We start from the raw sequence: 56,920 nt of genomic DNA, 5'->3' as shown, positions 1-56,920 counted from the left end.
ACAGGAAGACACCGGCGCACGCCGCCACGACGCACACCTGCGTGACGAGCTGGAGGACCAGCATCCGGCTTCCGAATCGCATCCACCCTCCTGGTGCGCACAATGAGCGAAAGCCACGTTACGCGCACAACGACGCGGAATGCGCCTTAGCGCGCGCACGGCCTTCGCAGGTCCCTACTCTCTCGAGACGAGGTGCCGTGTCCGTGGCGCCGCTTCACGACGAAGGAGTCGCGATGAGCATCGTGCAGACCGCCGCAGCCGAGTATCCCGTGGCGTTCACCCCGCCGGACACCGTCCTGGTCATCCTCGGCTTCGTGATGGTGCTGACCTTCATGGCGTTGATCATGACGAGGCGCCTCACCCCCATGGTTGCGCTCATCACCGTGCCGACGATCTTCGGCCTCTTCGCCGGCGCCGGCCTGGGCCTCGGTGACATGGTCATCGACGCGATCGGCGATCTGGCCCCCACGGCGGCGCTCCTCATGTTCGCGATCATGTACTTCGGCATCATGATCGACGTCGGCCTGTTCGACCCGCTCATCCGCCTCATCACGCGCCTCCTCGGCGACGACCCCGCCAAGGTCGTCCTCGGCACGGCGATCCTCGCCGGCGCGGTCTCGCTGGACGGCGACGGCTCGACGACGTTCATCATCACGACGTCCGCGATGCTGCCGATCTACCTGCGGCTCGGGATGAGCCCGGTCGTCCTCACCTGTGTCGCCGGCCTCATGAACGGCACGCTGAACATCGTGCCGTGGGGCGGCCCGACGGTGCGCGCCGCCTCGGCGCTCGGCCTGCAGCCGACCGACATCTTCGTGCCGATGCTCCCCTCGCTCGCCACCGGCCTCGTCATCTCGCTGCTGTTCGCCTGGTTCCTGGGGCTCTCCGAGCGTCGCCGTCTCGCCGGATCGGTCGACACGTCGCGCCTCGAGGGCGCTAGCGGCGACGGGCGCCTCGGCGCCCCGCGACTGTTCCGCGGCGCGGAGAACAAGCCGGGGGCGCTCGCACACCTGCGCACCGGCAACATCGTCACGGTCCGCGGTGCCCGCACCGCCGTCGACGCCGCGAAGCTCGTCGACACGGCCGACACCGCGATGGCCGACACCCTGCTCGACCCGAACCGTGCGACGCTCCGGCCGAAGCTCATCTGGTTCAACCTCGTGCTGACGATCGCCGTCATGGTGATGCTCGTGCTCGACATCTACCCGCTGGCGTACGTCTTCATGGTCGGCGCGGCCATCGCCCTCCTCGTGAACTTCCCCCGCCTCAAGACGCAGGCCGACGAGATCGTCGCCCACGCCCCCAGCATCGTCGGGGTCGTCTCGATGGTCCTCGCCGCCGGTGTGCTCGTCGGCGTGCTGAACGGCACCGGCATGGTCACCGCGATGGCGAGCTGGGTCACGCAGGTGATCCCGCCGTCGCTCGGACCGTTCATGGCCGTGATCACCGGCATCCTGTCGATCCCGTTCACGTTCTTCATGTCGAACGACGCGTTCTACTTCGGCATCCTGCCGATCCTCGCCGAGAGCGCGACGACCTACGGCATCGAACCCGTCGAGATGGCGCGCGCCTCGATCACCGGGCAGCCGGTGCACCTGCAGAGCCCGCTCGTCCCGGCCATCCTGCTGCTCGTCTCCCTCGCGGGCGTCAACCTCGGCGATCACCACAAGAAGGTCCTGTGGCGCGCGGTCGTCGTCTCGCTCGTGATGCTCGCCGTGGGCGTCCTCGTCGGGTCGATCCCGCTGATGGCCTGAGGCAGGCCGACCCCGCGTTCCCGGAGGGGCGGATGCCGCTACGGTGAACGTGCGCGCTCTGGGGGCGCGCACGATGTGGGGGAGACATGTCACTGCGAGTTGCCGAGCGCTCGCCGCTCGCCGGCGCCCAGGTCGTCCGCGACGTCCTGGGCGCGGTCGTCCTGACGGTCGTCGCCGGTGCGGTCGTGTGGGCGGCGACGAGCACGTCCCGGCGGGTGTGCGCGCCGGTCCCGTCCGGATGGTGGGGTGGTCTCGCGCCGGCGGGAGCGCCGGAGGAGTTCTGCGCGATCCTGCATCTCGAACCGAGCCCGCTCGTCCTCCTGGCGCTCGCGCTCGTCCTCGTGTTCTCGATCTCACGGGTGCTGCGGGTGGCGCGGTCGGCGCAAGAGAGTGCGCGCATCCTGTCGCGAGCGGTCACCGCCATCGTCATCATCGCCGCCGTGACCGTCGTCGTCGGTCAGGCGTGGCTCTGGCTGTACGGTTACCCGAGTAGCGCGCCGGACGGAGCGCTACTCGTGGTGCCGCCCTTCCCCTTCGCGGGAGGTTCGGTCGAGGAGGAGACGTTCAACATCGCCTTCGTCGGCTGACGACGCGTCTCAGACCGTGGCGGGCATCCACTCCGAGCGGCGCACTCGCCACCCGAGGGTGCCGAGGCGCGCGAGCATGTAGACGCCGAAGAAGCACGCGGCCAGCCAGGCGAGTCCGCCCGATCCGCCCGGGTGCAGCGCCGCGACGACCGCGAGCGCCGGGATGTAGGGCACCAGGTTCAGGCCGCCCGCGATCGCGAGGTACTTGGCATCACCGGCGCCCATGAGCACGCCGTCGAGGACGAAGACGACACCGCACACCGGTTGCGCGATCGCGAGCACGAGGAGGGCGGGCACGATCAGGGCCGCCAGGTCGGGGTCGCCGGTGAACGCCAGCCCGATCACCCCCGAGAGTGCGGCGATGAGCACGCCCACGATGACGCCGAACCACGCGCCCCACGCGACCGTCCGTCCGAGCACGCGGCGCACGAACGGCTCGTCCTGGGCACCGAGCCCGCGCCCGATCAGCGCCTGGGCGGCGATCGCGAGCGCGTCGAGCGCGAACGCCGCTGTCGAGAAGATCGTGAACGCGACCTGCCATCCGGCGAGCTCAGCGGTGCCGAGACCCGTCGCGACCGCGACCGTGGCCAGGAACGCGGCGCGCAGCGACACGGTCCGGAGAAACAGCCAGCCGCCCGAGCGGGCAGATCCGCGCACACCGTCGCGCTGGGGGAGCACGGATGCCGCGTGCCGCCGTGCGAGCCGTCCGATGACGACGACGTAGGCCGCGACCATGCCCCACTGCGCGGCGACGGTGCCGGCGGCGGACCCCGCGATGCCCCACCCGAACCCGTAGATGAACAGCCAGTTGAGCAGGGCGTTCGCGCCGAAGCCGAGGCCCGCGATCCAGAGCGGTGTCACGGTGTCCTGCATGCCGCGCAGAAGGCCCGTCGCGGCGAACACGATGAGCATGGCGGGCAGTCCCCACATCGACATCGCGAGATAGGTGACGGCCTGCTCGGCGACATCGCGGCTCGGGCCGAAGAGGTCGACGAGCCACGGCGTCGCGAGGGTTCCGAAGAGTGCGAGCAGGGCGCCGAGGCCGAGGGCGAGCCAGAGGCCGTCGATGCCGACGCTGACGGCGCTCTTGCTGTCGCCTGCTCCGAACCGTCGGGCGACGGCGGGCGTCGTCGAATAGGCGAGGAAGACCATGAGGCCGACGATCGTCTGGAGGATCGCCCCCGCGATGCCGAGGCCCGCGAGCGGGACGACGCCGAGGTGGCCGATCAGGGCGGCATCCACGATGAGGAACATCGGCTCGGCGATCAGCGCACCGAGCGCCGGCACGGCGAGGCGCAGGATCTCGCGGTTCAAAGTCGGCGCGGGCATGATTTTCAGCCTAGGGGTGACCGGGGACCCGTCCCGCCGTGCGGTCAGCCGGCGGCCGGCTCGTACCGTCGGGGCTCGTGGGTCCGGGCGACGAGGTCCCGCAGCGCCTCGAGCGAGCCGGTCACAAGACCCGCGGCCCGCGCCTGCACGAGGATGTTGCCGAGCGCGGTCGCCTCGACCGGGCCCGCGAGCACCGGGACGCCCGCCCGATCGGCGGTGCGCTGACAGAGCAGCTCGTTGAGCGAGCCGCCGCCGACGATGTGGATGACGCGCACGTCGACCCCGCCGATGCGGCCGGCCTCGTGTGCGGTGTCGGCGAAGGCCTGTGCGAGCGACTCGATGATGCTGCGGGCGATCTCGGCCTGACTCTGCGGCGCCGCGACGCCGTGCTCCGCGCACCACGCGGCGATGCGCGCGGGCATGTCTCCCGGAGGCAGGAAGCGCGCGTCGTCGACGTCGAAGATCGAGACAGCACCCGGCACGGCGGCCGCGGCGGCCAGCAGTTCGGTGAGTTCGATCTCGTGGCCCTCGCGCTGCCATCCGCGGACGGTCTCGCTGAGGATCCACAGGCCCATGACGTTGCGGAGCAGCCGGGTGCGCCCGTCGACGCCGCCTTCGTTCGTGAATCCCGCCTCGCGGGCGGTGTCGGTGAGGACGGGGCGCTCGGCCTCGACCCCTACGAGCCCCCACGTCCCGCACGAGATGTACGCCGCGTCGCCGGAGGCCATTGGGACGGCGACGACGGCGGATGCCGTGTCGTGCGACCCGACGGCGGTCACCGTTGTCTGGGGCGCGCCGATGCTCGCGGCGACCTCACTGGTGAGGGGGCCGAGGGGCTCACCCGGCGCGATGAGCGGCGCCAACAAGTGCTGCGGCAGACCGAGGGCGGCCGTGAGGTCGGCATCCCAGTCGCCCGTGTCGGCTCGGAGCAGGCCCGTCGTCGACGCGTTCGTCCGTTCGGCGCGTGCCTGGCCTGTGAGCCAGAACCCGATGAGGTCGGGGACGAGAAGTGCGTGTTCGGCGAGGCGCAGCACGGAGCGATCCTCGGCGGCGAGCTGGTAGAGCGTGTTGAACGGCAGAAACTGCAGGCCGTTGCGGGCGAACAGCTCGTCGTGCGGGTGCGTCGCGTGGACGGCCTCGACGCCGCGAGCGGTGCGCTCGTCACGGTAGTGGAACGGCTCGCCGAGCAGGCGCGAGCGGGCGACCAGGCCGTAGTCAACGGCCCACGAGTCCACTCCGATGCTCGCGATGTCGCCGCTCCGCGATGCCTCGCGGAGGCCGTCGAGCACGGAGCCGTAGAGGCCCAGGATGTTCCAGTGCAGGCCGTCGGCGACCCGCACCGGATCGTTCGCGAAGCGCGCGACCGTGGTGGTCTCGAGCGTGTCGGAGCCGACGTGACCGACGATGACCCGGCCGCTCGTCGCGCCGAGGTCGACGGCGGCGACGGTTCCTCGCGCGCTCACGGCGTAAGGCCGGCCAGGCGCGCGGCGAAGCGGGCCAGCGTGAGGGAGGCGGCATCCCCTTCATCGGGGCGGTTGAGGTGGCCGTGGTCGGTCCCCGGCTCGATGACGTGCTCGACGTCGCGGCCGGCGGACGTCAGCGTCCGGGCGAAGTGCTCGCTCGAGACCCGCAGCTCGTCGACGTCGCCCGCGACGATGAGCGTCGGCGGGAACTCGGCGAGGTCCTCGTGGGTCGCGAGACCCGGGATCGCGGCGAGAGGCGCGTCCACGACCGATCCGCCGACGTAGTTCTCGTACATTCCGCGGACGGCATCCGGACCGAACCGGTCGGCGTCGGGCCTGGCGTCGAGCGCGGCGCGGAGCTCGCCCCCGGGTGCCGGCTGCTCGGCCAGCAGCGTCGGGTAGGCGAGCAGCACGAGCGCCGGCAGGTGCCGGTCGTTCTGGATGAGGCGCAGGACGGCTCCGGTCGCGATGTTCGCACCGGCACTCGCTCCGCCGATCGCGAGGCGCGCCGGATCGACCCCGAGCGTCGCGGCCTCGGCGAGCAGCCAGTCCCACACCGCAAGAGTGTCGTCGGATGCCGCGGGGAACCCCGCGCGCTCGCGGCCGGGCTCCGTCGCGGGAGTCTCCCACCCGTCGGGCAGCGGCGCCAGGCGGTAGTCGACGGAGAGGACCGTGGTCCCGGCATCCGCCAGCGTCCGTGCGACGTGATCGGCCTCGGGCATGTCGATGTCCCCTGCGGCGAACCCGCCGCCGTGGAGCCACACGAGACCCGGGGTCGGGCGGTCGAGGACGCGCGCCGGGTAGACGCGGACGAGGCCGCCGGCGGCGCCGTAAGGGGTGGGGATCTCGCTCATCGGTCGATCATGCACCCCAGCCGGCCTGCGTGCCGCCGACACGCTCGTCAGCGATCCTCTGCAGGTGACCGGATGCCGCGTACGCGGCCATCGGGTCGGCGGCGAGGCCACGCGACTCACGCCACTCGGCGAGAGCGGGACGGACGTCGGTGTAGAAGGCGTCCATGAGGATGCCGTTGGCTCCGAGGACGTCGTTGGCCTGCTGCGCGGCATCCAGCGCGTTCCGGTCGATGAGCAGAGCGCGAGCCGTCATCTCCTGCACGTTGAGCACCGAGCGGATCTGGCCGGGGATCTTGTCCTCGATGTTGTGGCACTGGTCGAGCATGAACGCGACGTCGGGGTTGTTCAGACCGCCGCCGCGGACGACCTCGGCCAGGATGCGGAACAGCTGGAACGGGTCGGCGGAACCCACGATGAGGTCGTCGTCGGCGTAGAAGCGCGAGTTGAAGTCGAAGGACCCGAGCTTTCCGAGGCGCAGGAGTTGCATGACGATGAACTCGATGTTGGTGCCCGGCGCGTGGTGACCGGTGTCGAGGCAGACCATCGCCTTCTCGCCGAGGGCGGCGACCTGGGCGTAGGAGGTTCCCCAGTCGGGGACGTCGGTGTGGTAGAACGACGGCTCGAAGAACTTGTACTCGAGCACGAGACGCTGCGCGTCGCCGAGGCGGGCGTAGATCTGCTGGAGCGAGTCCTGCAGGCGGTCCTGGCGGCCGCGCATGTCGTTCTGGCCGGGGTAGTTCGACCCCTCGGCCAGCCAGATCTTGAGGTCGCGCGAGCCCGTCTCGTGCATGATGTCGATGCACTCGAGGTGGTGGTCGATCGCCTTGCGGCGAATGCTCTCGTCGTGGTGCGTCAGCGCGCCGAACTTGTAGTCCTCGTCCTGGAACGTGTTCGAGTTGACGGTGCCCAGCTGCACGCCGAGGCCCTCGGCGTGGCGGCGCAGGGCGGCGTAGTCGTCGACCTTGTCCCACGGGATGTGCAGCGCGACGCTGGGAGCCAGCGCCGTGTAGCGGTTGACCTCGGCGGCATCCGCGATCTTCTCGAACGGATCCCGCGGGGTGCCGGCTGTCGCGAAGACGCGGAACCGGGTGCCGGAGTTGCCGAACGCCCAGCTGGGGAGCTCGATGGCCTGCCCCTCGAGCTGGGTGAGGATGTCGGAGGACAGCGTGGTCATGAGGGATCGCTTTCTGAGGGTGCGGCGGCTGTCGCCAGCTGGTCGTGCAGGTTGAAGACTTCGGCCAGCGGCGTCGCGGCCTGGTCGGGGCGTCCGTCGAGTCCGACGAAGAAGCGGGACATCTCGGCCTCCCATCGCGCGGCGATGGGGGAGGCGGCGAGGTAGGCCTGCGCCGCGGTGTCGTCGTCGACCTCGTAGTAGCCGAAGAGGCGGCCGCCGTCGCCGAGGAAGAGCGAGTAGTTGCGCCGACCGGCTGCCGCGATCTCGGCGAGCATCTCGGGCCAGACGGGGGTGTGACGCGCGACGTACTCGTCGATGAGGGCAGGGTCGATCTGGAGTTGGAAGGCGACGCGGGTCATGTCACTCCTTCGTGAGGCCGGGTCGAGAATCAGGGAAACGTTTCATGAAACGATTCAACCTTGTGAACAGTAACGTGGGTCCGAAGCATCCGTCAAGGCAGGTCACGTGGCAGTCAGTGTGAAGGACGTCGCTCGCGCGGCGGGAGTGTCGGTGGGGACCGTGTCGAACGTCCTCAACCGGCCCGAGAAGGTCTCTCCAGCGACGGTGGAACGCGTGCACGCGGCCATCACCGAGCTCGGCTTCGTCCGCAACGACGCCGCGCGGCAATTGCGCGCCGGACGCAGCCGAACCGTCGGACTCGTCGTCCTCGACTCGGCCAACCCGTTCTTCGCCGAGGTCGCCCGCGGCGCCGAGGAGCGCGCCGCCGAGCACGGCGTGACGGTCCTCCTCGGCAGCAGCGGCCAGGAGGCGGCGCGCGAGAACGCATACCTCGACCTCTTCCGCGAGCAGCGCGTCAACGGTGTGCTGCTGACCCCGCTCGCCCTCGACGAGGCGCGGGCCGAGACGCTCGAGACGGCCGGCGTGCCGATCGTGCTCGTCGACGCCGAGGCCGACGGAGACCTCCCGTCTGTGGCCGTCGACGACGTCGAAGGCGGATACCTCGCCGTGCAGCACCTGCTGGCGCAGGGACGTCGCCGCATCCTGTTCGCCGGGGGCCCGGCATCCGTCCGCCAGGTGGCCGACCGCCTCGACGGAGCGCGGCGTGCGCTCGCCGAGGTGCCGGACGCGACCCTCGAGGTCGCCTCGACCGACGAGCTCACGGTGCTCGCGGGGCGCCTCGTCGGAGAGGACCTCGCCCGGCGCGACGCGAGCGAGCGGCCCGACGGCGTGTTCTGTGCCAACGATCTGCTGGCCGTCGGGGTGCTGCAGGGTGCCGGCATCCTCGGGTCGCTGCGCGTCCCCGAGGACCTCGCCCTCATCGGCTACGACGACATCGACTTCGCTCAGTCGACGGTCGTGCCGCTCAGCTCGATCCGCCAGCCCGCGCGCGAGATCGGCGCCGCCGCCGTCGACGCGCTGTTCGCCACGCTGTCGGACCCGGATGCCGCGCCCCAGCGCATCCGCTTCCGCCCCGAGCTCGTCGTCCGCGCCTCGACCGGGGGCTGACGCACGGCGGGGCACTGTCGCCGTCGGCGGGCCTGCGGCGGGTCGGGCGGCGGGGCTGAGCTTCGGCGCGCGGCACTGTCCGCGGAGATCGACGCTGTCCGCGGCGTGTCGGGCGGAATCCGAGCGCGTTTCGCCGCGAATCTCCGCGGTTCGTGCCGCAGGGCTGTGGGCGGGATGCCGAGAGGGGCGAGGCGCCGGAGCGCTCGCGCCTGCGTGATTCGGACGTCGGTGAGGCGTCGCGCCGCACCAATCGCGGGGTTTTGGCGCAGCCGGCGGAGTGCGGCGCTGCCTCGGCCGCGTTCCGCTCGGATATCCGCGGTTCGTGCCGCGCGGCTGAGGGGGGATGCCGGCATCCATTGACACGATTCAACACCGCGCCTAGGCTCGGCGGACGACTGGGGAAAACGCATTCCATATCGAGTTCAAGGGTGAACAGCATGAGAAGACCCGTCCGCACATCCGTCGTCGCCGCGCTCGCCGCAGCGGCCCTCATCGTCCCGGCGCAGGCCGCGATGGCGCATCCGGGGCACGGCCCCGGGAAGCCGAAGCCGGCCGCTTCGCCGCAGCTCGAGAAGCTCGATCGGGGCCTCGTCGCCCTGCCGGGCGAGGACGGTGTCCACCTCACCTGGCGCCTGTTCAAGAGCGAAGCGACCGGCGCGTCGGCCACCGGCCTCACCGGCACCGACTTCGTCGTGAAGCGCGACGGCAAGCGCATCGCGACCGTCACCGACTCGACGACCTACGTCGACCCCGACGGCACCGACCGCTCGAGGTACACCGTCTCGCCGCTGCAGGGCAAGCGCGAGGGCAAGCCGTCCGAGAAGGCGACGGTGCAGGGGTCGCCGTTCCTCGACATCCCGCTCACGAAGCCCGCCGACGGTGTCACTCCCGCGGGCGAGGCGTACACCTACTCGGCGAACGACGTGTCGGTCGGCGACGTGGACGGCGACGGCGCGTACGAGTACATCGTCAAGTGGGACCCGTCGAACTCGAAGGACGTCTCGCAGGTCGGCTACACCGGCCCGGTCTACATCGACACGTACGAGCTCGACGGCACGCTGCTGAACCGTATCGACCTGGGCGTGAACATCCGCGCGGGTGCGCACTATACGCAGTTCCTCGTCTACGACTTCGACGGCAACGGCAAGGCCGAGATCATGATGAAGACGGCGCCGGGTACGAAGAGCACGGAGTACAAGAAGGGCAGGGCCAAGAAGGCCGAGTTCGTCACGATGCCGAAGGCCGACCGCAAGGCCGGCTACTCCCACTCCGACGACTACCGGCTGAGCGCCGAGGACTACGCCTCCCACCTCGCCGACGTCTTCCAGGGATGGTCGGAGCGCGACGAGGTCGTGTCGGGTCAGTGGCCCGCCACGATCGAAGAAGCGCTCGGCACCGAGCCGACGCACGATTACCCGCTGTCGCGCGCCGACGCCGAGGAGCTCGTCGACTACTTCATCGACGTCTACGCCCCGTCGCGTTCCGCCCGCAACGTGCTGCGGAACTTCGAGGGCTTCATCGTCGACGGACCCGAGTACCTGACCGTGTTCGAGGGCAAGACCGGCAAGGAGCTCGAGACGGTCCGCTACGAGCCGGGCCGCGGCGACGACGGCCTGCTCTGGGGCGACTACGCGATGTCCCGCATCGAGCCGGGCAACCGGGTCGACCGCTTCCTCTCGGGCGTCGCCTACCTCGACGGAAAGCGTCCGTCGGCGGTCTTCGCCCGCGGCTACTACACCCGCTCCACCGTCGCGACGTACGACTGGAACGGCAAGCACCTGACCAAGCGCTGGTTCGTCGACAGCGGGCACGTCCCGCTGACGAACCCGTTCAACGACGGGCCGCACGGGCGTGACGGCACCGATCCCGAATACGGCACGCTGACGACGCAGGGCTTCCACAGCCTGAGCGCCGCGGACGTCGACGGTGACGGCAAGCAGGAGATCGTCTACGGCTCTGCGACGCTCGACGATGACGGCAGTCTGCTCTACTCGTCGTTCGACACGATGCCCGAGGGCAGCGCGACGCCCGGCGAGAACGTGCGTCTTGGTCACGGCGACGCGATGCACGTCGGCGACTTCGACCCGAATCGCCCCGGCAAGGAGATCTTCACCGTCCACGAGGGTGGCACATACGCCCCGTACGGCACGGCGATGCGGGATGCCGCGACGGGCGAGGTGCTCTTCGGTGCCTACTCGGGCCGCGACACCGGCCGCGGCATGGTGGGCGACGTCCGTCCAGACGTCGACGGTGTCGAGGTCTGGTCGAGCATGCCGGCGGGAACGGATGCCTCGGGCCTCCTCTCTGCCGACGGGGACACCCTGCAGACCACCAACCCGGGTACGAACATGTCGATCCGCTGGGCCGGTGACCTCACGACGCAGATCGTGAACGGGGCGCAGACCGTGACCCCGACGATCGACGACTGGACGCGCGGGACGATGCTCACGGCATCCGGCACCCTCACCAACAACGGCACGAAGGGCAACCCGTCCCTCGTCGCCGACGTGCTGGGCGACTGGCGCGAGGAACTGCTCGTGCGGACGGCCGACTCGTCGGCGCTGCGCATCTACGTCTCGACCGAGCCGACGGAGCACAAGCTCTACACGCTCATGCACGACCCGCAATACCGGGCCGAGATCGCGCGTCAGCAGACGACGTACAACCAGCCCGCGTACACGGACTTCTACCTGGCGTCCGACATGTCCTTCGCGGACGTGCCGCTGCGCTGATCTCGACGAGTCGTCGAGCTCACCCTGTCCGACCGAACCAGCCCTCTGCGCGCCGTGCGTAGAGGGCTGGTTCGCGACATGGGGGTGGGTTCGGTGCCGGCGTGCTCGCGTCAGTCGGTCTTGCGGCGACGCGGGGCGGCGGAGCGGGGTGGGGCGGCGCGCATGTGATCGCGGACCCGCCCGAGGATGTCGGCCAGCACGCGGGCCTCGCCGTTGGCCAGGGGCGCGAGGAAGTAGCCGCGGAGGATCTCGAGGTGCCCGGGGAAGACCGTCGCGAGCAGGGCGCGACCGGCATCCGTGATCGTCACCGTCACGCTGCGTTCATCGTCGACGGAGGGGGCGCGCGTGACGAGGCCGCGCGACTCCAACAGCTGCGCCTGATAGGTCAGGCCGCTGCGGCTGTAGACGACGCCGTCGGCGAGGTCGGTCATGCGCGCACTGCCGTCGGGGGCATCGCCGAGCGTCGCGAGGACGTGGAACTGCACGTAGCTGAGGCCGCCGGCATCCTTCAGCTGCTGTTCGACGGCGTGCCGCAGGAGGTTGCCCACCTCGGTCACGGCGAAGTAAGCGTCCAAGTCGGCATCGCTGATTCCACTCATCCGTCGAGCGTACCAATGTTTCGATTTCGAACTACTTGCTTTGAACTCGAAGCAGCGCTACAGTCATCTCATTGCTTCAGATTCGAAGCACAACGAGAGGATAGACCATGAAGACGATGCGCTTCTTCGAGACCGGTGACCCGTCGGTGTTGACGCTCGACGACGTCGAGACGCCGACGCCGGGCGCCGGGCAGGTGTCGCTGCGCGTGGCGGGCGCCGGCGTGAACCCCGCTGACAACGGCATCCGCTTCGGGCGACTGCCGATCCCGATCACCCTGCCGCACACCCCGGGCTACGACGTCTCGGGGACCGTGGTCTCGTTGGGCGACGGCGTCACGGGCTTCGCTCAGGGCGACCAGGTGATCGGGTTCCTGCCGATGACCGATGACGGCGCGGCGGCTGAGTACGTGCTCGCGCCGGCCGAAGCGCTGGTACCGGCTCCGACCTCGGTCGCGCTGGCGGATGCCGCCGGTCTTCCGTCCGTGGGTCTGACCGCGTGGCAGGCGCTCTTCGAGTACGCGGATCTGCAGGCCGGGCAGCGGATCGTCATCGCCGGGGCCGGCGGCGTCGTCGGTCTCCACGCGGTGCGCCTCGCGAAGCGCGCCGGTGCCGAGGTGATCGCGACCGCGAGTTCGCGCAGCTTCTCTGCCGTGACGGATGCCGGTGCGGACCGCGTGATCGACCACACGACGACCTCGGCGGCATCCGCCGTCGACGAGCCGGTCGATGTGGTGCTCAACCTCGCCCCGATCGGTGCAGACGAGTTCGTCGCGCTCGCCGCGCGGGTCCGCGACGGCGGTGTGGTCGTCTCGACGACCGCATGGATGGCGACCCCCTCGGACGAGACGCGCGGCGTTCGAGGGCTGACGGTGTTCGTACGCAGCGACCGGGATCAGCTCGCCGAGCTCGTCCGCCTCGTCGACGCCGGCGAGCTGCGCGTCGACATCGCCGAGCGCGTTCCGCTCGCCGCGCTGCCCGAGGTGCACGCCCGGCTCGAGGCGGGCCAGGTGCACGGGAAGATCGTCGTCACGCCGGGTGCGTGATCGGGCCCGCGGCTCAGCGCGAGCGGACGAGCGCGTTCACGCGCTGCTGCCACTCGCGCAGCTGCCACATCGGGTGGTGCGGGGCGGCGTTCGAGCACAGGACGACGCCCCACACGCCGCGGTCGAGGGCGGTCCGGATGCCGTGTTCCGCCAGGTCGCGCCCGGTCTCGGACTCCTCGAACCCGCCGTGGAGCGGCGTGTATCCGACCCAGCCCTCGCCGATCACCGCGGGCACACCCCGCCAGCGCGCCCATTCGGCGATCGCGATGACTCGGGATTCGATCTCGCGGTGCATCACCTCGGCGTAGCGCGGGTACTCGGCGTCGAGCCACGCGTCCCAGGCCGCGGCATCCACCCAGTCGTAGCCGTAGATCATCTGATCGGTGACGACCGTGGCGCGCAGCTTCCATTCGGCGGGCCGGCCGTACTCCGCGAACGACGGGGCATCGGCGCGCAGCAGGGCGCGCAGCTCGGCGTTCGGGAAGTCGCCGCTCCCCTCGGAGCGGATGTCGATGCGCTTCTGGAGGGCGTCGAGCACGCCGTAGCTGTAGACGTGGAACTGCGCGGCTCCGAGACCCTCGGGGACCCGGTGCATCGCCAGGTGCGGCGGCTTGCCGTAGCTGGCCGTGACGAGCAGATCGGGATGCCGCGTCCGCAGCCGCTCGACCTCCGTCGCGCCGCCGTCGCTCAGCGCCGGGAGGATCGAGAAGTCGACCTCGTTGTGAAGTTCGACGAGGGCGACGAGATCGCGGAAGCCGCGCTCGTCGATCCACGCGAGCATCCGATCCCACGCGGCGCCGAGCACGGCGTACCGATCCGCGAGCGGCACTGCGTCGATGGCGTCGAACCACCGGGACGACGCCGCGAACGCGGGCGACTGCTGGTACTCCCAGCTCGCGAGGATCAGCACCAGCCCGTGCCGCCGCGCCGCGGCGAACAGCGCTTCGAGGTGCGCGTACAGGTCGAGCGCGTAGCCACCGGGGGTGTCGTACCAGCGGGTGCGCTGGCCGTAGTACCCGCCGGATGCCGCGGTTCCCAGCCCCTCGATCTCGAGGCCCCGGGCGAGGTCGTCGAGCCCCAGCTCACCGAACAGCAGCAAGGGAGCGGCGCAGATGCGGATCGCGTTGTAGCCGAGCGCGGCCGCGTCGGCACAGGCGGCATCCAGGTCGGCGTACACGTCTCCCTCGCCGGCGCGGGTGTACCAGGAGAAGTCCCAGAGCGTGATCGCGAGACGGTCGGGGAGGTGTGCGGGCACGGGTCCTGTCGGCCCGTACGGGGTTTCGGGGAGATTGCCCGACCCCAGGTAGCGATCGGTCATGCGTTCATCCTCTCGTTCGCGATGGTGCGGCCGTCGGTTGCCAGGTGGCGCAGCGCGGCGGCCTGCGCCCGTCGCCGGTCGGGGGTGTCGAGATCGAACACGAGCAGCTCCGGCAGCGAGGTCGCGAAGTAGTCGACTTCGTCGGGTGCGGCCTCGATCTGCGTGGCGCGCGCGTCGAGCGCATCCCAGATCGTCTCCGCTGCCGAGCGCTCGCCGAGGCGCGTGTGGGCGACGCCGATCCAGAACGTCGCCTCGTCGGCGGGACGCGGAGCGACCGCGAGCGGCGTCGTCATGCGGGCCCGCTCCCAGGCGGCGCGGGCCGCGTCGTCGTCGCCGGCGAGGCGGTGCGCGTCGCCGAGGGCCACGAGTCGTTCGGCCTGAGGGACCGCGGGATGCCGCCCCTCGCCGAGATTCGCGGGGGCGTCGATGCCCGCCTCGAGCAGTGCGACGGCGGCGTCCGCACGGCCCTCGGCGCAGAATCGCCGCGCCAGGAGGCAGGCCGCGCGGTCGTAGGCGGCCAGCACGACGCCTTCGCCGCCCTCGAACGGGCGGAACACGCGCGTCGTCAGGATCCGCCACGCGTCATCGAGTCGGCCCGCGTCGAGCAGGAGCCCGACGTGACTGACCGCGAGGTCGTCGCGGGCGTCGAGCGCGGCGGGGTGGCGTTCCATGAGCGCGAGGCGGGCGGCGGCATCCGTCCCCGTCAGCTGCGCGAGCAGGTCGCGCTCGAGGACGAGGCGCGGGTCGGGGCGGCGGGCGAGCGCGGACTCGTACAGGTCGGCCGCGTCGGCGGGGTCGCCGCCGGTGCGGACCGTCGCGAGGGCGAGGTTGCGCAGCATGACCGGGTCGTCGCAGCCCAGGTCCCGTGCGCGCTGGAGAGCCGTGCGGGCGTCGTCGTCGCGACCGGCATCGAGCAGCCAGGCGCCGAGCATCCCTGCCGCAGCGGAGGACCCGGCCGCGGTGCCGGCGACGAGGGCATCGTGCTGGTCGAGCCCGGCGGGGAAGGCGCCCCCGAGGTCGAGCAGGTCGGCGGCGGCGCGCTCGGTGGCGGCGAGGTCGGGGCCACCGGCGGCATCCGCCCACGCTGCGCGGAGGATCAGCCGGACCGGCTCGAGGTTGCCGAATCCGGCGTCGCCGGTCGCCTCGCGCTCGGTCGCGGCGAGGGCCTCGTCGAGCGCGCCGGCGCGGGCGAACTCGGCGCCGGCGTCGAGCGCGGCGCGCGGGTCCGACGGTGCGGAGCCAGCGAGGCAGCCCGTGATCGGGTCGAGGGGGTCCGCCGCGGTCAGGGCATCGAGTGCGGCGGCGACGTCCCGGCCGAGCCGGCGCAGCGCGAGCACGCGGAGCCGCTGGGCCTCGGCGATCGGCCCGGCGGCGTCTGCACGTCGGAGGGCGTCGGCCGGTCGACCGTCCGCCAGAGCGAGACGGGCGCGGGCGAGGGATGCCGGTGCCGCCCACACCGCGTTCCACGCCGCGCGCGCGAATCGGCGATCGGCGTCGGCACGCTCGCCGAGACGCTCGAGCGCGAGCCCGAGCAGGTAGTGCGCCTCGCCGTCGCGGGGGTTGAGGTTGCGGCGGGTCTCGCGGGCGACCGCCGCCTCGAGGTGCTCGCGCGCCGCGGTGTACTCACCCCGCGCGAGGTGCCACGAACCGAGCATCGTGCGAGCGCGGGCGTCGTCCGGATCACGCCGGAGCGCCTCGTGGAGGTAGGGGAGGGGCGACCGGGTGGGATGCCGGTACTGCACGAGGTGGGTCGCGGTGAGCAGCAGCTCGTCGATGCCCGCGATGCGCTCGGCCGGCTCGGGCGCCGTCGCAACCCAGGGCTCGATCGGCTCCGCGTCGCGCCGGACCCATCGCACGAGGGTCGCGTCGCCCGCGACCAGCGCCACCGCGACTGCGCTCCCAGCGACCTCGATAGCGGCGGGGGAGCCGGGTCCGACGGCGACCTCGAACATTTCCCGTTCGCCGTCCTCGAGCTCGACCTCGACGCGCGCCGCCTCGTGCGCGCGCGTCGTGATCACGCCGATGCGCGACCGGCCGCCGTCGGTCGTGACCGAGACCGCGGCATCCGTCGTCGCCTGCCGGACCGGGCCGATCGCGTGGATCGGGAACCAGTGCTGCGAGAACGCCTTCGTCTCGCCGGGGACGAGCCAGGCGAAGTCGGGCTGGTTGTCGGTGTAGACGCCGGCCATGAGCTCGACGTAGGGGCCGTCGGTGTCGGTGAGCTGGTCGTCCCACGCGCGTCCGATGGGTCCGTCGCCCCATGTCCACTGCTTCTTGCCCGGTGAGATCGCGGGGTCGGCCCAGTGCACGAAGCCCGCATCGGCGGCGTGGTCGTAGCCGCCGAAGAACCCGTCGTCGGTGTCGGTGATCATGTACGACGTCGGAACCGGGATGTTGCTGTAGACGTCGATGCGGTCGGCGTCGGGGCGCTCGGCCGCGAGGGTGGGGTAGTCGACGCCGTAGTACGGCCGGTCGGCGCGCGGGAACGCGGTGATCGCGCGACGCGCGTGGTCGGCGACGTAGCTCACGTCGTCGGGGAAGAAGGACTGGTACCGCTCGTGCGACCGGGCGGCGACGTTCGCCCACCACAGGAAGGTCTGCGGCACGTCGGTGCGGTTGTGGAGGCGCACGTCGAGCTCGATGAGCGATGATCCCGGGCGCAGTCGCACGCCGTGGACGCCCCGCATCCGCTGCAGCGGGTCGAGGTCGCTGTGCCAGACGACCGCCGCGCCGTCGTCCTCTCGCTCGATGCGGCTGTCGACGGGCAGGAACGTCGCCGGCCGGTGGTGTTGCGGCCAGTTGAACTCGACGCCGCCCGAGATCCACGGCCCGGCGAGGCCGACGAGTGCCGGTTTGATGACGTTGTTCCGGTAGAAGAAGTCGTAACCGGCGACCTTGTCGTAGCCGATGTGGATGCGTCCGCCGAGCTCGGGCAGGAGCATCAGCCGGACGTAGGCGTTCTCGAGGTGGATCGCCCGCCACGCGCGGGGCCGCTTCTCGTGCGAGATCGACTCGATCATCGGCAGCGGATAGACCCGCCCGCTCGAGCCCTGGTAGACGCGCCGGTCCAGGAACGCCGGGTACGGGTCGGGGTCGCCGGGCTCGTACGTGTCGATGATGACGTCCTCGGACCAGCACGCGACCCCGCTGTCGTCGAGCAGCGCCTGCTGGTCGGCGGGGGCGTCGGGGAGCAGGATGCGGCTGGGCGCAGCGTCGGGCATGGGGCGAATCTATGCGGGGCGGCAAGCTCGAGCCATGGGTTCGCGTGCGGTCGACATGGACGATTCGACGATGCGGTGCGGCAGGATGAAGGGATGCAGCGCGCGGAGGGGTTCGAGCGGCAGCGGCTGAGCGTCGTGCCGCGTCCCGTCGTCGAGGCAGCCCTCGCCAAGCCGGTGACCCGGCGGATGGTGGTGACGGATGCCGGCTACTTCCCACGCGCGGCGGGCCACGGCCGGCATCGCCCCACGGGTGCTCCCGAAACCATCGTCATCGTCTGCGTGTCGGGGGCCGGATGGGTTGAGGCGGGCGGTCAGCGGACGCGCGTCGGGTCGGCGACGGCGATCGTCATCCCGGGTGGTCTGCCGCACTCCTATGGGGCGGATGCCGGGGATCCCTGGACGATCTGGTGGTGCCACGTGCGCGGTTCGGACGTGCCGGAGCTGGTCGAGGCCGCGGGTGTGTCCGCGGACCGCGTGGTGCTGCCGCTGCGCGCCGTCGAGCGGGCGACCGCCCTGCTCGACGAGATCTCGACCTCGCTGGCGCGAGACACGACGCCGGCGCGGATGGTCGCGGCATCCGGGATGGCGTGGCGGTTGTTCACGCAGCTCGCGGTCGACCGGCTGCTACCGGAGCACGGGACGCCCGTGGAGCGGGCGCTGCGCTACCTCGAGGAGCGCATCGACGGCACCGTGCACGTGGGTGAGCTCGCGGCGATGGTCGGGGTGTCGCCCTCGCACCTCGCCGCCCTGTTCCGCGATGCGACCGGCGGCGGGGTCATCGCGCACCACCTTGCACTGAAGATGGCGCATGCCCGGCACCTGCTCGATACGACCGACCTGCTTGTCGCTGAGGTCGCGCGCCGCGTCGGCATGGACGATGCGTTCTACTTCTCGCGGAGGTTCCGCGTCGCCCACGGGGTGTCGCCGACGGCGTACCGGGGGCAGGGGAAGGGGTGATCGGTCCACCTTCGCGAGCGCAGTCGTCGTCTGAGCAGGCTGCGGACGCTAGCGGGTGCCGTCGAGAATGAGTCGGGTTGCTTCATCCGCCGCGTCCCATTGAGGGAAGTGGCCGCAGCGCTCGAACCAGTGCAGGACGGCGTCCGGGAACAGTTCTGTGGCTCGAGAGGCCTGACGGGGCACCGTCACCAGATCACGCCGCCCCCACCCGATCGTGACCCGGCCAGGTACCGTCCCGGCCGGGGCACCCTGTTGCTTGGGTCCCTTTGTGAGGGCGTTCATGGCGGCCCCGGTCGACGGCGAATCGGCCAGTCCGCGCACGTCCGGCAGCACGATCTCGGGCGAGAGGGCCCAGGGCCGCGCCGACAACTGCGCGAGCAGCACAGTCCTTCCGACAGCGTTGCCCAGCAGGGCCGGCAGCATGCCTCGCAGCGCTCTGACCAGAGCAATCGAGGGCCGCAGCGTTGCGCCGAAGACGACGAGCTCGCGGTGACTCCAGAAGCCGCCCGGGTCCAACGCCACAGCGTCACCGCCGACCCCTCGCCGCGCGAGCTCGAGCACGATTCGGCCGCCCATCGACTGGCCTGCGGTCGAGACCCCGTCCAGCCCCTGCTCGCGGATGAAGTCCGCGACAGAGTCGGCCAACGTGGCGATCGAGACCTCACCGGCCAAGGGCGGAGTCTCACCGAACCCGGGTAGGTCGACGGCGATGACCTCACGGTGTTCCGCCAGTCGGTCGAGGATCGGGGTCCAAGACCGCAACCCTGCGCCCAGACCGTGTACGAGCAGCAGAGGGCTGCCGTTCCCGCGTCGAATGTGGTTCAGCGTCACCCACGCAACGCTATCCCGCGTGGATCCAGGGAGGGCCGGATCGCCTCGGGCATCCGCCGACGGGGCGTGGAGGACGACCGTCGCCGACGGCATGCCTGGACGATCCGACGACCTCGACTCGCCGCGTCCGCATGCGCTCATAGGCTCGGATCCGTCCCCGCCCCCGTTGGAGTCCCGATGACGCGCGTCCACGCCCTCACCGTCCGTCCGCCCGCCGCGATCGAGCTCGCGGACATCCGCCCATCGGCGGGTGATGACTCCGGCGTCGAGGTGACGGTCCAGTCCGTTCGACAGGACGGCATCCCGGTCTTCCCGATCACCGGCGAGATCCACTACTCCCGCATCCCCCGCGAGAAGTGGATGCCGGTGCTCACCGCCGCGCGCGCCGGCGGCCTGACCCACGTGTCGACCTACGCACTGTGGAATCATCACGAACCCGAGCGCGGCCGCATCGATTTCACCGGCGGACTCGACGTGCGCGCGTTCCTCGAGACGGCGCGCGACGCGGGTCTCGGGCTCATCCTGCGGATCGGCCCGTACGCCCACGCCGAGGCGCGGTACGGCGGTCTGCCCGACTGGCTCGTGGACTCAGGGCTTCCGCTGCGCACGAACGACCCGGCGTACCTCGCCGAGGTCGAGCGGTGGTACACCGAGCTCGCGCGGCAGGTGAGCGGCATCCCCCTGTTCTCGATCCAGGTCGACAACGAGCTGTACGACGGCGCCGACCACCTCACCCGGCTGCGCGAGATGGCGGAGGGGTTCGGCCTGCGCGCGCCGATCTGGACGGCGACCGGGTGGGGCGGAGCCCAGTTACCGGACGGATTCCTGCCGGTCTACGGCGGATACCCCGAGTCATTCTGGGTCGACGCCGATGTCGAGCCCGACCTGCGCAGCCACGCGAACTTCTACCCGTCGCCGCGCCGCGATGACGATTCGATCGGCGCAGACCACCGCGCCGGCGCGCCCGTGGCCGAAGCGGTGCGGGCGCCGCATCCGTTCACGACCTGCGAGCTCGGCTCGGGCATGACCTCGGCCTACCACCGCCGTCTCGACGTGCCCGCCGCCGATGTCGCGGCCCTCGCGATGGCCAAGCTCGCCTCGGGCAGCGTCTGGCAGGGGTACTACATGTACGCCGACGGCCGGAATCCGCGCCGCGGCCTGCAGGAGTCGCACGCCGCGGCCGGACCGAACGACTTCCCCGAGATCGCCTACGACTTCGGTGCGCCGGTCCAGGTCGACGGCGCGACGCGGCCGAGCTGGGCGGCGCTCCGCCGGCAGCACCTCATGCTGGCGCAGTGGGGATCGGCGCTCGCCACCATGCCCGCCTTCTTCGCCGACGACGCCGTCGACTCGCCCGACCTCACCGGGCTGCGCTGGTCGGTGCGCTCGGACGGGCGACGCGGATTCGTATTCGTCGTGAACCGGCATCCTGGGGTCGACCTGCCCGCCCACGACGGTGTGCGGTTCGAGGTCGGCGACACCGTCTTCCCCGAGGTCGACATCCCGACCGGCGCGGTCTTCGCCTGGCCGTTCGGGATGCCGCTCGGCGAGGCGACCGTGCACTGGCTCACCGCACAACCGGTGACCGAGGTGCTGTGGCGGGGAGTGCCGCTGCTGGTCGCGGCGGCGACCGACGGCATCCCGCCTCAGCTCTCTGCCGACGCGGACGTCGCGGAGGTCGCCTCCGAGCGCGGGCGCCTGTGGGAGCTGTCGCGCGACGGCGGTGTCGTCGCGCGGGTGCTCGTGCTCGATGAGACGGATGCCGACGCCGTCGCGCTCGCCGGTGGGCGGCTCGTCTGGGCGCCCGGTGCCGTCGTGACCGACGACGGCGAGGTGACCTTCACGGGGGATGCGGCCGCGGCGCCCCGTGTGGAGGTGCTCGGTGATGACGGGTGGGTGGCGGTCGACGTCGAGCCCGGGCATGCGGCGGAGGTCGCTGTGACCCTTGGGCGGTCCGCCGGGGCGCCGCCCGCCGGCGCCGAGCAGGGCGGCCGCGCGTCGATCCCGACGGACTGGGATGCCGCGGCGGTCATGGCGCTCGCGGTCGATCCAGCCGACGAGCGCGCGCTGCGCCTGGAGTGGACCGGCGATATCGCCCGCGCGTGGGTCGGCGACCGGCTCGTCTCCGATGCCCTGTGGACCGGGCGTCCCTGGCGCATCCCGGCAGCCCTCCGCGGCGACGCGACCGAGCTGCGGATCGAGATCCTGCCGGGGCAGCCGTCCGGGGCGGTGCGGTTCCCCGGCACGCCGCCCGTGGGGGCGGCGATCGTGCGCTCGGAGCTCGAGCCGCGCTCGCGCGTGCGCGTCTGACGCATCCACCCCACCCCTTGCGCTCGAACCCACCCTCTGCGAACGGGATGCAGGGGGTGGGCTCGCGCGCAGAGGGGTGGGTTCGGCGCTCGGCACCGACTGGCGATCACGGCCAGGCAGGCAGTGCGGGCTTGACAGGGACTGAGTGAACTCGACTCGCGTCACCGCCTCAGCGGATCGGGCCGCGGTCAATAGGACATGGCCCAAGAGCGATCACGGTGGTTGACGATTGGGTCAGCGCGCTGGATAACATACGCGCGGCTCTGACCAGAGGCTCCTGACACCATTAGTGAAGGGCAGCACGAGGAACGGGTGGGGCTGGGCTACGGTGGGGCGCAGTGATTTTCACCTGGTGACCATGAGTCACGTACGTGGTTCTTTGACGAAGTGGGGGCTTCATATCAATGGCGCATGCCGAATTTGACGAGATCGGATTCAGTCGTCGCGATCTGATGGCCTTGTCCTCTCTCACTATCGCCTGGATTGCCTTGTCAGAAATCCTCACGGCGAAGGCGGCGAACGCTGCCGACGTTTGGACACGACCTTTCACGACCTACGGCAGGATCTCTCGTCCCTTCAATCTGTCAGACCCGAGATATGCGAATGGGCATCGCGGCGCCGACTACCACCAAGACCCTGGCGGGGATTCGACAGTCAGAGCGATCCGCTCCGGCAGGGTCGTCTACGCGGGAAATCGGATAGCGCAAGGTCAACTGGGCGAGACGCTCGTAATTCAGCACGCATCGCATTGGTCGCTATACGCGCATCTGCACGACTATCCGGAGAGCTCTCGGGGCCCGTTTCGCGTAGGCGTCGGGGACGACGTTCTCAACGGCACCGCGCTCGGCCTCAAGGGGACCACGGGGTACAGCACGGGTCCACATTTGCACCTCGAGATAGGCCGCGGAACCTGGGAGGGCTCATCGAGCCGCCAATCGCACGCGAATCTCGTCAATCCTGAAGCTCTGTTGGCCGGCGCGCCGCCTGCCCCGACCAAACCACGCCCTACCACCCCGCCGCCAGTTGAGGAGAACGACATGTTCACTGACGAAGACCGCAAGAATCTTAACGACCTGGTCGCACTCGCTCCTACGATCCACCAGATCAACCGTCGCGCGGAGACCGCGATCAATGAGGGTCGAGACCGCGCCGCAGCTCTCGCTCGCATTGAGAAATTGCTTGGGCAGGTGGCCTCCCGCTAGTCCGACAGGCAGGTTAAAGAGCATCGCGGCGATTGCTCTCGATGAACTGAGCTGCCCTCGCACGCGCAGTAGGGGCAGTTCGGGTGGGCGTATCAACCACACGCCCCTCAGCGCCCGGACACCACCGCGTTGTCCAGCGCGTCGAGGTCGACGCCGGGGCGCGAGACGGCGTTCGTGAGGAGGACCCAGGCGATGCCCGCGCTCGGGTGCACCCAGAACTCGGTGCCGGCCCAGCCGCCGTGGCCGTAGACGTCCTGGTCGATGAGGCCGGGCGCGCGCGAGCGGAGGTTCCACGTGAACCCCCAGTCCTGCCCGCGCTCGGCGATGTAGGGCTCGAGCCGCGGGATGTCGCCCGTCAGCGGACGCCGCATCATCGCCAGCGTCGCCGGCTGCAGGATGCCGCCGGTCGCCCCGCCCTCGATGCGCAGCAGCTCCGCGCCCAGCCGCAGCAGGTCCTCGGCGCGTCCGACGAGTCCGGCACCGGGATGCCGGATCGCGGCGAACCGGGCCATGTCGACGCCCGACGTCGCAGCGTCGACGACCTCGACCGAGCCGGTGTGGTCGAGGCTGAGCCCGTCGGCGCCGATCTCGCCGGCCCAGTCACCGACGGCATCCGCCCAGTCCTGCTCCGTCGCGTGCTCGACGAGCGCCGCGATGCCCTCGAACGCGAGTGACGAGTAGCGCGAGGCGCTGCCGGCGGCGAAGTCCCGACCCCGGGTGATCAGCTCGGTGCGCAGCGGTGTCACGGGATCGAGCGGCGGTTCCGCGATGCCGGCGGTGTGCGAGGCGAGGTGACGCAGCAGCACGTCGTCGTCGCGCCCCGCGCCGAACTCCGGCACAGCTTCCCGAAGCGGCGTCTCGGGTGTCAGCAGCCCGCGCTCGATCACGCGCGCCGCCGCGATCCCCAGCAGGGGCTTCGTGATCGAGAAGAGCGGGTACCGATCGGATGCCGCGGCACCGAACCCCTCCAGCGCCACTGTCCCGTCGGCCGTGGCCACGCCGAGCACTGCCGACGGCAGCCGGCCCGCCTCGACGTGCCCGCGGACGAGGTCGAACGCCGCGCTCATGCGAGGACCGTCGGGAGGGTGCGGTGGAGCGTGATCATCGGAGTCCTTCCGGGTGGGTGATGCGCAGGCCGAGACCCTCGTGGGGCACCTCGGTCAGGATCCCGTCGACGATGGCGACGGGGGAGGGGCCGTCGAGCGCACCGAGGGCGCCGAACGCGGCATCCTCGATGTCCTCGACGAGGACCTCCTGCGGCAGGACCAGCGCGAGCTGGCCCGACAGTTCGGGCAACAGGTGGGGGTGGAGGTCTATGCCCGCAGCGTGCGCGTCGCCCGCGATCTCGAGGAACGGGGTGATCCCGCCGACGCGGACGATGTTCGGCTGCACGACCTGCGCGGCTCCCGAGCGCACGAAGTCGTCGAACCGGTAGCGGGTGTGGACGTTCTCGCCGAGGGCGATGGGCACTCCCGATCCCGCCCGCAGGCGCCTCGCGAGCTCGATGTGGCCCGCGAGGTCGTCGGCGCGCAGCGGCTCTTCGATCCAGGAGATGTCGGATGCCGCGAGTGCCTCGACGGCGGTCGTCGCCCGGTCGAGGTCCCACCGCTGGTTCGCGTCGACCATGAGCGCACGGTCCGGTCCGATGACCCGGCGCACCGCCGCGACGCGTTCGACGTCGCGGGCGAGGTCGCGGCTGCCGACCTTCATCTTCACGGCGTCGAAGCCGGCGTCGACCCAGCGCTGCGCCTGCGCGAGCAGATCGTCGAGGTCGTAGTGCAGGTTGATGCCGCTGCCGTACGAGCGCACCGACTCGCGGCGGCGACCGATCGACGACGCCACCGAGACGCCCGCGGCGCGGGCTGCGGCATCCCACAGCGCGAGGTCGAGACCTGCGATCGCGATCGTCGTGAGACCGCCGCCGCCCGCCTCGTGCAGGTGGCGCCACAGCTCGGGCCAGATCTCCGCCGGCTCGGCCGAGCGGCCTACGGCAAAGGTCGGGATGTCGTGCTGCAGGAGCGCGAGCACCGCCTCGGCGCCGATCTGAGGTGTCCACGAGAACCCCCAGCCTTCGGCTCCGTCCGAGCGCACCACGTGGGTCGCGATGACGCCGACCGAGGTGACGTCCGCAGCCCACGGGCGCGTGAGTGGCACCCGGATGAGTCGGGCGCCGAGCGAGGCGATCGTGGTCACCGCGGTGCACCGCCCTCGGCGAGGCGGGGGAGGCTCATACCGGCACGTTCTTCCGGTCGAGGGCGGATGGCGGAGCGGCGAGTTCGGCCCGCCACGAGTGCTGCGGACGCCAGCCGAGCACGCGCGCCGCCTTGGCGTTCGAGAACGCGGGCGAGGTGCCGGTGAGACCGCGGGCGAGGTCGTCGGTCCCGGGGACGAAGCGCGGCAGGAGCTCGGCCAGGGGAGCATCGGCCAGCGCGTCGTCGGCGCCGACGAAGAACACCTCGGCATTCGGGATGTCGGGCAGGGCGCCCAGCAGCAGGTCGGTGAACGTGGCGACGTCGCGGGCGTCGACGTAGTTGAAGAGGGCAGGAGCCGACAGCGCCGGGTCGGCGATCCGCTCGGCGACCGTGTGCCCCTGTTGGGTTGGGGCGCCCGCCCATTCCTCGGGGGCGATGACGTAGCAGGGGCGGAACGTCGCGTAGCGGACGTCGTCGCCGGTGCGCCGGTGCAGCATCGACACGGTCTGCTCGATCATGAGCTTGGACAGCGCGTACGCGTTCCACGGGCGTGGTGTCGACGTTTCGTCGAGCGGCAGGGCATCGGGCAACCAGCCCGAGGGGTTGCCGTAGCCGAGCACGGTGGGGCTGGATGCCGCGACGATGCGTCGGATGCCGGCATCCACCGCTCCGCCGAGGACCGAGACCGCGAGCCCCGTGTTCGTGCGCATGATGACGTCCTCGGGGGCGCTGAACGGCACGGCGATCGCGGCGAGGTGGACGATCGAGTCGGCCTTCGCGCCCGCGAGCGTCTCGGCCGTGGCCTCCGCGTCGAGCAGGTCGATCGAGATCTGCTGGACCCCGTCGATGTCGAGGTCGCCCGAGGGGGCGCGGTCGAGCGAGACGACCTCGTGCCCGCGGGCGGCGAGCCCGGCGACGAGATTGCGGCCGAGTCTGCCGGACCCGCCGGTGACGACGACGCGACTCATGGCGTGTGCCGCAGCAGGGCGACGCCGAGGTCGGCGACCTTCACGGGCATCCCCGTCTCGAGGGAGCGGTTGCCGGCGATGCCGACGGCGATCGAGCGGACACCGTCGGTCCAGTCGGCCGGGCGTCCGAGTGGATCGTTCACGGGGCCGGCGAAGACATCGGCCAGGAGCAGGGCGTCGCCGCCGCCGTGAGCCGATTCGCCGGAGACGATCGGAACCTCGACGGCCTCCTCCCAGTGGCGCTGCACGAGCAGGCGCTCGCCCATGGGGCGCAGGCTCGACCGGGCGGCATCCTGCACTGCACTGGGGTCGACGACCGGGTGCAGACCGTCTCCGACGAGGACGGCGCCCCGCTCGACGACTTCGAGTTCGGCGCGGCCCTCGGTGCCGTTGACAGCGACGCGGTAGCCCTCCCACGGGGCGTGGGCGTTGAGCGAGTACGACAGGGTGGCGCCGTCTGAATAGTCGACGACGAGAGCGAGGTTGTCCTCGATCGTGATGCCGGGGCCGAACACATCGCGGTCGCGGACGTAGCCGTCGTGCTGCTCGGCGTCGAGGTACAGCGCGCGCAGGCGCTCGTCGCCGCGCAGGTCCAGCTCGAACGGGTCGCGGTCGCCGTCGTGCGTGCCGCGGGCGGGCCGGTCGCCGAGGCCGCGCGCGTCGGCGTTCTCGGCGCCGTAGAAGCGCAGCGCTCCCGAGGCGAAGACGCGACGCGGGCGCTGCCCGATCCACCAGTTGACGAGGTCGAAGTGGTGGCTCGACTTGTGGACGAGGAGGCCGCCGGAGTGCTCCTTCTCGCGGTGCCAGCGACGGAAGTAGTCCGCGCCGTGCTGCGTGTCGAGCATCCAGGAGAAGTCGATCGAGGTGACACGACCGATCCGGCCCTCCGCGATGACCTGACGCAGAGCGGTGTTGCGCGGCGCGTACCGGTAGTTGAAGGTCAGGACGACCGATCGGCCCGTGCGTTCGGCGGCCGCCTCGATCGCGGCGGCGCTGGCCGCGTCGATGGTGAGGGGCTTCTCGACGACGACGTCGGCCCCGGCATCCATCGACCGGACGATCAGCTCGGCGTGGAGGTCGTCGCGCGCGGTCACGATGACCCGCTCGATGCGCTCGGTGCGGATCATCTCGTCGAGCTGATCCGGCTGCCAGGTGCTCGGAGCGGCGAGGCCGTGGCCCGCGAAGCGGTCGACGTAGTACTGCGCGCGCGTCGGGTTGGGCTCACAGATCGCGACGAGGTCGGCGCGGTCGCTGTAGTCGACGGCGATCGCGTCCACATACATCTGTGCGCGATGGCCCGCGCCGACGAGGGCGTACCGGGTGGTCATGGCTCTCCTTCGTGCCGAACTCCTCCGAGCCGGGACACCGACTCAGGAAACGTTTTCTCGACGGTAGCACGGCTGTCACCGAGACCGCGAGGAGGACGACCCGAAGCGTCAGCGCGCGGGGGCGCCCGTCGTTCCGCGGAGGATGACCTCGGGCACGACGGTGTGCGTCGCCTCGGGCGACTCACCCCGCAACAGCGCGTACAGGGCTCGCCAGGCGAGGGCGCCGAGTTCACCCGTCGGGACGGCGGCCGTCGTCAGGGAGGGGGAGGTGTAGCGCGCGAACGGAATGTCGTCGAAGCCCGCGATCGACAGGTCGCCCGGCACCGACAGGCCGCGCTCGGTCGCCGCGCTGAGCAGGCCCATCGCCGACAGGTCGTTGAAGGCCAGGACGGCGGTCGCGCCCGAGTCGATCACGGCGTCGAGCGAACCGGCACCCGCCGCGAAGTCGACGCCGGCGGGGATCTCGACGATCTCGCAGCCGTCGAGCGTCGCCCGGGCGTCGTCGAGGGCGGCCAGGCGCTGCGCATTCGAGGCACTGCGCTTGGCGCCGGCGAGGTAGGCGATGCGGCGGTGGCCGAGGCCGTACAGGTGGTCGATCACCCGGCGGAGCGGGGTGCGGTAGTCGGCTGCGACGCTGGGGGCGTCGCCCGCGCGGTTCACGAGCACGACGGGTGCCACCTCGGCGAGGACCTCGGCCAGAGCGGCATCCGACATGCGCGGAGCGCAGAGCACCAGGCCGTCGGACCGGCGGCGGGACTCCAGGGCGAGCAGGCGCTCCTGATCTTCGTGCTCGTCCGAGTCGGCGACGAGCACGTGATAGCCGTCGGCGACGGCTGCGCGACTGAGGCCTCGGAGCATCCCCTGGAACGTGGGGTTCGAGAGATCGGGGACGACGACGGAGATCGTCTGGGTCTTACCGAGGACGAGACTGCGGGCGAGCGGGTTCGCGGAGTAACCGAGCTCGGCGGCAGAGGCGCGGACTCGCTGGGCGAGAGCCGGATCTACGGTCGCGTTGCCGTTCATGACCCGCGAGACCGTGGCCAGCGAGACCCCGGCGTGCGTGGCGACGTCGGTGATCGTCGTCGGCTTGGCTCCTGCCATCGGCTGCCCTTCGCACCATTCCGGCGCGCGCAACGCGCGCGGTCGGTGGGGTCATACTATGCGAGGAAACGTTTTATGACAGGAGACGACGGTGGCCGGATCTGCTGCTGACCGAGCCACGAAACGTGAGCGGATGGCAGGTGTGCGGCGGGATGCCGGGGGTCGCCCGCTCGTGCTGTCCTCCCATGAAGCCCTCGCGTGGTACCTCGAAGGCGCACGCACGCACGTCTCCCTCGCCGGGCCTCCCGTGTTGGCCGTTCGCGTCGACGATGACGGAGACACCGTCTTCGTGAGTGCGAACGAGGCCGATCGGTTGATCGCCGAGGAGCTGCTGCCCGAGGATGCCGGCCGCGTCGTCCGCGTGCCGTGGCATCAGTCGGTTCTCGAGGCGGCGGGTGCCGGTCTCGCTGAAGCCGAGGTCGCTCCCGCGTTGCGCGCGGCGCGTGCGTCGCTGCTGCCCGCCGAGGCGGATCGCTACCGCGCGCTCGGGCGCGAGACCGCGGAGGTGCTGACGGCGGTCGCCCGCGGGCTCAGCGCGTCGACATCCGAGCGATCAGTCGCGGCGGCGCTCGCCGAGGGTCTGGTCTCGCGGGGCATCGACCCGCTCGTGATCCTGGTCGCGGGAGAGGAGCGCTTGCCCCACCGGCATCCGCTCCCCACGGAGGGGCCGCTCGGGCGTCGGGCGATGCTGGTGGTGTGCGGGCGGCGGCACGGCCTCATCGCCAACGCGACCCGGTGGGTCGGCGAGCCGGGGGCCGACGATGACCGCATCCTCGAGGTCGAGGCGGCGTTCTTCGCCGCCACCCGGCCGGGCGCCCGGTTGGACGACGTCTTCGCGGCCGGGACCGCCGGCTACGCGGCATCCGGTTTCGACGCGGACGAGTGGACGAAGCACCACCAGGGCGGGCCGACCGGGTACGCCGGGCGCGACCCCCGTGCGACGACCCTGACGACGGATGCCGTCGCGTCGCCGCACGCGTTCGCCTGGAACCCGAGCGCCCCGGGCGCGAAGGTCGAGGACACCGTGCTCGTCACGGAATCCGGTGTCGAGGTGCTGACGGTCGACCCGGCGTGGCCGACGGTGGAGTTCGCCGGAGTGAAGCGGCCGCTGGCGCGCGCGTTCGACTGAGGCGCGCATGCCGCGGGATGGTGGCTCGGACGATCGGAGGCGTCGATGGCGTTGATCCTGCACTCCCGCACGGGTGCGCGCATCGTGGGCGGGGTGCCCGGCGTCGCCGAGGTGGATGAGGCGCGGGATGCCGGGGTGACGACGCTCCGCCTCGACACGGCATCCTTCGACGCCCCCGGTGCCGACATGCGGTGGGTCGCGGACATCCCGACGCTTCGGACCGTGTTCCTGCACGACCGGGTGCGGACGCCCGACATCGCGTCGATGAGGGGGAGTGCCGTCGACGAACTGTGCGTCTGGACACCCGGGGCGTCACCCGTTCGGAGCGAGGACGTCGGGTGGCTGCGGCGGATCGATTGCGAAGCGGCATCCTTCGTGTCCGACGGGTGGGTGGACCTGTCGGACGTCGTCACGCTGCAGATCGGTCGAGTGCGGGAGGACGAGGTCCGCATCGGCGACGGCAGCGATCGGCTCGAGTTCCTCAAGCTCCGGGGCAGGTCGCAGACGGCGCGCATCGTGTGGCCGCATCCGCCCGCGCGGCTCGGCACGTTCATGACGCACAGCGTGCGGTGGAGCGATCTCGACGACCTCGCGCGGTGTCCCCGACTCGCGTCGGTGCAGGTGTACAACTCCACCCTCGACACGTCGCGGGGGTCGATCGACATCTCCGCCTTCGGCGGCGCGGCCGCGCTGCGCGAGCTGCATGTGGCGGAGAACCTGCCGTTGCGAGGCGTGCCGGCCGTGCTCGCCGGTGCTCCCCGTGCCACCGTCCATGTCGCCCGCGACCTGCACGACGCTCCCGACGGGGCCGAGCGGGTTCACCGCATCGCGGTCCCGATCAAGAAGCCGCGCGCCGCGCGGTGACGCGGGTGGGTGCCGAATGAATGAATTCTCATCTTGGGGTGTGAATAGAGGCCGTTTTCGGCTGGTTCTGCCGGGGTGAGTGTCGGAGGTTGGTGGCAGAGTGCAGGTATGGCGGAAGCGACGGAAATCCCCGGTGGCGAGGCGTATCTCGCCGCCATCGCGGGGATCGTCGCGGACGCTGAAGACATAGGCCGCCAGATCGCTGCGGGGCAGATCGCGGAGCTTCGCATGCTGGCCGCTGCCGGGCAGTTGGCGGATCAGCAGGGTGCTCGGAAAGACGCGAATGTCCTGCTTCACGACATGGCCCTGCGATCCATCTCGGCGGAGGTCGCCGGGGCGATGCGGATGACCGACCGGACGGTGCAACGCCGTATCGGCGAGGCTCGCCTGACAATCGAAGGGTTCCCCGCCGCGGTGGCGGCGTGGGAGGCCGGGCGAATCGTCCAAGGGCATGTGAAGGCGATCGTGAACGCCGGGCTGACCCTGCCTGGAGAGTTGTGGGCGGCGTTCGAAGCGATCGCGATCGAACGGTGCGGAGGTGACACCCCGAACCGGGTTCGGGGTGAACTCGAGATCCTCGCCCATCGGATGCACCCACGATCGTTCGCCGAACGGCACGAAGAGGCCGCCGCGGGCCGGTGCGTGCGACTGGTGCCGGGGAGGGATGGGATGAGCGACCTGATCGCGACCCTGCCCACCGTGATCGCGGAGGGGATTCACGACCGGCTCACTCAGCAGGCACGCGCGATCATCGACACGCGGGACGAACGATCAGCTGACTCCGATGTCGTTGCGACCGACGCGCGCTCGACGGACCAGGTCCGAGCAGACGTGTTCGCCGACCTGCTGCTCGCAGGGACCCCGGCGTTAGACGACACGCGTGACACGACCGCCGGACCGCTCGGCGCTATCCGCGCTCGCGTGCAGGTTCTCGTGCCGGCTGCGACGCTCACCGATGCAGATGATGGGCCGTGCGACCTGGCCGGCCGCTTTCCGATCGACCCCGCTACCGCCCGTCTCCTCGCTGGGTCGACGCATATCTGGGAACGCCTGTTCCACGACCCGACGACCGGGGTCACCATCTCCACGGACTCGTACCGCGTTCCGTCGGGGATGCGTCGGTTCCTGCAAGCCCGGGATCAACACTGCAGGTTCCCCGGATGCCGCGTCGCCGCGATCCGGTGTGAGGTCGACCACACCCACGACCACGCCCTCGGCGGACGAACCGAACTCTCTAACCTCGCCCACCTCTGCCAGAGACATCACTCGATGAAGCAATTCACCGCCTGGCGCGTTCGACAACTGTCGGGTGGTGTCCTCGAATGGACCTCACCCCTCGGCAGGACCTACAGAGAAGACGCACCCACCCCGGCCGTCGCCTTCACCCCTGCCGCAACACACCCCGGAGACCCCGCGCCGTTCTGACGCCGCCCGACGTCAGCGGGCTCCGGCCTCGCGTCAGGCCGCCGAGACAGCTTCGCGCCGGCGCGCCATGAGCGCTCCGACACCGACGACAACCGAGACGACGCCGGCGAGGCCGAGCCAGAACACGTCCAGGGCGAAGAGACTACCCGCGGTCCCTTCCCGATCGACACGGTCCATCTGGGCGGAGAGGTTCACCTGCGCGAGCACGACGAGCGCGAGGCCAGCGAGGATGAGCGCGGTGCCGACGATGAGTCGCATCAGGGGTCCTCCGTGACGTGGCTGATGCCCTCACCGTACGACATCGCGGTCACGCCGTGAAGGTCGACCCTTTCGAGGGCTGATCCCCGTCGCGCCGCTCGATCGCCCGCAGGCTCTTCGCCACGAAGCGTGCGATCCGACGCGCGCCCTCGACGCGGAAGTGCGTGTCGTCGACGAGACCCTCCGGCCAGGCCGCCGTCTCGCCCGGTGCGTAGTGCGACAGCAGACGAGCGGATGCCTCGTCCCCGAGGTCCTCGTAGAGCCAGGTCGTGAACGCCGTGAGGTCGATGAGGTCGACGCCCTCGCTCGCGGCGAGGTCACGGACCGCGTTCGGATAATCGCCGTGCGTCGGCGTCACGCGCCCGCCGTCGAACCATCGCCGCTCGCACGACGTACAGAGCACGGGTCGGGCGCCGCGCTCGCGCACGTCCGCCACCATCCGCCGCAGCCGATCGGTGTACCCGCCGCGGGAGGCGAGCAGTTCGGGCTGCTTCTGGTCGTTGTGGCCGAACTGGATCACGACGGCGTCACCGGCGACCACATCGGTCAGCAGCGCGTCCCACGTCCCGGTTCCGAGGAACGACTCGGTCGTCGCCCCACCGAACGCGTGGTTGCGGACGGGGGCGTCGGTGACCTCGGCCAGGCATTCGCCCCAGCCGGCCATCGGCTCCTCGCCCGCCTTCATGGACGCGACGGTCGAGTCCCCTGCCAGGTGGTAGATCACGTCCGTCAGCCGACACTCAGCGCGGCGACGACCTCGTCGTCCGACAGGCGGCCGTCGGCGATGAGCAGGCGGTACGAACGGGAGACGGGGATGCCGGGGGCCAGGGTGACCTCACGATCCCAGGCGAGGGCGGCGCCGATTCCCGGGTATCCCGCGACCCGGACGAACCACGGGTCCGCGGCCGAGGCCTCGTCGAGAGGCGCCATCGCGACGGTCGCCGTGCCCGTCGGGAACTCCGCCGACCAGGCGAGCCACGGCGCGGTCGTGCCGTGCACCGCGTCTTCGCCGCGCGCCGTGGCGGTCCGCACGTCGACATCGGTCGCGGCGGGCAGCCGCCAGGCGAGTCCCCCGTAGCCGCCGCCGACCCGGCCGTTGCTGCCCGGCCCACCGAGGTGCAGCGTCCCGGCACGCGTGGCGAGCGAGAACGTCAGGTCGATGGTGGTCGCCCCTGGCCCGGCCTCGGCGACCGTCATCCGCCGCTGCTCGGTCAGCATCTGCGCGCCGTCGCGCCCGATCCACGAGAACTCGGCTTCGAGAGCGGATGCCGCCCCCTCGACGCGCGTCGCGACGATGCGTCCGTGATCGTCACGCCAGACGTAATCGCGCCCGGGGGTGTAGGTGCGGCCGCCCCAGAAGTTCACGCCCGAGACGTCCTGCAGCGTGACGCTGATGCCGAGGTGCCAGTCGTGGTCGGCGGGGTGCGTGTCGGAAACGACGACGCCGCCGGGCGTGCTCACCGGGTGGAGGTAGGGGCGCGGGCTCGACGAGCGGGTCACGTCGGCGCCGTCGACGAGGACGGCGACCGGATGCCGCGGCTCGCCCGGCGCCGCCAGGTCGGCCAGCACGGCGGCCTCGGTCTTCGCCGCCCACGGCAGGTGCAGCTCCGCGAAGGTCGCTTCGGCGTCGACGGCTCGTTCCACGGCATCCTTCACATCCGTGATGACGGCACGCGGCGAGCGGCCCTCCTCATTCCACGTCACGTGCGCGGCGCCGATCGCGACCGGTTCGGTGTCGGCGACGGCATCCATCACCCGGACGAACGCCCCCGTCTCGTGCAGCGGCGCGAGGAGGGGAGTGCCGTGATCGCGGTGATCGAGCAGGTTCTCGACGAGATCGATGCGGCCGAACTCGACGCGGCGGTCCTCGGTCTCGACGACGTCCTCGGTGTAGAAGAACCTCGCCGACCCGCGGGTGCCGCGGATGAGGACGTAGGGATCTTCTTCCTGCTCGGCGCAGAGGGTCAGCGCGGAGGTGACCCGGATGCCACGGCCGGTCGACAGGCGGATGACGCTCGTGTCGTCGCCTTCGATCGCGTTGGCGCGGTACAGGTCGGCGGTGACCTGGTTCACGTCCGACGCCGATGTGGACTGCGCGACGGCGAGAGCCGTGGCGGTGGCGTGAGCGAGCGGGTTCGCGACCACACCATCGAGGACGGGGAACCCGTCGAGGGTGCGGTGGCCCGCCCAGCGGCTGCGGGACCAGTAGGCGAGGTCGCGGCACCAGAGGCCGACGGCGCCGATCGCCTGGATGGGGCCGAGTCCGAACTGGTCGGCGATGAGGGCGGGGATGGCGAGCGATCCGAGGCTCTGGAACCCGACCTGGACGCGCGCGCCCGAGGCCGCCGCGGCATCCGCCAGCACGGCGAAGTCGGCCGACGAGAGCACGGGCGGCTTCTCGAGGTAGAGGTCGATGCCGCGCGAGACGACGAGCCCTGCGAGGGCGGCGTGCGTGTGCAGCGGCGTCGCGACGATGACGACGTCGATGTCGTCGACGGCGTCGAGCGCGTCGGCGAGCGAGGCGAACGCCTGCGTGCCCGCCGGAAGGTTCTCGGGAGGGACCGGGGTGGGATCGGCGACGGCCACCAGCTCGACGCGGTCGCCGAGGCGGCGCAGGTTCTCGAGATGAACGGTGCCGAAGCCCTGGGCTCCGGCGAGGACGATGCGGGTTCGTCGGGGGACGGTCACGGGGACTCCTTCGTCGGCTCCCTCGAGTATGCCAGCAAGCGCTTTCCCACGCGCCCTTCCGGAAGTCATCCGACGAGGAGGCGGCCGAGCAGGATGCCGAGGAGCCCCGCGCCGACGGCGGCCACCAGCATCCCGACCGCGTTCACCGAGGCCAGGACGTACCGGCGCTGCTGCACGAGACGGACCGTCTCGAAGCTCGCGGTGCTGAACGTCGTGAACCCGCCGCAGAGGCCCGTGCCGATCACGAGTCGCCACGCGTCGTCCAGGATGCCGCCGAGGGCGAGCTGCGTGACGACCCCCAGGACGAACGAGCCCGACACGTTGATGAGGAGCGTGCCGAGCGGGAATGCCGTACGGGTGCGGGCCTTGATCGCACCGTCGAGGACGAGGCGAAGGACGGCGCCGACGCCTCCCGCGAGCGAGAGCGCTATGAAGAGAAGGGGCGTCATCGGGCAGGCTTCCCGTGCCGCGCGGCGGCGAGGGCGATCCCCGTCACCGTCGCCAGTGCTCCGACCGCCACCGTGGCGAGCGCGTACAGGACGCCGACGAACGCGTCGCCGCCCGTCAACAGCACGCCGGTGTCGACGGCGAGGGCGCTGTACGTCGTGAACCCGCCCGCGAACCCGGTGCCGAGCAGCAGCCGCAGCGATCTGCGCCGGCCGGCATCCGGCCCACGCCGGGAGAGAGCCTCGAGCAGCGAGCCGAGGAAGAGAGCGCCGACGATGTTGATGAGGAAGATGGCGACAGGGACGCCGCCCACCGGCGGGATCGCCAGCGACAGGGCCTCGCGGGCGGCGGTCCCCAAAGTCCCGCCGACGAGCACGAGCAGAATCGACGACCAGGCGAGGTGCACGGGGCGCGGCTCGTGCTCGGGTGCTGGCGTGGTCATCGGGTCCCGGGGTCGAGGGCGTGCGGGCGGTTCCACGATAGACCCGCGCGTTCCGGCGCGAGCGGACGGGCTTCCAGGGACTGGATGTATCGCGGATGCCGGGGCTCGGTGGCATCCCGCGTCCCAGGAACGCGTCAGCGGTGGTCGCCAGACTCCGGCAGGTGCAGGGGGTCGTTCGGCAGCCCCGGACCGTACTGGCCCTGCGGCCGGGTCTCGATCGTCGGATGCGTGGGGGGCGTCCTGCCGAGGTAGGCGTCCGAGTACGCGTCGGACGCCGACAGTTCCGGCGTGACCGGGCCTCGCGCCGGCCGGCGGGCAGCGGCGAGCGCCGCAAGCGCGAGAGTCCCGGCGAGGACCGCGATCAGCACCCACGCCTCCGCGCGGAGAACCGTCGCCACGACGAGGACCGCGAACCCGATCGCGCCGATGATCAGCGGCGCGAATCGCCGCAGTGCCACGACTGTCATGCTTCACGGTACGTCGGTCGCCGGCGGGCGGCAACGGGCTTCCGGGGACCCGACGTGTCGCGGATGCCGGGGCTCGGCGGCATCCTGCGTCCCCGGGACGCCGCGAGACGGCCCCGGCGGGGGCTTCCGGCACGGCAGCCCCCGGACCTACGATGGAACCATGACGCGGAAAACGCTTTCCAGCCTGGACGGCCTCATCGACGGCGACCGGCCCGCCCGATCGGTGCTGCGTCTGCTCGCCCGGCGGCCGGGGCGGATGACCGTCGCCATCCTCGCGTTCGCGGCGAAAGAGATCCCGCTGTGGTTCCTGCCGGTCATCACCGCTGCGGTCATCGACGTTGTAGCCGGTCGCGGTGACGTGTCGCAGGTCATGTGGTGGTTCGTCGTGGCGGCGGTCCTCCTGCTGCAGAACTACCCGAACCACATCCTCTATACGCGCAGCTTCATGACGGTCGTCCGCGATACCGGCGCGGACCTCCGCAACGCCCTCGCCGAGCGGTTGCAGAGCCTGTCGATCGGCTATCACACGCGCATCAGCTCGTCCATCGTGCAGACCAAGGTCGTCCGCGACGTCGAGAACGTCGAGCTCATGCTGCAGCAGGTCACGCATCCGCTCCTGTCCGCGACGATGGTCATGATCGGCGCCATCTCGATGACGGCGATCGCCGTCCCCGCGTTCCTGCCGGTCTACGCGCTCGCCGTGCCGATCGCCATCGGCATCCGCTACGCCATGCGCCGCCGCTCGCACGCGCGCAACGCGTCGTTCCGTCGCGAGGTCGAGACGCTGTCGGCCCGCGTCGGCGAGATGGCGTCGCTCATCCCCGTCACCCGCGCCCACGGGCTCGAGCAGACCGCCGTCACGCGCGTCGCGACCGGCGCCGACGGCGTCCGGCGCGCCGGACTCCACCTCGACATGCTCAACGGTCACGTCGCATCGGTGTCGTGGGTCGCCATGCAGTTGCTCGGGGTGGGATGCCTCGTCCTCGCCGCGACGTTCTCGCTCACCGGCATCCTGCCCATCACCCCCGGTGAGGTGGTGCTGCTGTCGACGTACTTCACGTTGCTGACGCAGGGGCTCACGCAGCTGCTCATGCTCATCCCGGTCGGTGCCCGCGGACTCGAATCGGTGCGCTCGATCGCCGAGGTGCTGCAGGACCCCGACCTCGAGCAGAACGCGGGCAAGCGTCGCGTCGACGCCGTCACGGGCGACCTGACCCTCGCGCACGCGTCGCATCGTTACGCCGGCGCTGCCGAGGACGCGCTCCACGAGATCGATCTGCGCGTGCCCGCGGGGGCGACCGTCGCGTTCGTCGGATCGTCGGGGTCGGGCAAGTCCACGATGCTCAACCTGATCCTCGGCTTCCTCCGCCCCACGGGCGGGCGCATCCTCCTCGACGGAAACGACATGCAGGACCTCGACCTGCGCACCGTCCGCCGATTCGTCTCGGTGGTGCCACAGGAGTCAGTGCTCTTCGAGGGGACCATCCGCGAGAACATCGCCTACGGCCTCGGCGACGTCGACGACGCCCGCATCGAACGAGCCCTGCGCGACGCGAACGCGTGGGGGTTCGTGCAGGACCAGCCGCAGGGATGGGACACCGTCGTCGGTGAACGCGGCGCTCGCCTGTCCGGCGGCCAGCGGCAGCGCCTCGCGATCGCCCGTGCCCTCATCCGCGACCCGAGGATCCTCCTGCTCGACGAGGCGACCAGCGCCCTCGACCCCGAATCGGAGGAGCTCGTGAAAGAGGCCCTCGGCCGTCTCATGATCGGGCGCACGACCCTCGTCGTCGCCCACCGGCTCTCCACCGTCCGGCAGGCCGACGTGATCGTCGTCCTCGAGCGGGGCGAGATCGTCGAGAGCGGCACGCACGACGAGCTGCTCGACCGGGGCGGCCGCTACGCGCAGCTCCACCTCACGCAGGCGGGTCTCGCATGATCGAGGTCTACCGCGACCCGGTGTACGACGGCGCCACCGATCCCCTCGTCGTGATCGCCGGCACCGGCGACTGGTGGATGTTCTACACCCAGCGACGCGCGACCCACCCCGACCCGGGTCCGGGCGTCGCCTGGGTGCACGGCAGTCGCATCGGCGTCGCGCGCTCGGCCGACGGCATCCGCTGGTCGTACGCCGGAACCCTCGAGCCGACCGACGACGGGCTGAGACTGGATGCCGCCGGCCCGCCCGCGAGCACGGACCGCACGCACTGGGCGCCCGAGGTCGTGTTCGACGGGCATCTCTGGCGTATGTATCTGACCGAGATCGACGGTGTTCCGGATCGGTGGCCGGGGCACGCGCGCCACATCGTCGAGTACCGCTCGACGGATCTGTCGGCGTGGCATCGCATCGGTCCGCTCACCCTCGACAGCGACCGCGTGATCGACGCGGGCGTCGCGCGCACGCCCGACGGGCGCTGGCGTCTCTGGTACAAGGACGAGGCTGCTGACTCGGTCACGAAGGCCGCAGTCTCGGACGATCTGACCGCCTGGAAATCCGAGGGAACCGCGATCGGCGGGCGGCCGCACGAAGGTCCGACGGTGTTCGAGCTCGGTGGCTTCTGGTGGATGATCGTCGACGAGTGGCGGGGCATGGGCGTGTACCGCTCCGACGACGCCGTCTCGTGGCGCCGCCAGGGCGGAGCGGATGCCGTCATCCTCGGCGCGGGCACGGTGCCGAGCCCGGGGTTCGGCCACCACGGGGCGCCGGTGCGCGACGGGGACCGCGTCTGGTTCTACTTCTTCACGCACCCGGGAGTGCCCGATGACCGCCGCTGCGCGGTCCTGCGTGTCGAGCTGGTCGTGCGGGATACCGAGCTCGCCGTCCGCTGACAACGTCGGCTCCTGCCCTCGATGTCGGCCATGATCGACGCGGCACCGGCGGTTAGACTGCCCTTGGGACCGGTCACAGGCACCTCTTGAAAAACGTTTCAATTGTCGCTACTCTCGTGGCAAGCGCTTTCCTGTGGGCCCGGCCCACGGCACCGAAGGAAGCCGCAATCACGGACCAAGACGTCCACCAGCACTCGCAACACGGACGTTCGAGAGAGGACAAAGATGTTCAGCAAACGCGCACTTGCCGCCGTCGCACTCGCGACGGGGTCGGTCATCGCCCTTGCCGGCTGCGCCGGTTCGCCGGAGCCCGCCGGCACGTACGACCCCGACGAGAAGGTCTCGCTCGACCTCGCCTTCTGGGGTAACGACGTCCGCGCCGACCTCTACAACAAGGCGATCGAGGCGTTCAACGAGAAGTACCCGAACATCACGGTGAGCACGAGCTTCCTCGCGTTCCCCGAGTTCTGGGAGAAGCGGCAGACCGAGGCGGCGGGCAAGAACCTGCCCGACGTCATGCAGTTCGACTACTCGTACCTGCGCCAGTACTCCGAGAACGGGCTCCTGCTCGACCTCGACCCGTACCTCGGCGGCATCATCGAGACCGACCCGCTCCCGCAGAACATCCTCGACATCGGCGTCGTCAACGACACCACCTACGGCATCGCGACCTCGACCAACGCCTGGGGCCTGTTCACCAACCCGGTCCTCCTCGAGAAGGCCGGCGCGGACGAGTTCCCCGGCGGCTCCTGGGACGACTACACCGCCTGGATGAAGGACATCACCGACGCCAGCGGCGGCGAGTACTGGGGCGGAAGCGACTACACGGGTCGCATCCAGAACTTCGAACTCCAGCTGCGCGCCGAGGGCGGCAACCTCTTCACCGAGGACGGCGAGCCCGGCTTCGACGAGGCGCGGCTGAAGGCGTTCTGGGAGGAGGGGCAGTCGATCCGTGACGGCATCGGCGCGCCGCAGCAGACCGTAGAAGAGGCGTTGCCGCTCGGGCCGTTCGACACGGCCATCACCGCCAGCGAGCTCACGTGGGACAACTTCGGTGCCGGCTACCTCGGCAACCTCGGCGCGGACTACACCGAGCTCGGTCTCGTCGCCCCGCCGGTGACCGAGGAAGGCGCGAAGGACCTCTACCTGAAGCCCTCCATGCTGCACTCGATCGCGGCGAACACCGACCACCCCGAGGCCGCGGCGACGCTGGTGAACTTCCTCGTCAACTCGCCCGAGTCGGGTGAGATCTTCGGCACCAACCGCGGTCTGCCCGCGTCGGAGACAGCCCTGGCCGCCGCCGACCTCGACCCGCTCAGCGAGCAGGTCAAGGCATACGAGGAGTCCATCGCCGACCGTCTCGGCGACGCACCTCCCGTCCCGATCGTCGGCTATGGCACTCTCGAGGAGAAGTTCCGTCAGCTCGGCGTGGAACTGAACTTCGGGACCATGACCGTCGACGAGGCCGTCTCGCAGTTCTTCACCGAGATGGACGTCGCCCTCAACTCGTGACCGATCGCGGGGTCCGGATGCCGCGGCATCCGGGCCCCGCACCGTCCCCCCGACATCTGGAGCAGCCCGTGAGCACCACCGCGACGAGAGTCATCGTCACCGGCGAGAAGCGGCGTCGCGCACTCGCGAACAAGCGCCGGCCCGAGAACCTGAGCCGTCCCACCCAGCGCTCGCGCGCTCGCAAGGAGACGCTCGCCGGCTACGGATTCCTCATCCCATGGCTCGTCGGCTTCTTCGGCCTGACGATCATCCCGATGGGGTACTCGCTGTACCTCTCGTTCACCCGGTACAACATCTTCACCCCGCCCCGCTGGATCGGGCTCGACAACTACGTCCGCCTGTTCACGAACGATCCCCAGTTCATCCAGTCGGCGCAGATCACCCTCGTCTACGTCTTCGTCGGAACGCCGATCACCCTGATCGCGGCGCTTCTCGTGGCGATGCTGCTCAACTACCGCGACAAGGGCGCCGGCTTCTTCCGCTCGGCGTTCTACGCACCCTCGCTCATCGGCGGGTCGGTGTCGGTCGCGATCGTCTGGCGCGCGATGTTCGGCTCCGAAGGCCCCGTCGACTCGTCCCTGTCGGCCATCGGCATCGACCTCGGCGGGTGGATCGGAAACCCGAGCCTCGTCCTGCCCGCCATGATCATCCTGTCGATCTGGCAGTTCGGCGCGACGATGGTCATCTTCCTCGCCGGACTCAAGCAGGTGCCGAAGGAGCTCTACGAAGCGGCCGAGATGGACGGCGCCGGACCCTGGTACCGCTTCCGCGCGGTCACCCTCCCGATGCTGTCGCCGGTCATCTTCTTCAACCTGCTGCTGGGTCTCATCGGCGCGTTCCAGGTGTTCGCCTCGGCGTACATCATCTCGAACGGCTCCGGCGGCCCCGCCGGCATGACGAACTTCATCACGATCTACCTCTACAAGCGAGGCTTCAGCGACGGCCAGATGGGCTACGCCGCAGCCATCGCCTGGGTCCTGCTGGTGGTCGTCGCGATCATCGCCTTCATCCTCTTCCGCACCCAGCGCTCCTGGGTGCACTACGCCGGAGACAACCGATGAGCACCTCCAACGTCGCCACGACCTCGGGCGCGGCATCCACCCCCGTCTTCGCCGCGCAGCAGACGATCGCCGCTCCGCCGCAGCGCCGTCGTCGCGTGAAGCGCAAGACCTGGCAGACGGTCATCTGGCTCGTCGTCCTGATCGCGCTGACCGCCCTCGTCCTGTACCCGCTCGTGTGGCTGGGCATCTCGACGCTGAAGCCGAACTCCGAGTTCGGTCAGAACCCCGGGCTGATCCCGCAGCAGCCGACCTTCGACAACTATCTGAAGGTCTTCGACGGCATCGCCGGCGTCCCGCTGTGGCAGTTCTTCGGCAACTCGCTGATCCTCGCGGTCCTGGCCGTCGTCGGCACCGTGTTCTCCAGCGCGCTGGCCGCCTACGCGTTCGCCCGCATCCAGTTCAAGGGCCTCGGGATCCTGTTCGCCGCGATGATCGGCACGCTGCTGCTGCCGTTCCACGTCGTGATCATCCCGCAGTACATCCTGTTCAACAATCTGGGCCTGGTCGACACCTTCTGGCCGCTCGTCCTGCCGAAGTTCCTCGCGACCGAGGCGTTCTTCGTCTTCCTCCTCGTGCAGTTCATGCGGCAGATGCCGCGCGACATGGACGAGGCGGCCCGCATCGACGGCGCCGGACACGTCCGGATCTTCTGGGCGATCATCCTGCCTCTCGTGAAGCCCGCGCTGATCACCTGCGCGATCTTCGCCTTCATCTGGTCGTGGAACGACTTCCTCGGGCCGCTGCTGTATCTGACGAGCCCGGAGAACTACCCGCTCCCGATCGCGCTGCGCCTCTACAACGACCAGTCGTCGACGAGCGACTTCGGCGCGACGGTCACGGCGTCGTTCCTCGCTCTCGTGCCCGTGCTGCTCTTCTTCCTCGTGTTCCAGCGCTTCCTCGTGGACGGCGTCGCGACGCAGGGCCTCAAGGGCTGACGATGGCCGGGACGCGAGCGGATCGGCGCGCGGCGCGTGCCGCGGTGCGCGCCGACCGCTCCGGCAGCGGTCCCGTCCTCGACGAGCGCCCGCCGTCCCGGTTCCCCGGCGCCGCCGCGAAGTTCGCGCTCTTCGGTGAGGTCCTCCTCGTGGGGCTCCTCGTCGTGCTGGTGGGCGCGCTGGTCGTGACCCTGCCGATCGCCCTGGCGGCCGGCATCCGTCATCTCGGTCGCTACATCGCAGCGGACGATTCCCGGCTCGGTCTGTTCTGGCGCGATGTGCGTGCCGGGATCGCCGGCGGCAGCGTCGTCGGGCTCATCGCCGCTGTGGTCGCCGTCGTGCTGGTCATCGACATCGACCTCGCACGATCTGGGTTCCTGCCCGGCGGCGTCGTCATCGAAGCCGTCGGCTGGGCAGGCCTCGCCGTGCTCGCCGTAGGGCTGCTGATTGCGGCGGGTGCGTGGGATCCGCGAGCCGGCTGGCGGGCGGCCGTGCGCAGCGTTCCGGCGATCGTCCGGAGCGACCTGCGAGGACTCGTGTTCTACATCGCGGCGGCTGCGCTCGTCGTCATCCTGACGTGGATGCTCCCGCCCCTGCTGCCGGCAGCCCTAGGCTGCGCGGTTCTCGCCGTCGTCGCAGTCCCCGCCCGGCGGCGCTGAGTCTCGGTTCTTGCGCAAACCGACCGCCGGTGTCACACTGGGGGAAAGCGCTTACCCATCGACCTCGCCGTCGTCCGACGACGGCGCCAGGCACTGCACGCGAACAACAGACGAGGACCACACCGTGTCAGAGACGACCATCACCGCACCCGCCCCGGCTGCCGCTTCCGCCGCCCCCGCCGTCCGCGAGATCGGCATCATCATGAACGGCGTCTCGGGCCGCATGGGCTACCGCCAGCACCTCGTGCGCTCCATCCTCGCGATCCGCGACCAGGGTGGCATCGAGCTGCCCGACGGCTCGAAGGTCACGGTCAAGCCGCTCCTGGTCGGCCGCAGCGAGGCCAAGCTCGCCGAGCTCGCCGCGAAGCACGGCATCGAGGACTACACGACCGACCTGGATGCCGCTCTGGCAGATCCCCGCTGGGAGATCTACGCCGACTTCCTCGTGACGAAGGCTCGCGCCACGGCGCTCCGCAAGGCGATCGCCGCAGGCAAGACCATCTACACCGAGAAGCCGACGGCGGAGTCGCTCGAAGAGGCACTCGAACTCGCGAAGCTCGCCGCCGAGGCCGGCGTCAAGACCGGTGTCGTCCACGACAAGCTCTACCTTCCGGGTCTGCAGAAGCTCAAGCGCCTGATCGACTCGGGCTTCTTCGGCCGCATCCTGTCGGTCCGCGGCGAGTTCGGCTACTGGGTCTTCGAGGGCGACTGGCAGCCGGCGCAGCGTCCCTCGTGGAACTACCGCGCCGAAGACGGCGGCGGCATCATCGTCGACATGTTCCCGCACTGGAACTACGTGCTCGAGAACCTCTTCGGCGGTGTCAACACGGTCTACGCGCAGGCGTCCGTCCACATCGCCGACCGCTGGGACGAGAAGGGCGAGCACTACACCGCGACCGCCGAGGACGCCGCGTACGGCGTCTTCGAGCTCGAGGGCGGCGTCGTCGCTCAGATCAACTCGTCGTGGACCGTCCGCGTGAACCGCGACGAGCTCGTCGAGTTCCACGTCGACGGCACGCACGGCTCTGCCGTGGTCGGTCTGTTCGGCGCCAAGATCCAGCCGCGGAACGCGACGCCCAAGCCGGTGTGGAACCCCGACCTCGAAGACACCCACGACTACGACGCCGACTGGCAGAACGTCCCCGTCAACGACGTGTTCATGAACGGCTTCCGCCAGCAGTGGGAGGAGTTCCTCGTCTCGTACGCCCTGGGCACCGACTACGAGTTCGACCTCCTCGCCGGTGCGCGCGGTGTGCAGCTGGCCGAGGCGGGCCTGCGCTCCAGCCGCGAGGGCCGCAAGATCGAGCTCGACGCGCTGTCGCTGGACTGATCGATGACCGACCTCACCCTGCTCTCGGGGGACGGCGCGCTCCGGCGCGTCCCCCTCGTCGACACCTCCGGGTACACCCGCCCCGAGGCGCCGCTCCGCAGCCGTGTCGCGTACGCGGCCGCGCACGTCGTGCCGAAGACGCACGCCGACAACACCCCCGGTCAGCCGGCCGACATCGACTGGGATGCGACCCTCGACTTCCGCCGCAACGTGTACTCGTGGGGTCTCGGCGTCGCTGACGCCATGGACACCGCGCAGCGGAACATGGGGCTGGATGCCGCGGCCACCCGCGAGCTGATCTCGCGCTCCGCCGAAGTCGCCCGTGAAGAGGGCGGGTCCGTCGCCGTCGGCGTGAACACCGATCACATCGACGAGGAGCGGATCACGCTCGACGAGGTCGTCTCGGCCTACCTCGAGCAGCTGCACTTCACCGAGGAGCAGGGTGCGGGTCCGGTCCTCATGGCCTCCCGTCACCTCGCGCGGGTCGCCGAGAGCGCCGACGACTACCGCCGCGTCTACGACGCAGTGCTGTCGCGGGCGACGACGCCGGTCGTGCTGCACTGGCTCGGCACCGCCTTCGACCCGCAGCTCGCGGGGTACTTCGGTGCGACCGACTGGCAGACGGCATCCGCCGTCCTGCTCGAGGTCATCGAGGCGCACGTCGACAAGGTCGCCGGCGTCAAGATGAGCCTGCTCGACGCGGCCTCCGAGGTCTCGGTCCGTGAGCGCCTGCCGGAGTCGGTGCGCATGTTCACGGGTGACGACTTCAACTACGTCGGCCTCATCGGTGGTGCGGACGTGCCCGACGCCCCGCAGCCGCCCCGGGACCCGGCATCCGCTCGGCAGCACTCCGACGCCCTGCTCGGTGCGTTCGCGGCGCTGACGCCTGTTGCCTCGGCCGCGATCCAGGCGCTCGATGCGGGCGACCCGGCACGCTACCTCGAGGTGCTGGCACCGACCGAGGCGCTCTCGCGCCAGGTGTTCGCCGCCCCGACGTTCTACTACAAGACCGGTGTCGCCTTCCTCGCTTGGCTGAACGGGCACCAGCCCGCGTTCCAGATGGTCGGCGGACTGCACTCGGCGCGCAGCCTGCCGCACCTCTCGCACATCGTCGAGCTCGCGAACGACGCGAAGGCCTTCGAACGTCCCGAAATGGCCGCCGAGCGGTGGAACGGGATGCTGCGACTGAACGGTCTCGACGCGTGAGCGCCGTCGACCAGCGCCTGTCGATCAACCAGGGCACCATCAAGCACGCCGACCTCGCGACCGCGCTCCGCGTGACCGTCGAGGCGGGCGTGCAGAGCATCGGCCTGTGGCGGGAGCCGGTGCAGGAGGTCGGTCTCGCGACCGCGGCATCCATGCTCACGGATTCCGGGCTGCGGTTCTCGACGCACTGCCGGTCGGGCTTCTTCACGATGCCCGAGGGTCCCGCGCGTCGCTCGTCGATCGACGACAACCTCGTCGCGATCGAAGAGGCGGCGACGCTCGCCGCAGCCGGTGCGCCCGGATCCGAGGCGGTGCTCGTGCTCGTCGCGGGCGGACTCCCCGAAGGATCCCGTGACCTGGTCGGGGCTCGTGAGCGGGTGCGCGACGCCCTCGGCGAGCTCGCTCCGCACGCCGCCGAGGCAGGGGTCACCCTCGCCATCGAGCCGCTGCACCCGATGTACGCGACCGATCGGTGCGTCGTCTCGACCCTCGGGCAGGCGCTCGATTTGGCGTCGGGCTTCGATCCGTCCGTCGTGGGGGTCGCCGTCGACACGTTCCACATCTTCTGGGACCCCGACGTGCTGGACGCGATCGAGCGGGCCGGCCGCGAGGGCCGCATCGCCACGTACCAGGTGTGCGACTGGAAGACGCCGCTCCCCGCGGACGTGCTGCTCGGCCGCCACTACCCGGGCGACGGCGTCATCGACCTGGCGGGCCTCACCCGCGCGGTCGCCGACACCGGCTACTCGGGCGACGTGGAGGTCGAGATCTTCAACGCCGACGTGTGGGCGACCGAGCCGCTCGAGGCGGTCCGGCGGACGTCCGCGGGGTTCGCGGCATCCGTGTCGCCCTTCCTCGGCGCTCGTTGACGCGCCGCACGGAACGCCGACGGACCCGCCCGTAGACTGCGCACCATGACGGACCGCACCCTGCGTCGAATCGCGCCCACCGGCGCGGTCACCCTCGACGACGTCGCCCGCGAGGCGGGCGTCTCGCTCGCCACCGCGTCGCGCGCCCTGAACGGATCGACCCGGAAGGTGGCGGACTCGTACCGGGAGCGTGTCGAGGCGGCAGCGGCCCGCCTCGGGTACACGGCCAACCTGTCGGCGCAGGCGACGGCTCGCGGGACGTCGGCGATCATCGCGCTGCTCGTCGCCGACATCGCCGACCCGTACTTCGGGCTCATCGCGTCGGGCGTCGCCCGCGGTGCGGACGAGGCGGGACTCGTCGTGACGGTCGCGATCACGGAACGCGACGCCGAGCGCGAGGTGCGACTGGTCCGCGCGCTCCGGGGCCAGCGCCCGCGGGGACTGATCCTCGCGGCGTCGCGGACCTCGTCGGGGCCGAACCCCGACCTGACCCGCGAACTCGACCTGCTCGGCGCCATGGGCGGCCAGGTGGTCGCGCTCGGGCCGGGAGCCGGCGCCGTGCGCTCGCTGATCCTCGACAACCGCAGCGGGGCCGAGGCTCTCGGCCGCGCGCTCGTCGACCGCGGCTACCGCGAGGCCGTCGTCCTCGCGGCGGAGGAGGGCACGGCGACCAGCGACTCCCGTGTCGATGGCTTCACGGCCGGGTTCACCGGAGCCGGCGGGACGCAGCCGCGCGTCTACCGCGGCGGGTTCACCCGCGAAGCGGGCTACGAGGCGATGACGCGCGCTCTCGAAGACGGGGTCGGCACCGGCACCGTCGTCGTCGGCATCAGCGATGTCGTGGCGATCGGAGCGCTCACGGCCATCCGTGCCGCCGGACGCACGGCGGGCGAGGACATCGCGCTCGCGGGGTTCGACGACATCCCCACCAGCCGCGACGTGACCCCCGCCCTCACGACGGTCCGCGTCCCGCTCGAGGAGGTCGGGTATCAGGCGTTTCGCGCGGCGACGGATGCCGACTGGGAGCCGCACCCCGACGACCTGAAACTCGAGGTGCTGCTGCGCGAGAGCACCCCGCCGCGCGCATGAGCATCGTCATCGCGCTCGACAGCTTCAAAGGCTCGGTCGCCGCTGCCGCCGCATCGGCCGCCGTCGCTGCCGGCTGGCGCGACGCTGACCCCGCCGCGGACATCGCGCTGCGTCCGATGGCGGACGGCGGAGAGGGCACGCTCGACGCCTTCGCCGCCGCCGTCCCGGGCGCCGAGCGGCGGCCGGTCCGGGTACGCGGCCCCCGCGGCACCGCCGTCGACGCCTCGTGGCTCCTGCTCCCGGACGGCACGGGCGTCGTCGAGCTCGCCTCCACCAGCGGGATCGAACTCCTCAGTGACGACCGACTGCCGTGGGATGCCGACACGACGGGCTTCGGGCAGGCGATCGCCGCCGCCCTCGACGCCGGTGTCACCCGACTCGTCCTCGGTATCGGTTCGTCGGCGTCGACCGATGGCGGCAGCGGGATGCTGCGTGCCCTGGGGGCGCGCATGGTCGACGCCGACGGGCGGGACGTGCCCGCCGGCGCGCGCGGACTCGCCGCCGTCTCGGCGATCGACCTCACCCATGTGCGGCCGATGCCGGCAGGCGGGGTGACGGTCCTCAGCGACGTCACGAATCCGCTGACGGGGCCGTCGGGCGCGGCAGCCGTGTTCGGCCCGCAGAAGGGGCTGACCGCCACCGACGTCGAGGTCGTCGACGGCGTGCTCGAGCGGTACGCGGCGTGCATCGCGCGTCACGCCGCAACCGCCGATCCGCTCCTGCCCGGTGCGGGCGCCGCGGGCGGCACGGGCTTCGCCCTCGCCGCCTGGGGTGCGGATCTCGTCCCGGGGGCGGAGCGGGTCGCCGAGCTCGTCGACCTCGCCGGTGCGGTGGCCGCGGCATCCCTCGTCGTCACGGGTGAAGGCTCGTTCGACGGCCAGTCCGCGGCGGGCAAGGTTCCCGCCTTCGTCCGCGGGCTCGCGACGTCGCGATCTGTGCCCGTCGCAGTCGTCGCCGGTCGGATCGGAGCGGATGCCGACACGTCGGGGTTCGCGCACGCGCTCTCGACGACCGAGCTGGCCGGGAGCGCGGCCTCGTCGATGGCCGAGCCCGAGCGGTGGCTGCGCGAGGCCGGACGAGCCCTCGCGAGCCGGCAAGGCTGACGGAGGCGGCCATGGTCGCCGAGGAGTGGTCGCGAGCCGACTGGCTCGCCCACGCCGACACGCTGCTCGACGCCGCGCGGCGCCACGCCTCACCGGGCGGCGGACGTATCCACTTCCCGGGAGCCGAGGGCGGCTACGGACACGACGTCGACGGTCTCGAAGGGTTCGCTCGCACGCTGCTGCTGGCGGGGTTCCGCATCGCGGGGGAGCGCGGCGTCGGCGTCGACGACCTGATCTCGTTCGTGCGCCGCGGGGTCGCGGCGGGCGTTGACCCCGGAGCGCCCGATCGGTGGGTGCGACCGGACGAGCACGGGCAGGCGAAGGTCGAAGCGGCATCCATCGCCCTCGTCCTCGACCTCACGCGGCCCTGGGTCTGGGACGCGCTCGACGCCGTCACGCAGCAGCGCGCGATCGACTGGTTCGCGCCCGTCGTGGGCGACGACGCGTACCCGCGCACGAACTGGGTCTGGTTCCGCATCGTCGTCGAGACCTTCCTGCGCTCGGTGGGCGGCCCGTGGTCCGCGGCCGACATCGAGGCGGATCTCGCGTGCCATGACTCGTTCGTCCGCGAAGACGGCTGGCTGTCCGACGGCGAGGAGCGCTCGTACGACCACTACGTCGGCTGGGCGCTGCACGTGTACCCCGTCCTGTGGTCGCGGATGTCGGGGGCCGCCGAGCTCGCCGGCGGTCGGACGGCGGGGGACGTCGCCCGCCTGGATCGCTTCCTCGACGATGCGCTCGCCCTCGTGGGCGGCGACGGCTCGCCCCTGATCCAGGGCAGGAGCCTCATCTACCGGTTCGCCGCCGCCGCGGTGTTCTGGGTCGGCGTCATCGCCGAGGTGCCGTCGCACTCGGCAGGCCGCCTGCGGCACGCGGCGGAGCTCATCGTCCGCCACTTCGCCGACCGGGGTGCTCCCGACGCCGATGGCGTCCTGACGATGGGATGGCACGGCGAGTGGCGCACCCTGGCGCAGTCCTACTCCGGGCCGGGGTCGCCGTACTGGGCGGTCAAGGGGCTCCTCGGTGTCCTGCTGCCCGCGGATCATCCGGTCTGGACGACGCCCACCGAGCCGCTCCCCGTCGAGACGGGCGACGTCCTGCGCGCCGTGGCCTCGCCCGGGTGGATCGTCTCGGGCACCGCGGCCGACGGCATCGTCCGGGTCATCAATCACGGCACGGATCACTCCGGCCTGGGCGTGGTGTCGACGGACTCGCCGCTCTACGCGCGCATCGGCTACTCCACCGCGACCGCGCCCCTGCTGGACACGCAGGCGTGGCTCGAGCCCCTCGAGCAGTCGGTGACGCTGACGGATGCCGACGGCCGCAGCACCCACCGGAGCGGGATGCGGCTGCTCGGCACGCGCGTCGATGCCGGGATCGGCGTGGCGTCGGCGACGTGGGACGCCCAGTGGATCGCGCCGGCCCCGACGGCCCACGCGCATGGATCGGGGTTCACCGGAGAGGCGCGTCCCGCCGGTCGCATCCGGGTGGATTCGCTCGTCCGCGGCGGTGTCGAGGTGCGAATCGTGCGGACGGACGGCGTCGCGGCCGACGCGGTGGAGCTCCGCGTCGGCGGATGGGCCATCGCGGGCGGCGACCCGGTGTCGCGCGTGAGCGGCGCGGTCGCCGAGGCGTCCGCGCACGGGGTGACCAGCGGCATCCGCTCCCTGACCGGCGGAACCGCCGACGCGGTGCGCAGACAGGATGCCAGTCCCCTCGGCGCGAGCGCTGTCGTGCCCGTCGTGGACCTCGAGCCTCGTGGCGAGGCGATCGTGGTGCTGGACCTGCGCGGAGCCGGCGCGCCCGTGCGGACGGAGGCGGTCGTCGAACGCGACGGCGACACCGTGTCGATCACGTGGCCCGACGGTCATAGGTCGCGCACACAGCTGCCGTCGGCATAGCCACTCCATAGCAGGGCGTCAGGCGGCGTCACAAGCCCTGCGAAACGGCGCAGGCGCATCCCTACAGTCGCAACGAGGGCCTGGACGCAATCCGTTCCGGGCCCCGCACCGAATGCTGTGTGGCACCTGAACGCACGGCCCGCGGCATCCGTCGCACCAATGGAGGGACAATCTCATGACCAGCTCACCCAACCGCCTCGTCGCCGTCATCTTCGGCGCCGTCTACATCCTCGTCGGCCTGCTCGGCTTCACGGCCACGGGCGGCGTCGACTTCCTCGCCACCGATGGCGGGCTCCTGCTCGGCATCTTCATGGTGAACCCGCTGCACAACATCGCGCACCTCCTGATCGGTGCAGCGCTGCTGATCGGCGGTCTGTCCAACGTCCGCGCCGCGAAGGGCGTGAACATCGTCGTCGGTGCGGCCTACCTGCTGCTCGGCATCGTCGGCTTCTTCATCGAGGGCAGTGCCGCCAACATCCTGGCGCTGAACGCCGCCGACCACTTCCTGCACCTGGGTAGCGCGATCGTGCTGCTGGGCGTCGGTCTCGCCGCCGACAAGCAGGTCTCCACTCGCGCGGCTGTCTGATGTCGCCGTCCGCTCTGGTCCGCTCCTGGCCGACGCTCGCCGCGTGGGGCGCCGGACTGCTGCAGCTCGGACTCGGCGCGGGCGCCATCACCAAGGGCGCTGACGTCGCAGCTCGCGGCGTCGGCGTCCTCCTGGTCACCGTGGGGGCGGCGGCACTCATCTGGGGTGCCGTGGCCCTCGCCAAGGGCCGCCTCGTCGCTCCGCGTGGGGCGATGATCATCGGGCTGGCCGGTATCGCCGCGGCCACGACGGTGCTCCTGGTCAATCCCGTGCAGATGAGTGCCTACCCGGTCGCGGTCGCGCTCGCACTGTCTCTGGTCGTCGGTGTCACCGCGGCCGTCGCAGTCCGCCGGTCCGCACGGCGCGAGCCGTCTGCTGCTCGCACCGCCGCGCGCACGAGCGTGTGGGGCCTCGTCGTCGGGGCCTTCCTGCTGTCGGGCATCGTCACACCGGCGCTCGCCGCGACCCCCGTCGGGAGCGATGCCCCCGGCGCCAATGTCAACGAGGTGTTCATGCCCGGCCACGGCGGGCACTGAGCATTCCGCACGAGGACGGCCCCGGCATCCGATGAGGATGACGGGGCCGTCGTCGGTTCCGGTTACAGCCCTTGTGCGAGGCGGTAGTACGCCTGGTTCCAGCGGAGCTCCTTCTGGAAGCCGCGCACCGTCGTGTGCTCGTCGATGACGAGCAGCTCGGTGCCGGCGATGTCGGCGAAGTCGCGGAACACCTCGATGCCCACGGCCGTCGTCATGACGGTGTGGTGCGCGGCGCCGGCGGCGAGCCAGCAGGCGGCCGAGGTCGCGAAGTCCGGCGACGGCTTCCAGACGGCGCGGCCGACGGGGAGCTTGGGAAGGTCGGGCGCATGGACGTTCTCGACGACGTTCGCGACGAGGCGGAACCGGTCGCGCATATCGCTCATCGCCACGACGAGGGCGGGGCCGGCATCCGCCGTGAACACCAGGCGCACGGGGTCGGCCTTGCCGCCGATGCCCAGCTCGTGCACCTCGAGGCGCGGCTTCGAGGTCGTGAGCGTCGGCGAGACCTCGAGCATGTGCGCCCCGAGGATCCGCTCGGCACCGGGCACGAGGTCGTAGGTGTAGTCCTCCATGAGGCTCGCTCCGCCGGGCAGACCCGACCCCATGACGTTCGCGACACGCACGAGGATCGCCGTCTTCCAGTCGCCCTCGGCGCCGAAGCCGTAGCCCTCGGCCATGAGGCGCTGCACGGCAAGGCCGGGCAGCTGCGTCAGCGCGCCGAGGTCCTCGAACGACGTCGTGAACGCCCCGAAGCCGCCGGCCTCGAGGAACGAGCGCAGCCCGATCTCGATGGCGGCGCCGTCACGCAGCGACTGGTGCCGCTCCGCGCCGGGGAGCAGCTCGTCGGCCACGTCGTACGAGGCGACGTACTCCTCGACGAGCGCGTCGATCTGCGCATCGGACGCCTGGGCCACGGCATCCGCCAACTCGTTCACGCCCCACGTGTTGACCTGCACGCCGAACTGCAGTTCGGCCTCGGTCTTGTCGCCTTCGGTGACGGCGACGTAGCGCATGTTGTCGCCGAAGCGGGCGAGCTTGAGCGTCTTCACGGCCTGCCAGCCGGCGGCCGCGCGCTCCCAGTCCTCGATCTGCTGCACGACGACGGGGTTCGAGACGTGACCGACCACAGTCTTGCGGGGAACGCCGAGGCGCGTCTGGATGTACCCGAACTCGCGGTCGCCGTGCGCGGCCTGGTTGAGGTTCATGAAGTCGAAGTCGATGTCGTTCCACGGCAGCTCGACGTTCGCCTGTGTGTGCAGGTGCAGCAGCGGCTTGCGGAGCGCGTCGAGGCCCGAGATCCACATCTTCGCGGGGCTGAAGGTGTGCATCCACGCGATGACGCCGATGACCGAGTCGTCGGCGTTCGCGTCGAGGGCGAGGCGGCGGATCGAGTCCGAGTCCTTCAGGACGGGCTTCCACTCGACCTTCACGGGCAGGCCTGCGAGGCCCTCGGCGACGGCCTGCGACTGCTCGGCGACCTGCCGCAGCGTCTCCTCGCCGTAGAGGTTCTGGCTGCCGGTGACGAACCAGACGGTGTACTGCTCGAGGCTGGTGGAGAGGGTCATGCTGTTCCTTCGTTCTTCGATGAGCGGATGCCGCCGAGCGGCAGTGCGGTGACGGCGGCGGCCTCGACGGCCAGGCCGTCGCGGTAGCGCGCGAGGTAGTCGGCGAACCCGGCGACGTCGGCCGGCTCGGGGGTGGCGGTGTCGGAGGCCGACCCCGCGAATACGTGGTCGGTGAGGTAGGCGGCGAGGTCCGTGCCGGATTCCGCGACCGCGTACGCGGCGAGCACGGCCATGCCCCACGCGCCGCCCTCGGCGGCGGTGTCGCCGACCGTGACGGGCACGTCGAGCGCCCCGGCGAGGAAGCGCTGCGCGACCCCGGCGGTGCGGAAGACGCCGCCGTGCGCGAACATCGCGTCGAGCTCGACACCCTCGGCGGCGAGCGTCTGCATTCCGATCGCGAGCGTCGCGAAGACGCCGTAGACCTGTGCGCGCATGAGGTTCGCGAGCGAGAAGTCCGCGTCGGGCGTGCGGACGAGCAGGGGGCGCCCCTCGGCGAGGCCGGCGATCGGCTCGCCCGACAGGTGGTTGTAGGCGAGGAGACCACCGGCATCCGACCCGCCCTCGAGTGCTTCGCGCAGGAGCGTCTCGTAGACGGCGTCGGACGAGAGCGACTGACCGGATGCCGCGGCGAACCGCGCGAACAGCGCCGCCCAGGCGGCGAGCTCGCTCGCGCCGTTGTTGCAGTGCACCATCGCGACGGGGTCGCCGGCGGGCGTCGTCACGAGGTCGATCTCGGTGTGGACCCGCTCGAGCGGGCGCTCGAGGACGACCATCGCGAAGATGCTCGTGCCGGCGCTGACATTGCCGGTGCGCGGCGAGACCGCGTTCGTGGCGACCATGCCGGTGCCGGCGTCGCCCTCGGCGAGAGCGGCGACCGCGCCAGGGCGCAGAGTGCCGGTCGGGTCGAGCAGGGCGGCGCCTGCGGGGGTGAGAGTTCCGGCATCCGCCCCTGCGGGGAGCACCTCGGGCAGCAGGTCCGTCAGGCTGCGGCCGGCGAGGAACCCGGCGGCGTGCGCGTCGTAGGTGGCGACGCGGTCGCGGTCGTAGCCGCCGTCGGTGCCGATCGGGAACATGCCCGACGCGTCGCCGACGCCCAGTGCGAACCGGTCCGTGAGCTTCTCGTGGACCCACCCGGCGAGGGTGTTGATCCTCGCGAGAGAAGCGAGATGCGCCTCATCGTCGAGCACCGCCTGGTGCAGGTGCGCGATCGACCAGCGGAGCGGGATGTTGACGCCCAGCAGGTCCGTCAGCTCGGCCGCCGCGGCACCCGTGGACGTGTTGCGCCACGTGCGGAAAGGGACGAGCAGGTTCCCCTCGGCGTCGAAGGCGAGGTAGCCGTGCATCATCGCCGAGACGCCGATCGCGGCGAGGTCGGTCAGTTCGGCGCCCTGGTGGCGGACGTCGGCGACGAGGGCGGCGTAGGCGGCCTGCAGGCCCGACCAGATCGCATCCTCGGAGTAGGTCCAGACGCCGTCCTCGAGAGCGTTCTCCCACTCGTGGCTGCCGACGGCGAGCACGGTGGTCGGGTTCGATGCGTCGACGAGGCACGCTTTGATGCGGGTCGAGCCGAGCTCGATGCCCAAGGCGGCGCCACCCGAGGAGATGACCGCGCTCATCGGCGGGCGTCCGTGCTCTGGCCGTACACGTTCTGGTACCGGTTGTAGAGGGCGTCGATCTTGTCCTGCGGGATGGGGATCAACTCGCCGCCCTGCCGGGCGAAGTGGACGGTGCGGGCGGCGTCCTCGCACATGACGGCGGCTTTGACGGCATCCTTCGCGCTGACGCCGATCGTGAACGGCCCGTGGTTCTGCATCAGGACGGCGCGGGAGCGGTGACCGCTCAAGGTCTCGACGATGCCGCGGCCGATCGAGTCGTCGCCGATGATCGCGAACGGTCCGACCGGGATCGGGCCGCCGAACTCGTCGGCCATGCCGGTGATGACGCAGGGGATCTCCTCGCCCCGCGCCGCCCAGGCGACGGCGTAGGGGGAGTGGGTGTGCACGACGCCGCCGACGCCCGGCATGTTCCGGTAGACGTAGGCGTGCGCGGCGGTGTCGCTCGAGGGCGAGCGCTCGCTGCCGGGGGTGCCCGGGACGACGTTGCCGTCGAGGTCGCAGAGGATCATGTTCTCGGGCGCGAGGTCGTCGTACGAGACGCCCGACGGCTTGATGACGAACAGGTCGGCGCTCGGCACGCGGCCCGAGACGTTGCCGCCGGTCCAGACGACCAGGCCGTAGCGGACGAGTTCAGCGTGGAGAGCGGCCACGTCCGCGCGAACGGCGGCGATCGCCTCATCGAGATCGGTCATAGACGAGATGTTATCGGTAACATCGCGGTCGCACCAGAACCGCTACTGCCGTTCCCCGCGTCAGCCGCGCGGCGCGGCGCTCGACGCGCGGGCCACGAGCACCGGCTCCGCCGCTGCGACGGCGGCCGGCAGGCCGAGGGCCTCGGCGACGACGCGCCGCGCCTCACCGGCCGTGTCCACGCGCACCGTCGTGAGCGAGGGCGTGTAGAAGGCGGCATCCGCGTTGTCGTCGAACCCGGTGACCGACACGTCCTCGGGAACGCGCAGTCCCTCGGCGACGAGCCCCGCGATGAGGCCGAGCGCCATTTGGTCGTTCGCCGCCGCGACCGCCGTCGGCCCGTCGGCGTCGCGCACGGCCTGCGCGACCTCGCGTGCCGCCGAGGCCCCCGCCGCGGCGCTCCAGTCGCCGTGCCAGATCGTCGCAGGACGGATGCCGGCGGCCGCCAATGCGGCATCGACACCCTCATCGCGGGCCGTGGCCTCGAGCCAATCGGCCGGGCCGGCGAGCCGCGCGATCCGATGATGGCCCAGTGAGACGAGGTGGTCGACCGCGAGCGCGGCTCCCGCACGCTGCCGCTCGGCGCCTTCGCCGGTGTGAAGGGCGGCGAGCGGAACCCGGCCGGCGACCTCCTGCAGGGCGGGGAGGGTCGCGGTGTGCGGGGCGACGACGACCAGCGCATCCACACCCTGGGCGAGCAGTCGCTGGGCGGCGTCGGTGACGGATGCCGGGTCCGCGGCATCCGCGTAGGCCGTCGCCAGCCAGCGGTCCGCGGCACGGGCCGCCGCGTCGAGCGCGGCGATGCCCGCCCCAGGGCCCCACAGGGTCGCGTCGGAGGCGATGACCCCGACGGTCCGGGTCGTCGAGGTGCCCAGGGAGCGCGCCGCGTTGTTGACGCGGTAACCGAGTTCGGCGATCGCCGCCTCGACGCGGGCACGGGTCTCAGGGCGCAGGTTCGGACTGTCGTTGAGCACGCGCGAGACGGTCTGCGTCGACACTCCCGCGCGCGCGGCGACGTCGCGCACGCTCGCGCGCATCGTTCCGGCCCGTCCCATGGCGCTCACTGTAGCCCCGCGCGGTCCGCCCCCTTGCACGTATCGTCACCTGCTGTCGAGGAGCGGCAGCTCGCAGATGCGGCCGTTAGCGTGGAAGGTCGACGCCGACACGCGGAGGAGGGACCGGATGCGGCTGCTGCAGCGACTCGCGCTTGGACGCTTCTACGCGCGCCTGCCCGAGTGGGTCCGCATCGTGGTGGCGGGGGCCGCCGTGGTCCTCGGCGTCGTCAT

51 protein-coding genes (2 of these 51 cut by a window edge) are annotated in these 56,920 nt (G+C 71.1%); 26 read left to right on the top strand and 25 right to left on the bottom strand.

Annotation, left to right across the window (positions count from 1 at the left end):
- Positions 1-64, bottom strand: the beginning of a protein-coding gene (locus tag BLP38_RS10760; protein WP_091357226.1) for a sensor histidine kinase. Its footprint begins 1,568 nt before the window's first position; the window shows 64 of its 1,632 coding nt (coding positions 1-64); its start codon is at positions 62-64; its stop codon lies beyond the left edge, outside the window.
- A gap of 169 nt (positions 65-233) precedes the next feature.
- Here BLP38_RS10760 and BLP38_RS10755 point away from each other — a divergent pair, with 169 nt between their 5' ends.
- Both BLP38_RS10755 and BLP38_RS10750 read left to right on the top strand, forming a co-directional pair.
- Positions 234-1,754: a CitMHS family transporter gene (locus BLP38_RS10755; protein ID WP_091359788.1), complete on the top strand. Its 1,521-nt coding sequence runs from the start codon at positions 234-236 to the stop codon at positions 1,752-1,754.
- A gap of 86 nt (positions 1,755-1,840) precedes the next feature.
- On the top strand, positions 1,841-2,341 hold the full coding sequence (locus tag BLP38_RS10750) for a hypothetical protein (RefSeq protein ID WP_091357223.1): 501 nt from the start codon (positions 1,841-1,843) through the stop codon (positions 2,339-2,341).
- A 9-nt stretch (positions 2,342-2,350) separates the two neighbouring features.
- Here BLP38_RS10750 and BLP38_RS10745 read toward each other — a convergent pair whose 3' ends face one another.
- The 5 genes from BLP38_RS10745 to BLP38_RS10725 are packed head-to-tail and all read right to left on the bottom strand — an operon-like array spanning position 2,351 to position 7,520.
- Positions 2,351-3,670, bottom strand: a complete 1,320-nt coding sequence (locus tag BLP38_RS10745) for an MATE family efflux transporter (RefSeq protein WP_091357221.1) — start codon at positions 3,668-3,670, stop codon at positions 2,351-2,353.
- A gap of 44 nt (positions 3,671-3,714) precedes the next feature.
- Positions 3,715-5,133: a rhamnulokinase gene (locus tag BLP38_RS10740; RefSeq protein ID WP_091357219.1), complete on the bottom strand. Its 1,419-nt coding sequence runs from the start codon at positions 5,131-5,133 to the stop codon at positions 3,715-3,717.
- Positions 5,130-5,987 (bottom strand): alpha/beta hydrolase fold domain-containing protein, encoded by an 858-nt coding sequence (locus BLP38_RS10735; protein WP_091357217.1) that lies wholly within the window; start codon positions 5,985-5,987, stop codon positions 5,130-5,132. The genes BLP38_RS10740 and BLP38_RS10735 overlap by 4 nt, the downstream gene beginning before the upstream one ends.
- Before the next feature lie 7 nt (positions 5,988-5,994).
- Complete coding sequence (gene rhaI, locus BLP38_RS10730; protein ID WP_091357215.1) at positions 5,995-7,161, bottom strand: L-rhamnose isomerase; 1,167 nt, start codon at positions 7,159-7,161, stop codon at positions 5,995-5,997.
- Entirely contained in the window at positions 7,158-7,520 is a 363-nt protein-coding gene (locus BLP38_RS10725) for an L-rhamnose mutarotase (RefSeq protein WP_091357213.1), read from the bottom strand. The genes rhaI and BLP38_RS10725 overlap by 4 nt, the downstream gene beginning before the upstream one ends.
- A gap of 106 nt (positions 7,521-7,626) precedes the next feature.
- Between BLP38_RS10725 and BLP38_RS10720 the strand changes: the two genes are divergently transcribed.
- Together BLP38_RS10720 and BLP38_RS10715 are read left to right on the top strand one after the other, a co-directional pair.
- Positions 7,627-8,628, top strand: a complete 1,002-nt coding sequence (locus BLP38_RS10720) for a LacI family DNA-binding transcriptional regulator (protein WP_165971328.1) — start codon at positions 7,627-7,629, stop codon at positions 8,626-8,628.
- Positions 8,629-9,065: 437 nt separating this feature from the next.
- Positions 9,066-11,360, top strand: coding sequence for a rhamnogalacturonan lyase (locus BLP38_RS10715; RefSeq protein ID WP_425312234.1), 2,295 nt, complete (start codon positions 9,066-9,068; stop codon positions 11,358-11,360).
- 110 nt (positions 11,361-11,470) lie between these two features.
- Here BLP38_RS10715 and BLP38_RS10710 read toward each other — a convergent pair whose 3' ends face one another.
- Entirely contained in the window at positions 11,471-11,959 is a 489-nt protein-coding gene (locus BLP38_RS10710) for a MarR family winged helix-turn-helix transcriptional regulator (RefSeq protein ID WP_091357207.1), read from the bottom strand.
- Between the two features lie 107 nt (positions 11,960-12,066).
- On the opposite strand from BLP38_RS10710, the gene BLP38_RS10705 reads away from it, so the two are divergent.
- Positions 12,067-13,002 carry an NADP-dependent oxidoreductase gene (locus BLP38_RS10705; RefSeq protein ID WP_091357204.1) on the top strand — a complete coding sequence of 312 codons (936 nt, stop codon included), beginning with the start codon at positions 12,067-12,069 and terminating at the stop codon, positions 13,000-13,002.
- A gap of 13 nt (positions 13,003-13,015) precedes the next feature.
- Here the strand turns inward: BLP38_RS10705 and BLP38_RS10700 are convergent, their stop codons facing one another.
- A complete protein-coding gene (locus BLP38_RS10700) occupies positions 13,016-14,320 on the bottom strand; it encodes a cellulase-like family protein (protein WP_091357202.1) in 1,305 nt (434 codons plus the stop codon).
- A complete protein-coding gene (locus BLP38_RS10695) occupies positions 14,317-17,541 on the bottom strand; it encodes a DUF5107 domain-containing protein (RefSeq protein ID WP_091357199.1) in 3,225 nt (1,074 codons plus the stop codon). Before BLP38_RS10695 ends, BLP38_RS10700 begins: the two co-directional genes overlap by 4 nt.
- Before the next feature lie 93 nt (positions 17,542-17,634).
- On the opposite strand from BLP38_RS10695, the gene BLP38_RS10690 reads away from it, so the two are divergent.
- Positions 17,635-18,498 (top strand): AraC family transcriptional regulator, encoded by an 864-nt coding sequence (locus tag BLP38_RS10690; protein WP_091357197.1) that lies wholly within the window; start codon positions 17,635-17,637, stop codon positions 18,496-18,498.
- 48 nt (positions 18,499-18,546) lie between these two features.
- Here the strand turns inward: BLP38_RS10690 and BLP38_RS10685 are convergent, their stop codons facing one another.
- A complete protein-coding gene (locus tag BLP38_RS10685) occupies positions 18,547-19,329 on the bottom strand; it encodes an alpha/beta fold hydrolase (RefSeq protein WP_091359782.1) in 783 nt (260 codons plus the stop codon).
- 177 nt (positions 19,330-19,506) lie between these two features.
- Here BLP38_RS10685 and BLP38_RS10680 point away from each other — a divergent pair, with 177 nt between their 5' ends.
- Positions 19,507-21,639, top strand: a complete 2,133-nt coding sequence (locus BLP38_RS10680) for a beta-galactosidase (protein WP_091357195.1) — start codon at positions 19,507-19,509, stop codon at positions 21,637-21,639.
- Between the two features lie 404 nt (positions 21,640-22,043).
- Positions 22,044-22,841 carry a M23 family metallopeptidase gene (locus tag BLP38_RS10675; protein WP_091357193.1) on the top strand — a complete coding sequence of 266 codons (798 nt, stop codon included), beginning with the start codon at positions 22,044-22,046 and terminating at the stop codon, positions 22,839-22,841.
- Between the two features lie 107 nt (positions 22,842-22,948).
- Here the strand turns inward: BLP38_RS10675 and BLP38_RS10670 are convergent, their stop codons facing one another.
- The 5 genes from BLP38_RS10670 to BLP38_RS10650 form a co-directional block, all read right to left on the bottom strand.
- Positions 22,949-23,908: a serine hydrolase domain-containing protein gene (locus tag BLP38_RS10670; protein ID WP_091357191.1), complete on the bottom strand. Its 960-nt coding sequence runs from the start codon at positions 23,906-23,908 to the stop codon at positions 22,949-22,951.
- Between the two features lie 34 nt (positions 23,909-23,942).
- The gene (locus BLP38_RS10665; RefSeq protein ID WP_091357189.1) at positions 23,943-25,034 is read right to left on the bottom strand and encodes a mandelate racemase/muconate lactonizing enzyme family protein; all 1,092 of its coding nucleotides are present in this window, start codon (positions 25,032-25,034) and stop codon (positions 23,943-23,945) included.
- A 34-nt stretch (positions 25,035-25,068) separates the two neighbouring features.
- Positions 25,069-26,001, bottom strand: a complete 933-nt coding sequence (locus tag BLP38_RS10660; protein ID WP_091357187.1) for an NAD-dependent epimerase/dehydratase family protein — start codon at positions 25,999-26,001, stop codon at positions 25,069-25,071.
- A complete protein-coding gene (locus BLP38_RS10655) occupies positions 25,998-27,329 on the bottom strand; it encodes a Gfo/Idh/MocA family protein (RefSeq protein ID WP_091357185.1) in 1,332 nt (443 codons plus the stop codon). The genes BLP38_RS10660 and BLP38_RS10655 overlap by 4 nt, the downstream gene beginning before the upstream one ends.
- Positions 27,330-27,437: 108 nt before the next feature.
- Complete coding sequence (locus BLP38_RS10650; RefSeq protein WP_091357183.1) at positions 27,438-28,430, bottom strand: LacI family DNA-binding transcriptional regulator; 993 nt, start codon at positions 28,428-28,430, stop codon at positions 27,438-27,440.
- Between the two features lie 172 nt (positions 28,431-28,602).
- Here BLP38_RS10650 and BLP38_RS10645 point away from each other — a divergent pair, with 172 nt between their 5' ends.
- The 3 genes from BLP38_RS10645 (at position 28,603) to BLP38_RS10635 (ending at position 31,848) form a co-directional block, all read left to right on the top strand.
- Positions 28,603-29,559, top strand: a complete 957-nt coding sequence (locus tag BLP38_RS10645; protein ID WP_091359779.1) for a M24 family metallopeptidase — start codon at positions 28,603-28,605, stop codon at positions 29,557-29,559.
- Between the two features lie 45 nt (positions 29,560-29,604).
- Positions 29,605-30,423, top strand: coding sequence for a hypothetical protein (locus BLP38_RS10640; RefSeq protein ID WP_091357181.1), 819 nt, complete (start codon positions 29,605-29,607; stop codon positions 30,421-30,423).
- A 108-nt stretch (positions 30,424-30,531) separates the two neighbouring features.
- Positions 30,532-31,848, top strand: a complete 1,317-nt coding sequence (locus BLP38_RS10635) for an HNH endonuclease signature motif containing protein (RefSeq protein ID WP_091357178.1) — start codon at positions 30,532-30,534, stop codon at positions 31,846-31,848.
- Positions 31,849-31,881: 33 nt separating this feature from the next.
- Here the strand turns inward: BLP38_RS10635 and BLP38_RS10630 are convergent, their stop codons facing one another.
- From BLP38_RS10630 to BLP38_RS10605, 6 genes are all read right to left on the bottom strand, one after another.
- Positions 31,882-32,106, bottom strand: a complete 225-nt coding sequence (locus BLP38_RS10630; protein WP_091357176.1) for a hypothetical protein — start codon at positions 32,104-32,106, stop codon at positions 31,882-31,884.
- A gap of 49 nt (positions 32,107-32,155) precedes the next feature.
- Positions 32,156-32,830: a rhamnogalacturonan acetylesterase gene (locus BLP38_RS10625; protein ID WP_091357173.1), complete on the bottom strand. Its 675-nt coding sequence runs from the start codon at positions 32,828-32,830 to the stop codon at positions 32,156-32,158.
- A gap of 5 nt (positions 32,831-32,835) precedes the next feature.
- Positions 32,836-34,794, bottom strand: a complete 1,959-nt coding sequence (locus BLP38_RS10620; protein ID WP_091357171.1) for a DUF6807 family protein — start codon at positions 34,792-34,794, stop codon at positions 32,836-32,838.
- A gap of 65 nt (positions 34,795-34,859) precedes the next feature.
- Positions 34,860-35,243: a fluoride efflux transporter CrcB gene (crcB, locus tag BLP38_RS10615; protein WP_091357169.1), complete on the bottom strand. Its 384-nt coding sequence runs from the start codon at positions 35,241-35,243 to the stop codon at positions 34,860-34,862.
- Positions 35,240-35,683, bottom strand: coding sequence for a fluoride efflux transporter FluC (locus BLP38_RS10610; RefSeq protein WP_172824695.1), 444 nt, complete (start codon positions 35,681-35,683; stop codon positions 35,240-35,242). The genes crcB and BLP38_RS10610 overlap by 4 nt, the downstream gene beginning before the upstream one ends.
- Before the next feature lie 134 nt (positions 35,684-35,817).
- On the bottom strand, positions 35,818-36,141 hold the full coding sequence (locus BLP38_RS10605) for a hypothetical protein (RefSeq protein WP_091357167.1): 324 nt from the start codon (positions 36,139-36,141) through the stop codon (positions 35,818-35,820).
- Positions 36,142-36,310: 169 nt separating this feature from the next.
- Between BLP38_RS10605 and BLP38_RS10600 the strand changes: the two genes are divergently transcribed.
- The 14 genes from BLP38_RS10600 (at position 36,311) to BLP38_RS10535 (ending at position 51,763) form a co-directional block, all read left to right on the top strand.
- Positions 36,311-38,086 carry an ABC transporter ATP-binding protein gene (locus BLP38_RS10600; RefSeq protein WP_091357165.1) on the top strand — a complete coding sequence of 592 codons (1,776 nt, stop codon included), beginning with the start codon at positions 36,311-36,313 and terminating at the stop codon, positions 38,084-38,086.
- Positions 38,083-38,976, top strand: a complete 894-nt coding sequence (locus BLP38_RS10595) for a family 43 glycosylhydrolase (RefSeq protein WP_091357163.1) — start codon at positions 38,083-38,085, stop codon at positions 38,974-38,976. Before BLP38_RS10600 ends, BLP38_RS10595 begins: the two co-directional genes overlap by 4 nt.
- Before the next feature lie 225 nt (positions 38,977-39,201).
- Complete coding sequence (locus BLP38_RS10590) at positions 39,202-40,488, top strand: ABC transporter substrate-binding protein (protein ID WP_091357161.1); 1,287 nt, start codon at positions 39,202-39,204, stop codon at positions 40,486-40,488.
- 68 nt (positions 40,489-40,556) lie between these two features.
- Complete coding sequence (locus BLP38_RS10585) at positions 40,557-41,549, top strand: carbohydrate ABC transporter permease (protein ID WP_091357159.1); 993 nt, start codon at positions 40,557-40,559, stop codon at positions 41,547-41,549.
- Entirely contained in the window at positions 41,546-42,484 is a 939-nt protein-coding gene (locus BLP38_RS10580; RefSeq protein ID WP_091357157.1) for a carbohydrate ABC transporter permease, read from the top strand. The genes BLP38_RS10585 and BLP38_RS10580 overlap by 4 nt, the downstream gene beginning before the upstream one ends.
- 2 nt (positions 42,485-42,486) lie before the next feature.
- Positions 42,487-43,143 carry a hypothetical protein gene (locus BLP38_RS10575; protein WP_091357155.1) on the top strand — a complete coding sequence of 219 codons (657 nt, stop codon included), beginning with the start codon at positions 42,487-42,489 and terminating at the stop codon, positions 43,141-43,143.
- Between the two features lie 202 nt (positions 43,144-43,345).
- A complete protein-coding gene (locus tag BLP38_RS10570) occupies positions 43,346-44,473 on the top strand; it encodes a Gfo/Idh/MocA family protein (protein ID WP_091359772.1) in 1,128 nt (375 codons plus the stop codon).
- A 3-nt stretch (positions 44,474-44,476) separates the two neighbouring features.
- A complete protein-coding gene (locus BLP38_RS10565; RefSeq protein WP_091357152.1) occupies positions 44,477-45,679 on the top strand; it encodes a dihydrodipicolinate synthase family protein in 1,203 nt (400 codons plus the stop codon).
- Positions 45,676-46,548 carry a sugar phosphate isomerase/epimerase family protein gene (locus BLP38_RS10560; RefSeq protein ID WP_091357149.1) on the top strand — a complete coding sequence of 291 codons (873 nt, stop codon included), beginning with the start codon at positions 45,676-45,678 and terminating at the stop codon, positions 46,546-46,548. The genes BLP38_RS10565 and BLP38_RS10560 overlap by 4 nt, the downstream gene beginning before the upstream one ends.
- A gap of 45 nt (positions 46,549-46,593) precedes the next feature.
- On the top strand, positions 46,594-47,637 hold the full coding sequence (locus BLP38_RS10555; RefSeq protein WP_091357144.1) for a LacI family DNA-binding transcriptional regulator: 1,044 nt from the start codon (positions 46,594-46,596) through the stop codon (positions 47,635-47,637).
- The gene (locus tag BLP38_RS10550) at positions 47,634-48,740 is read left to right on the top strand and encodes a glycerate kinase (RefSeq protein ID WP_091357141.1); all 1,107 of its coding nucleotides are present in this window, start codon (positions 47,634-47,636) and stop codon (positions 48,738-48,740) included. Before BLP38_RS10555 ends, BLP38_RS10550 begins: the two co-directional genes overlap by 4 nt.
- An 11-nt stretch (positions 48,741-48,751) precedes the next feature.
- Positions 48,752-50,641, top strand: a complete 1,890-nt coding sequence (locus BLP38_RS10545) for a DUF2264 domain-containing protein (protein WP_091357139.1) — start codon at positions 48,752-48,754, stop codon at positions 50,639-50,641.
- A 175-nt stretch (positions 50,642-50,816) separates the two neighbouring features.
- On the top strand, positions 50,817-51,227 hold the full coding sequence (locus tag BLP38_RS10540; protein WP_091357136.1) for a DUF4383 domain-containing protein: 411 nt from the start codon (positions 50,817-50,819) through the stop codon (positions 51,225-51,227).
- Entirely contained in the window at positions 51,227-51,763 is a 537-nt protein-coding gene (locus BLP38_RS10535) for a hypothetical protein (RefSeq protein ID WP_091357133.1), read from the top strand. Before BLP38_RS10540 ends, BLP38_RS10535 begins: the two co-directional genes overlap by 1 nt.
- A gap of 62 nt (positions 51,764-51,825) precedes the next feature.
- Here the strand turns inward: BLP38_RS10535 and araA are convergent, their stop codons facing one another.
- From araA to BLP38_RS10515, 4 genes are read right to left on the bottom strand one after another with little or no spacing between them, the layout of a single operon-like run.
- Positions 51,826-53,328 carry an L-arabinose isomerase gene (gene araA / locus BLP38_RS10530; protein WP_091357129.1) on the bottom strand — a complete coding sequence of 501 codons (1,503 nt, stop codon included), beginning with the start codon at positions 53,326-53,328 and terminating at the stop codon, positions 51,826-51,828.
- Positions 53,325-54,944, bottom strand: a complete 1,620-nt coding sequence (locus BLP38_RS10525; RefSeq protein ID WP_091357125.1) for a xylulokinase — start codon at positions 54,942-54,944, stop codon at positions 53,325-53,327. Before BLP38_RS10525 ends, araA begins: the two co-directional genes overlap by 4 nt.
- On the bottom strand, positions 54,941-55,636 hold the full coding sequence (locus BLP38_RS10520) for an L-ribulose-5-phosphate 4-epimerase (RefSeq protein WP_091357120.1): 696 nt from the start codon (positions 55,634-55,636) through the stop codon (positions 54,941-54,943). The genes BLP38_RS10525 and BLP38_RS10520 overlap by 4 nt, the downstream gene beginning before the upstream one ends.
- Before the next feature lie 60 nt (positions 55,637-55,696).
- Positions 55,697-56,689 carry a LacI family DNA-binding transcriptional regulator gene (locus BLP38_RS10515; protein ID WP_091357117.1) on the bottom strand — a complete coding sequence of 331 codons (993 nt, stop codon included), beginning with the start codon at positions 56,687-56,689 and terminating at the stop codon, positions 55,697-55,699.
- 127 nt (positions 56,690-56,816) lie between these two features.
- Between BLP38_RS10515 and BLP38_RS10510 the strand changes: the two genes are divergently transcribed.
- Positions 56,817-56,920 carry the start of an alpha/beta fold hydrolase gene (locus tag BLP38_RS10510; protein WP_091357113.1) on the top strand. The gene runs 1,687 nt beyond the window's last position, so the window shows 104 of its 1,791 coding nt (coding positions 1-104); it begins with the start codon at positions 56,817-56,819; its stop codon lies beyond the right edge, outside the window.

Origin of the sequence: Microbacterium sp. LKL04 (assembly GCF_900102005.1) — a bacterium.
Taxonomy (GTDB): Bacteria; Actinomycetota; Actinomycetes; order Actinomycetales; family Microbacteriaceae; genus Microbacterium.
Note: the sequence above shows the minus strand (reverse complement) of the source record. Positions and strands in the feature narration are given on the sequence as shown.

Excerpts from the sequence above, each read along its gene's own strand:
- crcB (WP_091357169.1), bottom strand. The coding sequence starts at position 35,243 with ATGACGCCCCTTCTCTTCATAGCGCTCTCGCTCGCGGGAGGCGTCGGC.
- BLP38_RS10690 (WP_091357197.1), top strand. The coding sequence starts at position 17,635 with ATGCAGCGCGCGGAGGGGTTCGAGCGGCAGCGGCTGAGCGTCGTGCCG.
- BLP38_RS10725 (WP_091357213.1), bottom strand. The coding sequence starts at position 7,520 with ATGACCCGCGTCGCCTTCCAACTCCAGATCGACCCTGCCCTCATCGAC.
- BLP38_RS10545 (WP_091357139.1), top strand. The coding sequence starts at position 48,752 with ATGGTCGCCGAGGAGTGGTCGCGAGCCGACTGGCTCGCCCACGCCGAC.
- rhaI (WP_091357215.1), bottom strand. The coding sequence starts at position 7,161 with ATGACCACGCTGTCCTCCGACATCCTCACCCAGCTCGAGGGGCAGGCC.
- BLP38_RS10660 (WP_091357187.1), bottom strand. The coding sequence starts at position 26,001 with ATGAGTCGCGTCGTCGTCACCGGCGGGTCCGGCAGACTCGGCCGCAAT.
- BLP38_RS10675 (WP_091357193.1), top strand. The coding sequence starts at position 22,044 with ATGGCGCATGCCGAATTTGACGAGATCGGATTCAGTCGTCGCGATCTG.
- BLP38_RS10520 (WP_091357120.1), bottom strand. The coding sequence starts at position 55,636 with ATGACCGATCTCGATGAGGCGATCGCCGCCGTTCGCGCGGACGTGGCC.
- BLP38_RS10705 (WP_091357204.1), top strand. The coding sequence starts at position 12,067 with ATGAAGACGATGCGCTTCTTCGAGACCGGTGACCCGTCGGTGTTGACG.
- BLP38_RS10555 (WP_091357144.1), top strand. The coding sequence starts at position 46,594 with ATGACGGACCGCACCCTGCGTCGAATCGCGCCCACCGGCGCGGTCACC.
- BLP38_RS10540 (WP_091357136.1), top strand. The coding sequence starts at position 50,817 with ATGACCAGCTCACCCAACCGCCTCGTCGCCGTCATCTTCGGCGCCGTC.
- BLP38_RS10655 (WP_091357185.1), bottom strand. The coding sequence starts at position 27,329 with ATGACCACCCGGTACGCCCTCGTCGGCGCGGGCCATCGCGCACAGATG.
- BLP38_RS10600 (WP_091357165.1), top strand. The coding sequence starts at position 36,311 with ATGACGCGGAAAACGCTTTCCAGCCTGGACGGCCTCATCGACGGCGAC.
- BLP38_RS10630 (WP_091357176.1), bottom strand. The coding sequence starts at position 32,106 with ATGCGACTCATCGTCGGCACCGCGCTCATCCTCGCTGGCCTCGCGCTC.
- BLP38_RS10710 (WP_091357207.1), bottom strand. The coding sequence starts at position 11,959 with ATGAGTGGAATCAGCGATGCCGACTTGGACGCTTACTTCGCCGTGACC.
- BLP38_RS10715 (WP_425312234.1), top strand. The coding sequence starts at position 9,066 with ATGAGAAGACCCGTCCGCACATCCGTCGTCGCCGCGCTCGCCGCAGCG.
- BLP38_RS10570 (WP_091359772.1), top strand. The coding sequence starts at position 43,346 with ATGAACGGCGTCTCGGGCCGCATGGGCTACCGCCAGCACCTCGTGCGC.
- BLP38_RS10750 (WP_091357223.1), top strand. The coding sequence starts at position 1,841 with ATGTCACTGCGAGTTGCCGAGCGCTCGCCGCTCGCCGGCGCCCAGGTC.
- BLP38_RS10550 (WP_091357141.1), top strand. The coding sequence starts at position 47,634 with ATGAGCATCGTCATCGCGCTCGACAGCTTCAAAGGCTCGGTCGCCGCT.
- BLP38_RS10535 (WP_091357133.1), top strand. The coding sequence starts at position 51,227 with ATGTCGCCGTCCGCTCTGGTCCGCTCCTGGCCGACGCTCGCCGCGTGG.
- BLP38_RS10680 (WP_091357195.1), top strand. The coding sequence starts at position 19,507 with ATGACGCGCGTCCACGCCCTCACCGTCCGTCCGCCCGCCGCGATCGAG.
- BLP38_RS10595 (WP_091357163.1), top strand. The coding sequence starts at position 38,083 with ATGATCGAGGTCTACCGCGACCCGGTGTACGACGGCGCCACCGATCCC.
- BLP38_RS10650 (WP_091357183.1), bottom strand. The coding sequence starts at position 28,430 with ATGGCAGGAGCCAAGCCGACGACGATCACCGACGTCGCCACGCACGCC.
- araA (WP_091357129.1), bottom strand. The coding sequence starts at position 53,328 with ATGACCCTCTCCACCAGCCTCGAGCAGTACACCGTCTGGTTCGTCACC.
- BLP38_RS10640 (WP_091357181.1), top strand. The coding sequence starts at position 29,605 with ATGGCGTTGATCCTGCACTCCCGCACGGGTGCGCGCATCGTGGGCGGG.
- BLP38_RS10515 (WP_091357117.1), bottom strand. The coding sequence starts at position 56,689 with ATGGGACGGGCCGGAACGATGCGCGCGAGCGTGCGCGACGTCGCCGCG.
- BLP38_RS10735 (WP_091357217.1), bottom strand. The coding sequence starts at position 5,987 with ATGAGCGAGATCCCCACCCCTTACGGCGCCGCCGGCGGCCTCGTCCGC.
- BLP38_RS10590 (WP_091357161.1), top strand. The coding sequence starts at position 39,202 with ATGTTCAGCAAACGCGCACTTGCCGCCGTCGCACTCGCGACGGGGTCG.
- BLP38_RS10610 (WP_172824695.1), bottom strand. The coding sequence starts at position 35,683 with ATGACCACGCCAGCACCCGAGCACGAGCCGCGCCCCGTGCACCTCGCC.
- BLP38_RS10525 (WP_091357125.1), bottom strand. The coding sequence starts at position 54,944 with ATGAGCGCGGTCATCTCCTCGGGTGGCGCCGCCTTGGGCATCGAGCTC.
- BLP38_RS10755 (WP_091359788.1), top strand. The coding sequence starts at position 234 with ATGAGCATCGTGCAGACCGCCGCAGCCGAGTATCCCGTGGCGTTCACC.
- BLP38_RS10575 (WP_091357155.1), top strand. The coding sequence starts at position 42,487 with ATGGCCGGGACGCGAGCGGATCGGCGCGCGGCGCGTGCCGCGGTGCGC.
- BLP38_RS10670 (WP_091357191.1), bottom strand. The coding sequence starts at position 23,908 with ATGAGCGCGGCGTTCGACCTCGTCCGCGGGCACGTCGAGGCGGGCCGG.
- BLP38_RS10695 (WP_091357199.1), bottom strand. The coding sequence starts at position 17,541 with ATGCCCGACGCTGCGCCCAGCCGCATCCTGCTCCCCGACGCCCCCGCC.
- BLP38_RS10565 (WP_091357152.1), top strand. The coding sequence starts at position 44,477 with ATGACCGACCTCACCCTGCTCTCGGGGGACGGCGCGCTCCGGCGCGTC.
- BLP38_RS10580 (WP_091357157.1), top strand. The coding sequence starts at position 41,546 with ATGAGCACCTCCAACGTCGCCACGACCTCGGGCGCGGCATCCACCCCC.
- BLP38_RS10745 (WP_091357221.1), bottom strand. The coding sequence starts at position 3,670 with ATGCCCGCGCCGACTTTGAACCGCGAGATCCTGCGCCTCGCCGTGCCG.
- BLP38_RS10635 (WP_091357178.1), top strand. The coding sequence starts at position 30,532 with ATGGCGGAAGCGACGGAAATCCCCGGTGGCGAGGCGTATCTCGCCGCC.
- BLP38_RS10700 (WP_091357202.1), bottom strand. The coding sequence starts at position 14,320 with ATGACCGATCGCTACCTGGGGTCGGGCAATCTCCCCGAAACCCCGTAC.